This window comes from Nitrospirota bacterium, from assembly GCA_004296885.1.
Lineage (GTDB): Bacteria > Nitrospirota > Nitrospiria > Nitrospirales > Nitrospiraceae > SYGV01.
In genome coordinates, this window is sequence record SCVN01000018.1 from 1 (window position 1) to 55,740 (window position 55,740).

The 55,740-nt window shown below is 64.1% G+C and carries 59 protein-coding genes and 1 pseudogene (1 of these 60 only partly in view); 39 read left to right on the forward strand and 21 right to left on the reverse strand.

The genetic code is table 11. The annotated features are described in order from the left end of the window. The 30 genes from EPO61_10905 to EPO61_11050 form a co-directional block, all read left to right on the forward strand. Positions 1-100: carboxypeptidase regulatory-like domain-containing protein (locus tag EPO61_10905; GenBank protein ID TAJ07951.1), on the forward strand; the 100-nt coding region annotated here is incomplete at its 5' end. Positions 101-126: 26 nt separating this feature from the next. Further along, the gene (locus EPO61_10910; GenBank protein TAJ07952.1) at positions 127-1,080 is read left to right on the forward strand and encodes a formylglycine-generating enzyme family protein; all 954 of its coding nucleotides are present in this window, start codon (positions 127-129) and stop codon (positions 1,078-1,080) included. A gap of 35 nt (positions 1,081-1,115) precedes the next feature. After that, entirely contained in the window at positions 1,116-2,090 is a 975-nt protein-coding gene (locus EPO61_10915; GenBank protein ID TAJ07953.1) for a formylglycine-generating enzyme family protein, read from the forward strand. 262 nt (positions 2,091-2,352) lie between these two features. Continuing rightward, positions 2,353-3,057, forward strand: a complete 705-nt coding sequence (locus tag EPO61_10920) for a hypothetical protein (protein ID TAJ07954.1) — start codon at positions 2,353-2,355, stop codon at positions 3,055-3,057. 369 nt (positions 3,058-3,426) lie between these two features. Continuing rightward, positions 3,427-4,149 (forward strand): Crp/Fnr family transcriptional regulator, encoded by a 723-nt coding sequence (locus EPO61_10925; protein TAJ07955.1) that lies wholly within the window; start codon positions 3,427-3,429, stop codon positions 4,147-4,149. A 42-nt stretch (positions 4,150-4,191) separates the two neighbouring features. Further along, positions 4,192-5,001 (forward strand): stage 0 sporulation family protein, encoded by an 810-nt coding sequence (locus EPO61_10930; GenBank protein TAJ07956.1) that lies wholly within the window; start codon positions 4,192-4,194, stop codon positions 4,999-5,001. A 33-nt stretch (positions 5,002-5,034) separates the two neighbouring features. Continuing rightward, the gene (locus EPO61_10935) at positions 5,035-5,508 is read left to right on the forward strand and encodes a hypothetical protein (protein ID TAJ07957.1); all 474 of its coding nucleotides are present in this window, start codon (positions 5,035-5,037) and stop codon (positions 5,506-5,508) included. 280 nt (positions 5,509-5,788) lie between these two features. Further along, on the forward strand, positions 5,789-7,591 hold the full coding sequence (locus tag EPO61_10940) for an ATP-dependent metallopeptidase FtsH/Yme1/Tma family protein (GenBank protein TAJ07958.1): 1,803 nt from the start codon (positions 5,789-5,791) through the stop codon (positions 7,589-7,591). A 57-nt stretch (positions 7,592-7,648) separates the two neighbouring features. After that, entirely contained in the window at positions 7,649-8,791 is a 1,143-nt protein-coding gene (locus EPO61_10945; GenBank protein ID TAJ08044.1) for an MlaE family lipid ABC transporter permease subunit, read from the forward strand. Continuing rightward, positions 8,788-9,582 (forward strand): ATP-binding cassette domain-containing protein, encoded by a 795-nt coding sequence (locus EPO61_10950; protein TAJ07959.1) that lies wholly within the window; start codon positions 8,788-8,790, stop codon positions 9,580-9,582. Before EPO61_10945 ends, EPO61_10950 begins: the two co-directional genes overlap by 4 nt. After that, a complete protein-coding gene (locus EPO61_10955) occupies positions 9,567-10,529 on the forward strand; it encodes an MCE family protein (GenBank protein TAJ07960.1) in 963 nt (320 codons plus the stop codon). Before EPO61_10950 ends, EPO61_10955 begins: the two co-directional genes overlap by 16 nt. Next, entirely contained in the window at positions 10,526-11,197 is a 672-nt protein-coding gene (locus EPO61_10960; protein ID TAJ07961.1) for a hypothetical protein, read from the forward strand. Before EPO61_10955 ends, EPO61_10960 begins: the two co-directional genes overlap by 4 nt. A 255-nt stretch (positions 11,198-11,452) precedes the next feature. Then, positions 11,453-11,881 (forward strand): cytochrome c, encoded by a 429-nt coding sequence (locus tag EPO61_10965; GenBank protein TAJ07962.1) that lies wholly within the window; start codon positions 11,453-11,455, stop codon positions 11,879-11,881. Beyond that, positions 11,878-12,354 (forward strand): hypothetical protein, encoded by a 477-nt coding sequence (locus EPO61_10970; GenBank protein TAJ07963.1) that lies wholly within the window; start codon positions 11,878-11,880, stop codon positions 12,352-12,354. The genes EPO61_10965 and EPO61_10970 overlap by 4 nt, the downstream gene beginning before the upstream one ends. Before the next feature lie 74 nt (positions 12,355-12,428). After that, a complete protein-coding gene (locus EPO61_10975) occupies positions 12,429-12,650 on the forward strand; it encodes a DUF2892 domain-containing protein (GenBank protein TAJ07964.1) in 222 nt (73 codons plus the stop codon). A 22-nt stretch (positions 12,651-12,672) separates the two neighbouring features. Beyond that, complete coding sequence (locus tag EPO61_10980; protein ID TAJ07965.1) at positions 12,673-13,086, forward strand: hypothetical protein; 414 nt, start codon at positions 12,673-12,675, stop codon at positions 13,084-13,086. Positions 13,087-13,368: 282 nt separating this feature from the next. Continuing rightward, entirely contained in the window at positions 13,369-13,890 is a 522-nt protein-coding gene (locus EPO61_10985; GenBank protein ID TAJ07966.1) for a DUF1264 domain-containing protein, read from the forward strand. Between the two features lie 128 nt (positions 13,891-14,018). Next, positions 14,019-14,420, forward strand: coding sequence for a cytochrome c (locus tag EPO61_10990; protein ID TAJ08045.1), 402 nt, complete (start codon positions 14,019-14,021; stop codon positions 14,418-14,420). After that, a complete protein-coding gene (locus EPO61_10995; protein TAJ07967.1) occupies positions 14,395-15,441 on the forward strand; it encodes a hypothetical protein in 1,047 nt (348 codons plus the stop codon). The genes EPO61_10990 and EPO61_10995 overlap by 26 nt, the downstream gene beginning before the upstream one ends. Before the next feature lie 216 nt (positions 15,442-15,657). Then, positions 15,658-16,062, forward strand: coding sequence for an OsmC family peroxiredoxin (locus EPO61_11000; GenBank protein ID TAJ07968.1), 405 nt, complete (start codon positions 15,658-15,660; stop codon positions 16,060-16,062). Beyond that, entirely contained in the window at positions 16,059-17,264 is a 1,206-nt protein-coding gene (locus tag EPO61_11005) for a sulfite oxidase-like oxidoreductase (GenBank protein ID TAJ07969.1), read from the forward strand. Before EPO61_11000 ends, EPO61_11005 begins: the two co-directional genes overlap by 4 nt. Continuing rightward, the gene (locus tag EPO61_11010; protein TAJ07970.1) at positions 17,261-17,896 is read left to right on the forward strand and encodes a c-type cytochrome; all 636 of its coding nucleotides are present in this window, start codon (positions 17,261-17,263) and stop codon (positions 17,894-17,896) included. Before EPO61_11005 ends, EPO61_11010 begins: the two co-directional genes overlap by 4 nt. Before the next feature lie 34 nt (positions 17,897-17,930). Beyond that, on the forward strand, positions 17,931-19,343 hold the full coding sequence (locus EPO61_11015; GenBank protein ID TAJ07971.1) for a c-type cytochrome: 1,413 nt from the start codon (positions 17,931-17,933) through the stop codon (positions 19,341-19,343). A gap of 69 nt (positions 19,344-19,412) precedes the next feature. Continuing rightward, positions 19,413-19,772, forward strand: a complete 360-nt coding sequence (locus EPO61_11020) for a sulfur reduction protein DsrE (protein TAJ07972.1) — start codon at positions 19,413-19,415, stop codon at positions 19,770-19,772. A gap of 143 nt (positions 19,773-19,915) precedes the next feature. Next, a complete protein-coding gene (locus tag EPO61_11025) occupies positions 19,916-21,106 on the forward strand; it encodes an NrdH-redoxin (GenBank protein TAJ07973.1) in 1,191 nt (396 codons plus the stop codon). 242 nt (positions 21,107-21,348) lie between these two features. Next, positions 21,349-22,266, forward strand: coding sequence for a 4Fe-4S dicluster domain-containing protein (locus EPO61_11030; GenBank protein ID TAJ07974.1), 918 nt, complete (start codon positions 21,349-21,351; stop codon positions 22,264-22,266). Next, positions 22,251-23,486, forward strand: coding sequence for a pyruvate synthase (locus tag EPO61_11035; protein TAJ07975.1), 1,236 nt, complete (start codon positions 22,251-22,253; stop codon positions 23,484-23,486). The genes EPO61_11030 and EPO61_11035 overlap by 16 nt, the downstream gene beginning before the upstream one ends. A 25-nt stretch (positions 23,487-23,511) precedes the next feature. Continuing rightward, the gene (locus EPO61_11040) at positions 23,512-24,444 is read left to right on the forward strand and encodes a pyruvate synthase (protein TAJ07976.1); all 933 of its coding nucleotides are present in this window, start codon (positions 23,512-23,514) and stop codon (positions 24,442-24,444) included. Then, positions 24,441-24,992, forward strand: coding sequence for a c-type cytochrome (locus EPO61_11045; GenBank protein ID TAJ07977.1), 552 nt, complete (start codon positions 24,441-24,443; stop codon positions 24,990-24,992). The genes EPO61_11040 and EPO61_11045 overlap by 4 nt, the downstream gene beginning before the upstream one ends. Continuing rightward, positions 24,989-25,459, forward strand: a complete 471-nt coding sequence (locus EPO61_11050) for a hypothetical protein (GenBank protein ID TAJ07978.1) — start codon at positions 24,989-24,991, stop codon at positions 25,457-25,459. The genes EPO61_11045 and EPO61_11050 overlap by 4 nt, the downstream gene beginning before the upstream one ends. On the opposite strand, the gene EPO61_11055 is transcribed toward EPO61_11050, so the two are convergent. The 11 genes from EPO61_11055 to EPO61_11105 all read right to left on the reverse strand — a co-directional run bounded on the left by EPO61_11055 (position 25,456) and on the right by EPO61_11105 (position 35,694). Further along, positions 25,456-28,233 (reverse strand): GNAT family N-acetyltransferase, encoded by a 2,778-nt coding sequence (locus EPO61_11055; protein ID TAJ07979.1) that lies wholly within the window; start codon positions 28,231-28,233, stop codon positions 25,456-25,458. The two genes, EPO61_11050 and EPO61_11055, sit on opposite strands and share 4 nt — an antisense overlap. Positions 28,234-28,377: 144 nt before the next feature. After that, a complete protein-coding gene (locus EPO61_11060; GenBank protein ID TAJ07980.1) occupies positions 28,378-29,355 on the reverse strand; it encodes a CBS domain-containing protein in 978 nt (325 codons plus the stop codon). Between the two features lie 220 nt (positions 29,356-29,575). After that, positions 29,576-29,941 (reverse strand): cytochrome c, encoded by a 366-nt coding sequence (locus tag EPO61_11065; GenBank protein ID TAJ07981.1) that lies wholly within the window; start codon positions 29,939-29,941, stop codon positions 29,576-29,578. 41 nt (positions 29,942-29,982) lie between these two features. Further along, positions 29,983-31,707, reverse strand: coding sequence for an HAD-IIB family hydrolase (locus EPO61_11070; GenBank protein ID TAJ07982.1), 1,725 nt, complete (start codon positions 31,705-31,707; stop codon positions 29,983-29,985). Positions 31,708-31,764: 57 nt separating this feature from the next. After that, entirely contained in the window at positions 31,765-32,349 is a 585-nt protein-coding gene (locus tag EPO61_11075; GenBank protein ID TAJ07983.1) for a CBS domain-containing protein, read from the reverse strand. Then, the gene (locus EPO61_11080) at positions 32,276-32,788 is read right to left on the reverse strand and encodes an ATPase (protein TAJ07984.1); all 513 of its coding nucleotides are present in this window, start codon (positions 32,786-32,788) and stop codon (positions 32,276-32,278) included. The genes EPO61_11075 and EPO61_11080 overlap by 74 nt, the downstream gene beginning before the upstream one ends. Before the next feature lie 42 nt (positions 32,789-32,830). Next, entirely contained in the window at positions 32,831-33,505 is a 675-nt protein-coding gene (locus EPO61_11085) for a phosphoribosyltransferase (protein ID TAJ07985.1), read from the reverse strand. Positions 33,506-33,598: 93 nt separating this feature from the next. Then, positions 33,599-34,054, reverse strand: a complete 456-nt coding sequence (locus tag EPO61_11090) for an Hsp20/alpha crystallin family protein (GenBank protein ID TAJ07986.1) — start codon at positions 34,052-34,054, stop codon at positions 33,599-33,601. A gap of 307 nt (positions 34,055-34,361) precedes the next feature. Continuing rightward, positions 34,362-34,589, reverse strand: coding sequence for a hypothetical protein (locus tag EPO61_11095; protein TAJ07987.1), 228 nt, complete (start codon positions 34,587-34,589; stop codon positions 34,362-34,364). A 578-nt stretch (positions 34,590-35,167) separates the two neighbouring features. Then, positions 35,168-35,362, reverse strand: coding sequence for a hypothetical protein (locus EPO61_11100; GenBank protein TAJ07988.1), 195 nt, complete (start codon positions 35,360-35,362; stop codon positions 35,168-35,170). A gap of 32 nt (positions 35,363-35,394) precedes the next feature. Next, positions 35,395-35,694, reverse strand: a complete 300-nt coding sequence (locus EPO61_11105) for a hypothetical protein (GenBank protein ID TAJ07989.1) — start codon at positions 35,692-35,694, stop codon at positions 35,395-35,397. Positions 35,695-36,184: 490 nt separating this feature from the next. Between EPO61_11105 and EPO61_11110 the strand changes: the two genes are divergently transcribed. Beyond that, positions 36,185-38,353 carry a cyclic nucleotide-binding domain-containing protein gene (locus EPO61_11110; GenBank protein ID TAJ08046.1) on the forward strand — a complete coding sequence of 723 codons (2,169 nt, stop codon included), beginning with the start codon at positions 36,185-36,187 and terminating at the stop codon, positions 38,351-38,353. A gap of 21 nt (positions 38,354-38,374) precedes the next feature. Here EPO61_11110 and EPO61_11115 read toward each other — a convergent pair. The 8 genes and pseudogenes from EPO61_11115 to acsA all read right to left on the reverse strand — a co-directional run bounded on the left by EPO61_11115 (position 38,375) and on the right by acsA (position 45,994). Then, a pseudogene (locus tag EPO61_11115) lies at positions 38,375-39,887 on the reverse strand (phosphate--AMP phosphotransferase). A 17-nt stretch (positions 39,888-39,904) separates the two neighbouring features. Then, on the reverse strand, positions 39,905-40,177 hold the full coding sequence (locus EPO61_11120) for an acyl carrier protein (protein ID TAJ08047.1): 273 nt from the start codon (positions 40,175-40,177) through the stop codon (positions 39,905-39,907). Positions 40,178-40,185: 8 nt separating this feature from the next. Continuing rightward, positions 40,186-41,373 carry a 2-oxo acid dehydrogenase subunit E2 gene (locus EPO61_11125; GenBank protein ID TAJ07990.1) on the reverse strand — a complete coding sequence of 396 codons (1,188 nt, stop codon included), beginning with the start codon at positions 41,371-41,373 and terminating at the stop codon, positions 40,186-40,188. Positions 41,374-41,400: 27 nt separating this feature from the next. Continuing rightward, the gene (locus tag EPO61_11130; GenBank protein ID TAJ07991.1) at positions 41,401-41,763 is read right to left on the reverse strand and encodes a sulfite exporter TauE/SafE family protein; all 363 of its coding nucleotides are present in this window, start codon (positions 41,761-41,763) and stop codon (positions 41,401-41,403) included. Between the two features lie 50 nt (positions 41,764-41,813). Then, positions 41,814-42,794, reverse strand: a complete 981-nt coding sequence (locus EPO61_11135) for an alpha-ketoacid dehydrogenase subunit beta (GenBank protein ID TAJ07992.1) — start codon at positions 42,792-42,794, stop codon at positions 41,814-41,816. 59 nt (positions 42,795-42,853) lie between these two features. Then, positions 42,854-43,114, reverse strand: a complete 261-nt coding sequence (locus tag EPO61_11140) for a YtxH domain-containing protein (protein ID TAJ07993.1) — start codon at positions 43,112-43,114, stop codon at positions 42,854-42,856. Positions 43,115-43,145: 31 nt separating this feature from the next. Further along, positions 43,146-44,084: a pyruvate dehydrogenase (acetyl-transferring) E1 component subunit alpha gene (pdhA, locus tag EPO61_11145; GenBank protein ID TAJ08048.1), complete on the reverse strand. Its 939-nt coding sequence runs from the start codon at positions 44,082-44,084 to the stop codon at positions 43,146-43,148. Positions 44,085-44,233: 149 nt separating this feature from the next. Continuing rightward, complete coding sequence (gene acsA / locus EPO61_11150) at positions 44,234-45,994, reverse strand: acetate--CoA ligase (GenBank protein ID TAJ07994.1); 1,761 nt, start codon at positions 45,992-45,994, stop codon at positions 44,234-44,236. Positions 45,995-46,335: 341 nt separating this feature from the next. On the opposite strand from acsA, the gene EPO61_11155 reads away from it, so the two are divergent. The 8 genes from EPO61_11155 to EPO61_11190 all read left to right on the forward strand — a co-directional run bounded on the left by EPO61_11155 (position 46,336) and on the right by EPO61_11190 (position 54,817). After that, positions 46,336-47,670 carry a GTPase gene (locus EPO61_11155; GenBank protein TAJ07995.1) on the forward strand — a complete coding sequence of 445 codons (1,335 nt, stop codon included), beginning with the start codon at positions 46,336-46,338 and terminating at the stop codon, positions 47,668-47,670. Continuing rightward, positions 47,663-48,622, forward strand: a complete 960-nt coding sequence (gene arcC / locus EPO61_11160) for a carbamate kinase (protein TAJ07996.1) — start codon at positions 47,663-47,665, stop codon at positions 48,620-48,622. Before EPO61_11155 ends, arcC begins: the two co-directional genes overlap by 8 nt. A 134-nt stretch (positions 48,623-48,756) precedes the next feature. Further along, positions 48,757-50,481 carry a DNA polymerase/3'-5' exonuclease PolX gene (polX, locus tag EPO61_11165; GenBank protein TAJ07997.1) on the forward strand — a complete coding sequence of 575 codons (1,725 nt, stop codon included), beginning with the start codon at positions 48,757-48,759 and terminating at the stop codon, positions 50,479-50,481. 4 nt (positions 50,482-50,485) lie between these two features. Next, complete coding sequence (locus EPO61_11170; GenBank protein ID TAJ08049.1) at positions 50,486-50,584, forward strand: DUF1614 domain-containing protein; 99 nt, start codon at positions 50,486-50,488, stop codon at positions 50,582-50,584. 267 nt (positions 50,585-50,851) lie between these two features. Further along, positions 50,852-51,310, forward strand: coding sequence for a PH domain-containing protein (locus EPO61_11175; protein ID TAJ07998.1), 459 nt, complete (start codon positions 50,852-50,854; stop codon positions 51,308-51,310). 29 nt (positions 51,311-51,339) lie between these two features. Further along, positions 51,340-52,218, forward strand: coding sequence for a serine protease (locus EPO61_11180; GenBank protein ID TAJ07999.1), 879 nt, complete (start codon positions 51,340-51,342; stop codon positions 52,216-52,218). A 43-nt stretch (positions 52,219-52,261) separates the two neighbouring features. Then, positions 52,262-53,929 (forward strand): FHA domain-containing protein, encoded by a 1,668-nt coding sequence (locus EPO61_11185; protein TAJ08000.1) that lies wholly within the window; start codon positions 52,262-52,264, stop codon positions 53,927-53,929. A gap of 15 nt (positions 53,930-53,944) precedes the next feature. After that, entirely contained in the window at positions 53,945-54,817 is an 873-nt protein-coding gene (locus tag EPO61_11190) for a universal stress protein (GenBank protein TAJ08001.1), read from the forward strand. Between the two features lie 63 nt (positions 54,818-54,880). On the opposite strand, the gene EPO61_11195 is transcribed toward EPO61_11190, so the two are convergent. Continuing rightward, complete coding sequence (locus EPO61_11195; GenBank protein ID TAJ08002.1) at positions 54,881-55,456, reverse strand: response regulator; 576 nt, start codon at positions 55,454-55,456, stop codon at positions 54,881-54,883. Next, positions 55,453-55,740, reverse strand: the 3' portion of a protein-coding gene (locus EPO61_11200) for a polymer-forming cytoskeletal family protein (GenBank protein ID TAJ08003.1). It continues 210 nt past the right edge of the window; the window shows 288 of its 498 coding nt (coding positions 211-498); the start codon falls outside the window, past its right edge — the gene reads right to left on this strand; its stop codon occupies positions 55,453-55,455. The genes EPO61_11195 and EPO61_11200 overlap by 4 nt, the downstream gene beginning before the upstream one ends.

Genomic DNA, 55,740 nt, shown 5'->3' on the forward strand with positions numbered 1-55,740 from the left:
CTACGCCAACGAGGTGTTGGATCATGCGTATGTGCGCTACAACGTGACCGAGGACACGAAGAAAGAAATCGATCCGATGATCAAAAAGCAGGCCCACTGAACGGATAAAGACGATGGCGAGAGGCTATGGGTCACGGAATGGGAAAAGAGGAGAGCCCTCTGGGGACTGTCGCTTCTTTTCTCGCCTATAGCCTCGTGTCCATCGTCTATGGCCTGATCGCCGTTTCAACCCTCTACGCCGACCACGATCAGCCGAAGTGGCGGCCGACCGGCGACGGGACCGAGGCCAAGCGGTTGGCCGCCTTGTCGGTGCCGGACGGCATGGTCCGGATTCCTGACGGGTGGTTCCCGATGGGCAGCGATCCCAAGGCCGACGAAGACGCGGGCCCGCAGGAACAGCCCCAGCGATGGGTGTACCTGGATGCGTTTGAAATGGATCGGTACGAAGTGTCGAACGCTCATTACCTCCGCTTCGTGTTGGCGACAGGCCGGATTGGACCGCCGTACTGGCGCGCCGATCCGTTCCCCGAGAAGATGGCCCTGCACCCGGTCATCGGCGTGAGCTGGCAAGATGCCGACGCCTACTGCCGATGGCTGGGCAAGCGCCTGCCCAGTGAAGCCGAATGGGAGAAAGCCGCACGCGGGGCAGACGCCCGCAAGTTTCCCTGGGGCAACGAACCGGCCGGGTGGAAGAAAAGCAACATCGCCCACCCCGGGTCCAAACGCGGGGTCAAGTATCCCCCGCTGGCCAACGTGGATCGGTACGATCACGGCGTCAGCCCCTACAAGGTTTACCAGATGGCGGGCAACGTGGCCGAGTGGGTCTCCGACTGGTTCGACCCGGAGTACTACCAATACGGAACCAGCTTCAACCCGACCGGCCCCGAGTGGGGCGAAGATCATGTCTATCGGGGAGGGTCGTGGAACGAAGACCCGGAAGTCGCCCGCTCGGCCGGCCGCGGCGCCCATGCCCCGAACCATCGGTCGTACCTGATCGGGTTTCGATGCGCGCAATCCATCACAAGAGCGGTCAGCGCTCAGCTGTCAGCCGTCAGCCCGAAACTGAATGCGAACCGCTGAGAGCTGAAAACTATTTGAGAAAGGAGACCGGGGATATGGACGCGGGCTCTGTCGAAAAATGGAAGCAACTCGACCGGTGGATCAATGCGCTGCTGATCGGCGCCATCGCCTTGGTCCTGGCCAACGCGGCCTGGGGTTTGGACACACAGGACATCACCGTGGAGTGGACGTCGGAAGGGAAGAAGATCGCGATGGAGCGGGCCAAGACCTGGCCCACCAAGGACGACATGGTGTCGGTCCCGGCCGGAACGTTCCTCATGGGCAGCGACAAGAAAACAGACCGCAACGCCTATGCGGCCGAACGTCCGCAGCGGATGGTCTATCTGAATGCCTTCAAGATCGACAAGTACGAGGTCACCGCGCTCCAGTATCTTAAATTCGTGTTGGCCCAGGACCGGCCGCCGCAAGTCGATTGGCGGTACGACGGCGGGAATTTCCAGGCCGGCATGGCCCACCATCCGATCATGCATGTGTCCTGGTACGACGCAGACGCCTACTGTCGATGGGCCGGCAAGCGCCTGCCGACCGAGGCGGAATGGGAAAAAGCCGCGCGGGGAGAGGACGGGCGGATGAATCCGTGGGGCAACCAATCGGCCGGGTTGAGCCGAGCGAACTTCGGCCGGACGGGGCTCTCCGGACCGGTGCGGGATCGCCCGGAACGGCTGTTGATGTACCCGCCAATCATTGCGGTGGACAAGTACGACAATGCGGTCAGCCCATATGGAGCCCATCAGATGATGGGCAACGTCGCGGAGTGGGTGGCGGATTGGTACGAGAAGGATTATTACGCCGCGGCCCCCGACCGCAATCCCCAGGGCCCGGACCGGGGAACCCAGAAAGCGTTTCGCGGGGGCGGGTGGATGGACAGCACCACCACGATGCGGGCCGCAATGCGGAACGGCACCGATCCGACCACCAAGATCAACTGGCTGGGCTTCCGCTGCGCGCACGACACGCAGGAACCGCAAGGGCAACAGATTTCCATGGTTCTGCCCGGTTCAACCTCCTAAGCGACGTCACCCCCAGGGCGAGCCGGCGCATCCACCGCCGGCTCGCCCTCTGTCGGCCTCCGCGCCAAAGCCCAGCTCCCGACCACGGCACGCCCCCGCTATGCCCATCGCCACACGTGTTCCTTCGCCTCTAGGCCTAACGCCCTAGCCCGCTCCCTGACCAAGATCAGCATTGGGCCTGTCGCAGATCAGTGCGCAAAACCAAGCCCGGCGCTATCGTGCCACCGTACCTACTACCTTGTGATGCGGAAAGGAGGGGGCGATGGGCAGCGGAGGAGACACATTCACAGATCGCATAAGACGGAGGTCGGGAATATGGCTGGCGCTGGCCCTCATCGGCCTTAGCTTTCCAGTCTCGGCATGGGCAGAAGAGAACCAGGTCTTCTTCCGGGGCGGGTTTGCGGGGCTGACCAGCAATCGGGCCAATGAAGTGTTCACCGACGTGTACGGCCGCAACAACCAGCGCAACGATTCGTCGATGGGGAGCTACGTCGGAGCCGGTCTGGACCTCGGGATGCACAAGAATTTTCTCGGGGTCAAAGGAATGTCGTTGGTCGGGGAATTGGGCATCGAATTGAAACGGTTCGACTCCCAAACGGTCACGCAAGCGGTGCCCTCCACCTGCGCAGGGGCCCTGGGCGGGGCCGCCCCCGGCTGCTCCGTCCGCAACAGCACGGTGGCCGTGACGATGTTGACTGTGGACGTGGCGCCGAAGCTCAAGTTCCGCGAAGGCGAGAAGCTGCGCCCCTGGATCATCCCGATCGGCGTGGATTTCCATGTCATCAGCCCTCCCTCGAACGCCACCACCTACTTGGATATGGGGCTGCAATGGGGCGCCGGGGTGGAATACAACATCTGGGGACCCCTGAACGTGGGAATCGACACCCGCTATCATTTAGCGGCCAACATGACGCAGACGACCAACAACTTCTACACGGCCGGAGCCTATCTCGGCCTCTTGTACTAAATCGGTCCCGCCTACCGGCCGGCGGCCGTGTGCCCGTCCGTCGGCCGGTCTGCAGGGGGAAGGCCGGAGTCCTCCGACGAGGTGGCTCCACCTCCAGCCACCTCGTTTCCTTCTCCCTGGGATGCCCAAAGTCTTGGACAATTGCCCCCGCCTCTGGTGCACTTCTCCACAATCACGCCTGTTGTTGCAGCCCCTTCCCCTCCATTCCAAACCGCTTCCATGGCTGCAACATTAAAGAACCGCCTCTGAAATAAGACCTTTCCCGAAGTTGCCTGCCGCTCCTCTTGTCCTCGCTATGTTTGGTGCCGCTCTTGCAGCAAGACTGGACGCAGGACGACCGAACAGGGTCGGCGTCCCGCGGGGAGAACGATGGCCCGTCACACATGCATCACCACCGGATGCGAGACTTGCGAGTTACGGTCCGAGTCCGTCATCTGCAATCTGCCGGCGGTCGGCCTCGCTTCGCTGGAGCAGATCACGCACCGGTTTCACTACGGGCCGAGGGAGACCATCTTCTACGAAGGCCATGCTTGCCTCGGCCTCTACCTGCTGTCGGCCGGCAAGGTCAAGCTGACCCGCTCCTCGGTGCGCGGCCAACGGCACATCGTGCGCATTCTGACGGCAGGCCAACTGCTCGAAACACACGCGTTCCAGGAGGACGCGACTCATCTGGCGACCTGCGAGACGCTGGAAACGTCGCAAATCTGCCTCATCGAACGCGACGGCTACTTGGCGCTTGTCCGGCATGACCCTCAGCTCGCGGTCAACCTGATCCAGCTCCTCAGCGGCGAGCTGGGGCGGCAGCGGGACGAAGTGGACTCGTTTACGTTCAAGAGCGCCAGGGAGCGGTTGGCGGCCTTGCTCCTCGAGTTGAGTCATCGGTTCGGGCATGAGACCGGCACGACCGTGGAGCTTCGACTGCCCCTCAAACGAGAAGAAATGGCCGAGCTGCTCGGCGTGACCGTGGAAACCGCCATCCGCCTGTTGAGCGCGTTTCGCATCGAGGGGCTCGTGCGCCTGAACGGCCGGATCATCACGCTCCTGAACCGGGACCGACTGGCGAGAATCGCGCGGCACCCCGACATTGCGTAGCCCAAAGATCAGGCCTGACGGATCGTTCACAAAGTAAGAAAAATGGTGTATGCTGGCAGCCTTTGCCCATCCTGGGTGAATCGGATGACCGCTTTGGAAGAGCTACAGAAAGACTACCCAGCCACGATCCGCATCGCCGGCATCAAGGTGCGGGGGCGCGGCGACGTCAAGAAGATGGGCGTCGGCGACGCCTTGCTGCGCGTGGGCGACCACGTGATCCTGGCGGTGGACCGGGAGCCGACGTACGGCATCGTGCACACGGAGCCTGCGCCCATGCCGTTCATCCCGCCCATGCGGGTCATGCAATCCATCGTGCGCCCGGCCACGGAGGCCGATCGGGCTCAAATCTCGCGACACGAACGGATGGCCCAGGAAGGGATGAGCTTCTGCCGGGAGCGGGCCAAAGCGCTCGGGCTGGAATTAAAAATGGTGGAGGTCTACGCCTCGTTCATCAGGCGGGAGCTCACCTTCGTCTATACGTCCGAGGACCGCATCGATTTTCGCCAGCTGGTGCGCGAACTGGCCCGCCGGTTCGGCGGCCGGATCGAGATGCGGCACATCGGTTCGCGGGAGGAAGCCAAACTGATCGGCGGCGTGGACTCCTGCGGCCTGACCCTCTGTTGCTCCGCCTTCATGACGGACTTCCGACCCGTCAGCGTCAAGAAGGCCAGACACCATGGCCAGGATCTGAGCATGAATGAGAATCGACTCATCGGTATTTGCGGCCGTCTCAAGTGCTGCCTGATGTTCGAGGAAATGGAGACGCGGGCCGCGGCCTCCGGGCAGCCGTCTCGGCCGCCGCTGATCACCCCGACCAGACTGCCGAGCGTTCAGCCCTCAGCCAAGCACTGACCGCTGAAAACTGATCGCTGAGAGCTTCCCGCCATGCTTGTGCTCGTCTGGATTCACCTCCTGGCCGACGTCCTCTGGATCGGGGGGATGTTGTTCCTCTCGCTCACGTTGGTCCCCGTGCTGCAGCAGAACACGTTTGCCTCCTCTCGCCGTCCCTTCTTCAAAGCCATCGCCCTGCGGTTTCGCCGGCTCGCCTGGCTGTGCATCCTGCTCTTGCTGGTCACCGGACCGCTGCTGCTCAGCCGGCACGTGGCCTTCCCTCTGGCCCCGACGACCTGGCCGCCAGTCGTGCAGGCCAAGCTGACGCTGGTATTCGTGCTGCTCCTGCTGACGGCGATTCACGACTTGGCGCTTGGCCCCCGCGTCGGCCGCATCCTCAGCGTTCCGGAGGAGAGCCGCTCCGACCGGGACCGCTGGCTCGTCGGCTCGTCCCGCTGGGTGCCGCGCCTATCGCTCCTCCTCGCGCTGGGAATCTTGTTTTGCGCCGTGATGCTCGCGCGACGATAACCGACCGACCCTGTGGTCTTCTGCTACAGCAAGAGGTGTCCGGCTGTAGCGCAACTCCTCCCTCCGGAACAGCAACCCTCCATAACTTTACGAACCGGCTGATTTGACTGCAAAAATTCTTCTCCGTCCATCTCCTGCTCCTGGCTCCCTCCTTGCTTTCTGAGCATGACGTCGAGTGTGAATCTTTCCCGTCCGGGTCGCCGTGTTCCGGCATCACGGCGCCTTGCTCGGGTTCGGCAGGTGGCGGTTCCGCGAGCAGTTCGAATGGGAAGGCGCGGCCATGAATAAGAAGCTCTCTTTTTCGATCTGGTACATCTTCCTCGCGATCTGGGCGGTGATCCTCGTGCACGATTTCATCCATACCCTGCAGAAGATCGAAGAATTGCCCTACAGTCAGTTCAAGACCCTGGTCGCGACCGGCAAAGTGGCGGAGGTCTCCGTGAGCGGCCAGATCCTGACCGGCAAACTCAAACCGGAGGGGGAATCGAAAGAGCCGCGGTTGTTCAGGACGATCCGCGTCGAAGATCCGGACCTGGTCAAGGAACTCACCCAGCATGGCGTCACCTTCACCGGCGTCATCGAAACCACGTTCTGGCGCGATGTGCTCTCATGGGTCGTGCCGGTCGTCCTCTTTGTCGGCGTCTGGTTCTTCATCTTTCAGCGACTGGGCCAAGCTCAAGGCGGCTTCATGCGGGTGGGCCAGTCCAAAGCGAAGATCTACATGGAGAAAGACATCAAAGTGACCTTCGCCGACGTCGCCGGGGTGGATGAAGCCAAGGAAGAATTGCAGGAGGTGATCGAGTTCCTGAAGACCCCGGAGAAGTTCACCAAGCTGGGAGGGAAGATTCCGAAGGGTATTCTCTTGGTCGGCCCGCCGGGAACCGGGAAAACGCTGCTGGCGCGCGCCGTCGCCGGCGAAGCCGCCGTGCCGTTTTTCAGCATCAGCGGGTCCGAGTTTGTCGAGATGTTCGTCGGGGTCGGCGCGGCCCGCGTGCGCGATCTGTTCGAACAGGCCAAGCTCAAGGCGCCCTGCATCATCTTCATCGATGAACTCGACGCACTGGGCAAGGCCCGCGGGATGGGGCCCCTGGCTCATGAGGAGCGCGAGCAGACGCTCAATCAATTGCTGGTCGAGATGGACGGCTTCGATCCGCGCATCGGGGTGATCCTGATGGCCGCGACCAACAGGCCGGAGATCCTCGATCCGGCGCTGCTGCGCGCGGGCCGTTTCGACCGACACGTGTTGGTCGATCGACCGGACAAAGTCGGCCGCCTGGCGATCCTGCGCGTGCATGCCAAGCAGGTGGCGCTGGCCAGCGATGCCGACCTCGAGACGGTCGCCGGCATGACCCCTGGGTTCTCCGGCGCAGACCTCGCCAACATCGTCAACGAAGCGGCGCTGCTCGCGGTCCGCCGCGGGAAGGATCAGGTGGGGCTCTCGGAACTGCAGGAAGCGGTCGAACGGGTGATCGCCGGACTGGAAAAGAAAAATCGCGTCCTGAACAAGATGGAGAAGGAGCGCGTGGCCTACCACGAAACCGGCCACGCGTTGGTGGCGCTCTCGCTGCCGGGAGGCGATCAGGTGCAGAAAATTTCCATCATCCCGCGCGGCATTGCCGCGCTCGGGTACACGCTTCAACTCCCGACGGAAGACCGGTTTCTCATGACCCAGTCCGAGTTGGAGAACAAGATCGCCGTGTTGTTGGGCGGACGAATCGCGGAGGAATTGGTTTTCGGCGAGGCCTCGACGGGCGCGCAAAACGATCTCGTCAAGGCGACTGATATCGCCAAGAGCATGGTCAAGGCCTATGGGATGAGCGAGAAGCTGGGGACCATCACGTTGGAGCGAGAACGGCAGCCGCAGTTCGTTCAGATTCAGGCCCCCCAAGAGAAAGGCGATTACTCGGAAGAGACCGCCCGGGAGATCGATTGCGAAGTGCGGCGGATCATCGACGAACAGTACGAACGGGTGAAGCAGCTCGTGGGCGAGAAGAAAGCCGCCCTTCAAGAAGGCGCGACGCTCTTGCTGGAACGGGAGGTCATCACCGGGAGCGATCTGAAGACCATTATGGACAAGGCGTAAGGGACTTGCCCGGGCTGTTCGGATAGCGCCGCGTCGACTCGAACCGGATCTGCAATGATGGAACACACGGACGCAACTCTGACAAATGGGACGCCGGCCTCCCTCGACCGGCTTGACGACCAGACCCTGTCGTGCGGAGGGGCCTGGACCTTGTCCTGCCTGGATGGAATCGAGCGCCGACTGGCCTCCCTCCGCCGGCCGGAGGCGGCGGCGGTCGTGTGTGACGCGACCCGGATCACCGCCATGGATGTCAGCGGCGCCTGGCTGCTCCGGCACACGGTGAACAGCCTGGCGACGGAGGGCCGCACGGTGGAACTGCGCGGTCTGCGCCCGGAGTTCGCCCAATTGCTCCAGATCGTGTCTACGACCGCCACGAGCCTCGCTCCGGCCGAAGGCGGAGGCGCGGCCTCATGGCTGGAACGGCTCGGACTTCGGGCCTGGCGCGAGGCGGCCGACAGCGTCAAGGCCCTGGCCTTTTTCGGCGAAAGCAGCGCGGCACTGGGACAATGGCTTGCGGGCCCGCGGCTCATCCGGTGGCGGGCTCTGATCCGGAGCTTGGAGCTGGACGGGTTCAACGCCCTCCCCATCGTGGGCCTCCTGTCCTTCCTCATGGGCGTGGTGATCGCCTATCAGGGAGCGGAACAGTTGCGGACCTTCGGCGGCAACATCTTCATCGTGGACCTCGTCGGCATCGCCCTGCTGCGGGAGATCGCCCCCCTGGTCACCGCCATCCTCGTGGCCGGCCGCTCCGGCTCCGCCTATGCCGCCCAGCTCGGCACGATGAAGGTGACCGAGGAATTGGACGCGATCCGCACCCTGGGCCTCTCGCCGATGGAGTTGCTGGTGCTGCCCAAGGTCCTGGCGCTCGTCCTGGCCCTGCCGTTGTTGACCGTCTACGCGGATGCGGTCGGGGTCTTCGGCGGCATGCTGATCGCCTCGAGCCAGTTGCACGTGAACTTCACCGAGTTCCTCACACGCTTCGAGGATGCCGTCGCGCTGCGGCATTTCCTGATCGGAGTGGGTAAGGCCCCGGTCTTCGCCGTCATCATCGCCCTGGTCGGATGTTACCAAGGCTTTCAGATCCGGGGCGGTGTGGACGATGTCGGACGCCGCACCACGGTCAGCGTGGTGCAGGCCATCTTCATGGTCATCGTCGTGGACGCCTTCTTCTCCGTCGCCTTGAGTTGGCTGAATCTATGAACGGGACCGACGCCGTCATCGAAGTGGACCACTTGTCGACCCGCTTCGGCCAAGCCGTCGTGCACGAGGACGTGAGCGTGACGGTCAACCGGGGGGAGGTCTTCGGCATCGCCGGGGGCAACGGCTGCGGGAAGTCCACGCTCTTGCGCGAGATCCTGCTGCTTCAGCAGCCGACATCGGGCCGCATCAAAGTCTTCGGGCATGAGGTCGGCCTGATGTCCTCGTCCGAGGTGCGGGCGCTGCGGCGGCGTTGCGGGGTGCTGTTCCAATACGGCGCGCTGTTCAGTTCGCTGACCGTCCTCGAGAACGTCGAAGCGCCGCTCAAGGAGCACACAAGGCTCGGCGACGACCTGGTCCGCGAACTCGCGTTGCTGAAGATCGCCCTCACCGGCTTTCCTCTGGCCAGCATCGGGAAACTCCCCAACGAACTTAGCGGCGGGATGCGCCGGCGCGCCGCCCTGGCGCGGGCCATCGCCCTGGACCCGGAGTTGCTGTTTCTGGACGAGCCCACCGCCGGGCTCGACCCGGTGAGCGCCAGCGGGTTCGACGAACTGGTGGAGCATCTCCAGCGGCTGCTTGACCTGACCATCGTGATCGTCACGCACGACCTCGATTCGCTCTGGCGGGTGGTGGACCGAGTGGCCATCATGGGGGACGGCCGGATCTTGGGAACCGGCACGATGGAGGAGCTGTCCCGCTCGGATGATTCGGTGATCCGCCTCTACTTCCACGGCCCCAGAGGCAGAGCCGCCAAGAAACAGGCGGAGGAGCAGTTATGGAACCAAAAGTGAACTATACGCTCGTCGGAGCCTTCGTGCTCATCCTGACCGCGGCACTCGCCGGCGCCGTCCTCTGGCTGGGCGAGGGAGATTACCGGAAGGTCTACGACCGCTACTACGCCTATCTGGGTGAATCAGTGTCAGGATTGAGCGTCAACTCGCCGGTGAAATACCGCGGGGTGGAGGTGGGACGGGTAAAGGAGATCATCCTCAGCCCGGACAATCCCGAAGAGGTGCGGCTGACCTTTGACATCGCCCGAGGCACCCCCGTGAAGGAAGACACGTTGGCGGTGCTGGACACCCAGGGGCTGACCGGCCTCGCCATCGTGAACCTGACCGGAGGCAGTAAAGCCTCCCCGCCGTTGGAAGCGAAACCGGGGTACGAGTATCCGGTGATCAAGTCCGGCCCCTCGCTCCTCTATCGGCTGGACACGGCGATCACCCGGTTACTCGTCGACCAAAGCCTGACCAAGTTTCTCGCCAATTCCACCGGCTTGGTCCAGGATGCCCGGCTCTTCCTGGGCGATGATAACCGCGCTGCCTTCGCGCAGGCCCTGACCGATTTGTCCAAGGTTTCGCACACCCTTGCCCAGCGCACCGAACAATTGGACCAGGGCGTTGCCAGCGCAACGGAGACGTTCCGGAACTTGGCCAAGTTCAGCCGGACCCTCGATCAGGACCTGCCTCCGATCATCGCCAGGGTCGGCCGCAGTGCCGGAGCGCTGGAAACCATGTCGAAGGAGCTGGCCCGCACCGGCACGTCGGTCAATGCCCTGGTGGCGGACACGAAGCCGACACTGGAGCAGTTCACTGGGCAAACCTTGGGCGAGACCGCCCTCCTCGTCGCCGAACTTCGCCAGCTTACTGCGACGCTCCAGCGCGTGGCTTCGGACTTAGAACGGGAACCGAACGTATTGGTCTTCGGTCGCGCCCCCCAGCCGCGAGGGCCGGGCGAATGAGCATGAGAAGGACGATGACGAGGCGACTCCGACAACCGGCTTGGGCCGTCCTGCTGTTGGCCGGCGTGACGCTCGTGGCCGCGTGCAGCCTAGCCGCTCCAAGGAACGAACCGGAAATGCACATCCATTTCCTGAATCCCGACGAGCCGGCAGACAGCACAACAGACCGGGCCGACAAGAAAGAAGGGAACGCCACCTTGCTGGTGAGCCTTCCGCAAGCCCAAGCCGGCTTCGAGACGGCCCGCATGGCCTATCTCCTCCGCGCCCATGAGATCCGCTACTTCGCCGTTCATCAATGGGCCGACACGCCGGGGAGGATGCTGACCCCGCTCCTGAGGCGGGCACTGGAGAAAGCCGACGACTGGCGCGCCGTGGTGCAGGCTCCCGCTGCGGTGCGAAGCGACTTCCGGCTGGACGCAGACCAGTTGGCCCTGCTCCAGGATTTCACGACGCGCCCCAGCCGCGTGCGCCTGATCCTGCGCGTACAGCTCGTGGACCTGAAGGGACAGCAGGTCATCGGTGCGCGCCGTTTCGAGGCGGTGGAAGCGGCTCCCAGCGACGATCCGTATGGCGGAGTCGAGGCGGCCAGTCGGGCCCTGTCCAAGCTGCTCGACCAGGTAACAACCTGGCTCAGCGGCTGTATGAAGAAGACCCCGAGCGCCTGCTAGAAGCGAAGTAAAAGAGCCCCTGCGGACATGAAAGAGGTTTTCCAATCTCTTCCCGAGCGTCTGTCCCCACAGCGCCACCGTGACACCTCTATGGAGAGCCGATCGCCGAGGGCCCTGTTCCGCTGTGGCGTCTCGCACTAGAGCGCCCTTGCCCCTGTAGCATTTCGCTCCACTGATCTCTCAGCCCTTCGCCATCCTCGCCAAACCCCTTGTTTCGATGGCACTGTTCCGCGATACACTGCCTCCATCCTTGGCATGTTCCTGGCAGGAGCAGAGGCACGTAGATTCTCTCCATCCAGAGCCTTCACCGAGCAAGATGACCTCATGAAGCCACTCTTTCTAACGATCATCATCGGGTCATCGCTGCTCTTCTGGGTGGAAATACCGTTGGTATCGGCGGCACACGGGGATTCTGGACGGGGAAAACTCCTGTATGAACAGCATTGCGCCAGCTGCCACGGAGCCAGCGGTAAAGGGGAGGCTCCGGCCGGCACCGCATTCATTCCGCCCGCAGCCGACCTGACCAGCGTGAAGAGTCAACATAAATTGGACGCCGTGCTCGCGAACATGATCGAACATGGAAAACCGGGAACGGAGATGGCGGCCTGGAAGGGGCGCCTCGCCGGCGGGGAGATCAACGACATCGTAACTTATGTCAGAACCTTGGGAACGTCGGCGCCATGAACGCCAGCCGATGGAGCCTCATCGCCATTCTGCTATGGGTCGTCGGTGTCGCGGTCCTGGCAGTTCTGTTCGTGAAGGGCGCGACGAAGCCGGGAGCGGACGGGCGGACCGAGATATCGTTAGCCCCTTCGGAACGCGACCTGGTGCTTGGAGAGATGCGCGATTTGCTCAAGGCCGTGCACCGGGTGGTCACCTGGGCCGGCGGGCCGAACCAAACGGCGGACCGTCAAGCCGTCGAGCAAGCGGCCCGGGCGGCAGGCATGGGCATGGCGGCCGACGTGAATCCTTCGCTCATGGCCAAGCTGCCGCTGGCGTTCAAGCAGATGGGCATGTCGGTGCACAAGGATTTCGACGGGATGGCCGACGCCATCGGACAAAAGGAACAGCCGCAACAGATTCTGCAACGCCTGTCGAGCATCACGGCCCGCTGCACGACCTGTCATGACCTGTATCGGTTGCCGGGAGGAAAATAGCCGTCAGCGTTCAGCTTCGGATTCCGAAGGCTGAGAGGGGGATACTGACAGTTTCTCAAGAAGGAGGTAGAATCATGACCTGCAACGTAGGCGGAATCGAACGACCGATTCGCATCGGCTTAGGTGCGGGCCTGTTGGGGCTCGGAGCCTTCGGCGGGCTCTCGACTATTGCGATGACCGCGGCCTTGGTGGTCGGCGGGGTCGCGTTGGTGACAGGCCTCATCGGCTACTGTCCGGCCTGGACCCTCTTGGGAATCAATACTTGTCCGACGAAGCAGCCAGACAAGACACACTGACCCCTGAGGAAGACGAGCGAACATGGACCAGGATTCCCTCATACTCTCGCCCCCCATCCGATGGTGCCGCACCCTTGCCGGCGCGGCAAGCTTGCTGTTGGTACTCGGGTGCCAACCGGTGCCAAAGGCCGACTCCGCGGCCGCTCACGCGGGCCTCATCGGCAAGACCAAACAAGAGATCGTCACGTGCGCCGGCCCCTCGCGCAGCGAAACACGTCAGGGCCAACAGACGGTCTTGCTCTACCACAAGGACGCCCCGGCCTTCGAGCACTCCTTTTTCGGGTCCAAAGCCAGCGTGGGCGCAGTCCATCATGAATGTACGGCCGTTCTCACGCTCAATGACGACCGGGTCGTAGCGGTGGAGTACCGACCCGAGCCGCCGTCGATCGCGGGGGAAGACCATTGCGAGGAGATTTTCTATAGTTGCGTCCCATAGCCCGTGACGTGCCCGGCTCTTGAGGAAGGTACCGTTTGTCGATGTACCAGCCTGAGCAACGGCTGGCGCGCACGATGCCGGAACACTGCAGCCTGGTCGGGCTCGCGACGGATCGTCTTCGGGTAGATCGCAGATTTGCCCGGTTATGTGTTAATTTTGAAGCGATCCCTGTCGGCAGGCCGACCGGTGCCGCAACCGGACGAATCCTTTTTCAGAAGCCTGTCTCTCGTAGGGACAGAACCAGTGCCAAAATCCTTACCCACTCACCAATAGGAGGCTATAATGTCCAAATCATTTGCCGTCATCGGCGCCTTTGCCATGGCCCTGCTCGCCGGCGGGACCGCCCAAGCGGAAGAGAAGAAGCCAAGCCCGGCAGAGGGGTTCAATATCCATGTCATGGCCCCGCATAAGTTCGAAGACGGGACCGTGCATGGCCCCTATCACCATTACTGCAAGGGGATCTCGCCCGAAGTCCTGCAATGTCTCCTGTTCGAATCCACCGATCCCAACGCCCTGCTCACCGACGTGGAGTATTTCATCGCCAAGCCGGTCTCCCGCGCCCACGTGCCGCTGAAGACCTGGAACAAGTACTACCACGACCATGAAATCGAGATCGCCACGGGGCGCGTGCAAATCCTGGACATGCCCGAGGCTCAGGCCAAGGAAGTCGCGGCGGCGGCGGCTCAGACCGACGGCATCATCTTCCACCTCTGGCCGGATGGAGCCAAGGCGCCGAACGGCGTGGTGGGTCACCCGCAATCCGTCGGGCACAAGCACCGGAAACCGGAAAAGACGGACAAGTAACCGACCGCCTGACGCTCCAGCCGGGAGGACGCCTTCGCGCATCCTCCCGGCGGAAGGCAGGCCTTTCCTCGAAAGGAGCCCGCGAAGCGGTGAATCGTTCCCGGTTCCTCCTCCTTGCCAGCGTCGTCCTGCTCCAAGGACTCGATCCGAGCTGGGGCGCAGACCGTGAGGTTCTGCGCCCCCGTGTCCCCGCGGACCAGCTTGCAGCCGCCCGTTCCGTCACGAATCCCCTGCCGGCCACGCCCGAGATGATCGAGCAGGGCAAGACCCTGTTCAACGGCAAGGCCTTCTGCCGGGCCTGTCACGGGGCCGACGGCAAGGGCCTCGGTGCCGATCTCCAACTCAAAGGCCCGCTCCCGAGAAACTTCACCGACAAGGCCTGGCAAAATGCCCGCTCGGACGGAGAACTCATCTGGATTCTCAAGAACGGCAGCCCGGGCACGGACATGGCGCCGTTTATTCCCCTGGTCCTGATGGAAGAGGAGGCCTGGCAGGTGCTGCTCTATGTCAGGTCCTTCGGCCAGCCCTGACGGTGTGGGGACCGGGGGGACAGGATGGCGGCGGGCCTGCCTCGTCGCCTGTGCGGTCACTGCCCTCTTCGCGTCCCACGCAGAGGCGGCCGAATCCGGATGGTCCGCAGTCGCCGAAGCCAAGACCTCCTACACCACCGATGTGTTTCAGTTCTCCTCCGCCCGCCGGTTGGCCCTGGGCGAAGATCCGAGCCAGCCGACGATCGTACCGCTCGACAAACCGTCGGATGTGATCGTCGAGCCCTCCGTCGAGGCGAAGCGGTCGTTGGAGACAAGTTGGGGCCGGACGGAACTGTCCGCCAAGGCCCATGGCTTTCTCTACACCGAGCACTCCATCTTCAATCACGCCGAGTATCGGCTTCAGGCCAAGCAGGAGCTGGACCGCGACACCTCCCTGTTGCTTCGGTATCGGTACGTCCCGAACTTGTTCCTCGGGCCGAACTTCTCGGCCCAGACCTCGCCCCGCTCGCTGCAGGAAGAACGGGTCACCTCGAACGGGTGGCGGGCCGAACTTGAGCGGAAGCTGACGGAGGCCTGGACGGTCGCCCTGATCGGCCGTTACGGGTTGCGGCTCTACAATCAAGCCTTTGCCGAACGGGACACGACCTTCTACACCGGCGGGGGACAGGTCGGCTATCTCGCCGCGCCCTGGGCCAGGTTGACGCTGGCCTACCTCTATGAACGGGGTTTGGCCGACGGGCGCGGGAACCTGCAACTCAAGGACGATGTGTCCTACATCCAGCAGTTCATCTCCTTCAAGACGGAGTTCCGCCTGGCCGATCCGCTGTCGTTGGATCTCGACTATGTTTTTCGGCTCACGGACTTCACCAGCACAATCATCGGCGATAGCCACCGCCATCGGCAGGACGTGACGAACCAGGGGCGGGCGGAACTGCGTTATGCGGCGACCAAGGCCCTGGCTCTGTCCTTGAGCATCCAGCAGACGCAGCGGACCTCTACCGCAAGCGCGTCCGGCTTCAACGACACCATCACCTCGATCGGCGCCCAATACACATTCTAGCCAACTGACGGGGCCGAGACCGGCGGTAGGATGCCGAAACTCCACTGTGGCATCTTGCGCCAGGATCGGTTGAATCCTTGCTGCCTTTCTCTGCATCTCACCCAATAACGACAACGGGCCTGCCTCAACCATAGGAGAAAAGAGGTCTTTTCGCGCCTCGCCCGGGCATCATTCTGGCATTGATTCACTGTCACCGCCGAACAGGGAGGTACCGGCATGAGTCTCACGGTCACGTTCAAAGGCGGAACCAAATTTACCGTCGGCAGCGGGAAGCACCGGGTCGTCACCGATCAACCGATTGAGGACGGCGGAACCGACGAAGGCATGAGTCCGGTGGAACTGTTCATCGGCTCGCTGGCCAGCTGTGTCGGCTATTTCGTGACCCGGTACTGTGCGCGGCACGGCATCCCCTCTGAAGGTTTCACCATCGAGACGGATTGGTCCATGGCCGAGCAGCCTCATCGGGTCGGGTCTGTGGAGATGTCATTGCACCTGCCGACAGCCCTCACCCAGGCCCAGCAAGAACGGCTGCTCAAGGTCGCCCACGGCTGCACGGTCCACCAGTCGCTGGCGGTCCCGCCCAACGTTGCGATTACCTTGCTCACGGCGGATCAGTCATGACGAACCACGAGGGCCCGGGCATCACGAGACGCAGATTGCTCGCCGGGGCGGCGGGGGGACTGGCCCTGGCCTTGACGGGAGGCCGCCTCTGGTCTCCGGCGGAGGAGGCGGCAGCAGAAACCGGCGACCAGCCGGCCGCTCAACCGCTGATCACACATGTGGCCCGTCCCCTCGATGCAGAAACTCCGTCCCAGGTCTTCACCCAGTATCTGACGCCGAACGACCAGTTCTTCATCCGCAGCCACTTCGGCCCCCCGGCTCCGGCATTGGTGGCCCCAGCCTCCTGGCGGTTGAGCGTCGCCGGATTGGTGGAGCGGCCGCTCAGCCTGAGCCTGGATGATCTCTCTAAATTCGAAGAGGTCAGCATGACGGCGGTGGTACAGTGCAGCGGGAATGGACGAGCGTTTCACCGCCCCAAGGCGCCCGGCGTGCAGTGGGAAACAGGCGCGGTGGGCAATGCCCGCTGGACCGGCATCCGCCTGCGCGACGTGTTGCAACGAGCCGGGCTCAAGGCCCGGGCGCAACACCTCCAATTACAAGGCGCCGACCGGCCGGTGGTCGCCTCCGTCCCGCTCTTCGTGCGCAGCATTCCCCTCAAGAAGGCGCTCCATCCCGACACGATCCTGGCCACTCGGATGAACGGAGCCCCCTTGCCGCTGCTGCACGGGGCGCCTCTACGCTTGATCACGCCAGGATGGATGGCGGATTCCTGCGTGAAATGGCTGACGGACCTGACCCTGCAGGCAGAGGAGGCCAGGGGCTACTACATGGAAACGGCCTATCGGTATCCCAGCCGTCCCGTCAAGCCCGGGGAGGTCCTCGCGCCTGAGGACCTGAAACCGGTGGAAGCCATGGTGGTCAAGTCATTGATCGCTTTTCCGAAACAGGGAGCCACCCTCTCCAGCAGCGCCGTAATGGTCCAGGGGGTGGCCTGGACCGGCGAGGGTCATATCGAGAAGGTCGAAGTCTCGACTGACGAAGGCAAGACCTGGGAGCAAGCCAGACTCGTCGGCGAGGACGTCCCCTATGCTTGGCGTCAGTGGCAGTTCCTCTGGCGTACGAAGGGATCGGGCCAGCGGACGATTTTGTCTCGCGCCTCGGACGATCGCGGGCAAGTCCAGCCGATGTCGAGTCCCTGGAATCCAGGCGGCTTCCTCTGGAACGGCGTCGATCGGGTGCAGGTGCAGGTCACGGAGGCATGAGCGTGCATGTTCGACCCCAGAAGCCGTTTCTTTCGAGGCTCATGACGCTCATCCTGGTCATGGTGGGCATGATGGGATTGCCCTCCTTCACAATGGGACAGGCCGAAGAGCCGACCACCGATCAGCAGGCGCAACGGCTGCTGGCTTCCCGCTGTTCCGTCTGTCACAGCCAGGATCTGGTCCAGCAGCAGAGGCTCCCGCGCGATCGTTGGGAGGCTACTGTCACCAAGATGGTCCATTGGGGAGCCCAACTGGACAAGGAAGAAGAAGCGATGCTGACAACCTATCTCGCGACCTATTTCCATCCGGAGGCGGGGCCGGTCGTGGCATTGCCTGCCGCCCCATCAATCCAAGCCGACCAAGCCGGCCGGGAATCCGGCGCCGCGCCGACGCCCGGCGGGGCCGCGGCCAGGGGCGCATCACTCTACAAGCAGAACTGTCTCCCCTGCCACGGGGAAGCGGGAAACGGCGGTGTGGGACCCAAGCTGGCGCGCAATCCCATCCTGACCCAGGCAGACCGATTCCGGACGACGGTCAGCCAGGGACGCGGCGCCATGCCGCCCTGGGGCGCCGTGCTGCGGCCCCAAGAGATCACGGACATTCTTGCCTGGTTGAATACGCTTCACGACTAGCGACCGTACACGCGTTATTGTGGGAGGGGAAAAGATGAAGATCAGAAGAGCCGTAGCCCTGAGCCTGGTGCTGTTCGTGGGCGTCGCCTTGGGATTCTTCCCGAAACCGCTGTTCGGCGGCGATCAACAGCGGGCGAAGGACCTGGTGCAGAACACCTGCGCGCAGTGTCACCGTTTCGAGGGCCAACCCGAATCCCGCTTCAATCTGAAAGCTCCGGGTTTGATGTGGGCCGGCAGCAAGTACCAACGGCCCTGGTTGATCCGATGGCTGACCGGCAAGGAGGCGCCGCTCTATGCCAAGGGCTATCGCTGGGACCAGGACCAGAAGCCGGTCAAGCACATGACGGTCTCGCCGGCCGAGGCCGAAGCGATCGCGGACTACTTCGACCAACACAATAAAGACCAGCGGGTGAAAGTCGGCGCATTCGACCTGTCGAAGGTCTCCAAGTTTGAGGCCTCGTTCGGCGGGATGGCCTACAAGGCGCACGCCTGCCTCGGCTGTCACGTGATCGAAGAGAACGGGAAGATCATCGGCGGCCCGCAAAGCGCCTCGCTCGTCGCAGCCGGCCAGCGCTACAACCAGGATTGGCTCTTCCGCTTCGGGCAGAATCCGCAGGATTTCGTGCCCCACAGCGGGGAGTTTCTGGCAGACGCCACCGAGCCGCAGCTGCGCGCGGTGATCGGGTTCTTAATGGTGCAGGGCGTGAAGGACTTCAAGTACTACGAGCCCTGGACGAGTCCGGAGTTCGGGACGGCCAGCGTGGACCGTGGTAAGGTCATCTACAAGGAATATTGTGCGCAATGTCACGGGGCGACCGGAAAAGGCGACGGCCCCGCCGCGTCAGGGTTGGAGCCGAAACCGGCGATCCACGCGAACATTCCCTTCGACAAGGTGCCGATCGACTATTTGTACAACGTGATCAATCACGGGGGCGCGGCGATGGGCAAGTCGCCGAACATGCCCTACTGGGGACTGACCATCGGGCAGCAGGGCGTGGCCGATGTGATGGCCTACCTGAAGGCGACCTTCAAGGGCGGGGCTGAGGTAGCTCAGGCTGCGCCAAGCGGCGGAAGCCCGTCCGGCGTCTGTCCGCAACCGCGGAAGACGGTGAAGGCACCGGAAGAGTTCCTGGGGAAAACCAACCCGCTGCCGGCCTCTGTGGGCACCATCAACGCGGGCAAGACTCTGTTCCTCCAAACCGCGCAGCCGGTTGCCTGCGCGATGTGCCACGGCAACGAGGGGAACGGGCAGGGGTTCATGGGCGCGGCCCTGATCCCGCCGCCGCGCAACTTCACCTGCGGCAAGATGATGAAGGACCTTCCGGACGGACAGTTGTTCTGGATCATCAAGAACGGCTCGCCCGGCACGGGGATGATGTCCTTCGCCGGCCTGCCGGACGACCAAGTCTGGCAGTTGATCCATTACATTCGGTCTCTCGCAAAATGAGCCCTCAGCCTTCAGCGGTCAGCAAGGAGCTGATGGCTGAAAGCTGACAGCTTCCTCAAGGAGTCGATCATGGCGACGTTTATCATTTCCGGCAGCCGGGGGACCGATGACCCCACAATGGCCACGCTGCCCTTCATGGCGGCGAAAGTGGCGAAGGAACAGGGGCACGACGTCGTGTTATGGCTGTGGAACGAAGCGGTCACGCTCGGACGCAAGGGCACAGCCGACCATGTCACAGGGGTCAATTTAACCCCGCTGAAGGACTTGCTCACCGCCGTGCAGGCGGCGAATATTCCCCTCTGGGTCTGCGGCGCCTGTGCCGTGGCGCGACAGATCAAGGAATCGGATCTCGTGGCCGGCGCGTCGATCAAGGGCATGCCGGATTACATCAAGGCCGTCGCCGAACGGGACCGGAACGTCACATTTTAAGAGTTTAAGAGAGAGGCGACCATGGCGCGCACGGTGGTCATGCGCGGGGGCATGGGGACGAGGATGGGACCGGGCGTGGGCGGCAGGCATGAAGGCGGCGGCGGCGACCGATCGGACGCCTCGCCGTGAGGTCCGGCGCCGCGATGAGGACCATGGTAGCCCTGGTCCTCCTGCTGTCCCTCGTAGATACCGTTGCCAACGCCTTTGGCGCAGAGCCGCAGGAAGCCGACCTCGTCGTGTTCACGCGGGAGGGCTGTCCCTACTGCGACGCGGCGGCGCAATTCCTTGCCCGGCTCCAGCGCGAGCGCCCCGGACTTCGTCTGATCGTCAAGGATGTGGGGAAGGACCGGAGCGCGGGGCGGCAGCTTGAGGAACTGGCGGCGCAGAAGGGCGTCACCGCCTTGGGCGTTCCGGCCTTTTATCTCCGCGGGGAACTGCTCGTCGGCTATGGAGGTCCGGACAGCACCGGCGCGCAGATCATCGGCCTCTTGGATTGGCCTCGGCCTCGAACGGAACCGGTCCCGCTTGGCGCCTGCGCGCCGAAAGGTCCGGAGACGTGCGGGGCACCTGCGGTCACACCGACACTGGAGGCCGATTCGGTCCAGACCGCCTGGTTCGGCCGCCTGAACGCAAGGGACATGGGACTCCCGGCGTTTACGCTGGCGCTCGGCTTGCTGGACGGGTTCAACCCCTGTGCGATGTGGGTTTTGGTGTTTTTGCTGTCCCTGCTCGTCAATCTCCGGGACCGCTGGAAGATGTTCATCATCGCCGGGACCTTCGTCGCGGTGAGCGGATTGGTGTACTTTGCGTTCATGGCGGCCTGGCTGAACGTGTTTGTCCTGGTCGGGTTGTCGCGGGCCTCGGAAGTCGTCCTCGGCGGGATTGCCGTCATGATCGGCGCGATCAACGTCAAGGACTTTTGGGCATTCCGGCGCGGGATGACGCTCGGTATCCCCGAAGCCGCCAAGCCGGGGCTCTATGCGGGAATCCGGAAGGTCCTCTCCGCGGAGCGTCTTCCGGAGGCACTGGCAGCGGTGGCGCTGCTGGCCTGTCTCGTCAACGTCATCGAGCTCCTGTGCACCGCCGGCTTTCCGGCTATCTACACGCGTGTACTCACCCTGCGCCAGTTACCCTGGTGGGAATACTATGGCTATCTGGCCTTGTACAACGTGGCCTATGTGCTGGACGACAGCCTCATGGTCGCGATCGCCGTCTTCACCTTGAGCCGCAGCAAGCTGCAGGAAAAAGCCGGCCGGTGGCTGAAGCTCGCGAGCGGCCTCGTGATGCTGGGGTTGGGGGCGGTGCTGGTCGTCGCCCCGCATCGGTTGGCCTGAGGACTGCCCCGGCGCAACGCCGTGATATCGCAGACACGAGCCCTCCTCTTCTTTGCTTTGCTTCCCTGCCCTGTCGCTTTCCGCCACAACCTCCTCCGCCATCTGTAGCAGGCCTCCTCCCTGCTCCTGGCCCTTTCCGAGACTCAGAATTAACCCATTGAGACACAAGCTAAATTAGGCGATCGGTCGATGGCTCTTGTGGCATCGTGTTTGCTCACCTAATTTATGTAGAAAAGGACACGATGAGAAGCATCCGCTTTCATGGCCGAGGGGGACAGGGGGCCAAGACCGCCAGTCGGATCGTCGGCACCGCCGCCTTCTTGGAAGGACTCACGGCGCAGGACTCACCGCTCTATGGCGCCGAACGTCGGGGTGCGCCTGTGTCGGCCTCTACCCGCATCGGTCGCGAGCCGATTCGGGAGCGCGGCCTGATCTTGCAGCCCGATCTGATCATCATCGCGGACGAGTCGTTGATCGACGACTCCTCCGCGCGCGTGTTGGACGGCCTGTCCGAACGGACCGCCGTGTTCGTGAATACCGCGCTGGGATCGGAGCAGGCGCGGGATCGGTTCCGCATTCCCGGTCGCGTGACCGCGTTGGATCTGACCGATATGACCCTCCGGCAGTTCGGCAAACCGGTTGCGCTGAGTGCGCCGCTCGGCGCCGTCGCCTGCCGGTTGCTCGGACTGAAGGCCGAGAGCCTGCGGGCGGCGGTCGCCGGGGAGCTGGCCGATCTGGGGCTGCCCGAGGCAGTGATCGAGCGCAACCTCGCGCTGGCCGCCTCCTGCTACGAATCGGTGCCGCTGGTGCCAGTGGAGGAAACGGCCGGAGCGATGCCGGCCCCAGTCCCCCTCTGGACGCCTGTGTACGAACCGCCGACGGTCGGCTCCGCTCGGATCAGCGCGAGTGCGAATTCGCCGCTGCACGAAACCGGCGGGTGGCGGACCTTCCGGCCGGTGCTGGTGCCCGACAAGTGCAACGGCTGCTGGCTCTGTTTCGTCTATTGCCCCGATGGCGTCATCTCCATGACGAAGGACGACTTGCCCCTCATCGATTACGACCATTGCAAGGGGTGTCAGATCTGTGTCCAGGAATGCCCGACCAAGGCGCTCGTGGCCGAGCGGGAACAGGAAGGAGCGGGGACATGGCGGGCGAAATGATGACCGGCAACCTGGCGGCGGCCTGGGGAGCGAGACTGGCGGGGGTGGATTACATCCCGGCCTTTCCCATCACGCCCCAGACGGAAATCGTGGAGGCGCTGGCCGAGTGGTGCGACTGCGGGGCGATGCCGGCGCGGTTCGTGATGATGGATTCCGAACATTCCATGATGACGGCGGCCGGGGCCGGCGCCGCGACGGGAGCGCGGGTCTTCACCGCGACCTCCAGCCAGGGGCTGTTGCATGCCTTCGAAGTGCTCTATTCGGTCGCCGGCTGGCGCGTGCCGCTCGTGCTGGTCAACGTCTCGCGCGCGCTGGCCGCGCCGATCACGCTGGAGCCGGATCACAACGATGTGCTGGCCGCGCGGGATGCCGGCTTTCTCCAGATCCACGCCGAGACCTGCCAGGAAGTGCTGGATTCCATCCTGATGGCCTATCGCATCGCGGAGGATGAGCGGGTGATGCTGCCGGTGCTCGTCAATCTGGACGGGTTCTATCTCTCGTTCACGCGCGAGCCGGTGATCGTACCCGATCCCGAGAAAGTGGCGGCGTTCCTCCCGCCGTTCCGTCCCGCCCATCTCGGCTTCAAAGCGTCCGCGCCTCATGCCTTGGGTGTGGCGGTCCTGGGCGGGACACCCTATACCTATTTCCGCCACCAGATGCACCTGGCCGCCATGAATGCCTTGCAGGTCCACCGGGAAGCTGCCGCCGATTTCGAGCGGCTGTTCGGGCGGCGGTACGATGTGGTGGAAGGCTATCGACTGGACGATGCGGAAGACGTCCTGGTCATGAGCAACGCCTTCGCGACCAAGGGGAGGGCGGCGGTGGACGCGGCGCGGGCCAAGGGCCGGCGGGTCGGGCTCCTGCGCCTGCGGGTCATCCGCCCCTGGCCAGCGGAGGCCATCGTGGCTGCATTGCGCGGCCGGCGGGCGGTGGGTGTGCTGGATCAGAACCTCGCGCCGGGCCTGGGGGGCATTCTCGTGCAGGAAATCGCCGCGACGCTGTATCACGATCCGGAACGGCCGAAGGCGATCTGTTCGTTTATCGGCGGGCTGGGCGGCAAGAATATTCACGAGGGGGAGTTTGACGCGATCGTCGCCCGGATGGAGCAGGCAGGCAAGGCCGGTCGAGGAGAAGGCCCGGTGCTGCTCTATACCGAAGCCGAACATCGCGAGATGGCACAGTTGCAGGTTCTGGCCTCTGCATCAAGAGCTGATCGTTGATGGCTCATCACTGAGAGCTTCTGTCATGCCCTGGCAACGCGAGACGTTTAAAAAGATCAAACAGATTCCCCGCGAGGAGCATGTGCTGCCCGGCACGTCCCTCTGCGCCGGCTGCGGAGGATTGGAAGCGCTGCGGCTGGCCGCGAAGGTACTCGGCGACGATGTCGTGTATGTGAATGCCGCCGGCTGTTTCACGATGCTGGCGGCCTATCCTTTCACGCCGTTCAAGGGATCGTGGCTCTATACCACGATGGGCTCGGCGCCGGCCGGCGCACAGGGGGTGCGCGACGCATTGGATGTGTTGATCGCCAAAGGGCGGCTGCCCCAGCGCGACGATCTCAAAGTCGTGGTGCTCGGCGGAGACGGATCGACCTACGACATGGCCCTGTCCTCCACTTCCGGGGCCATTTATCGTGGCCTCGATTTCTATTATTTCTGCTACGACAACGAGGCCTACGGCAACACCGGGGTGCAGCTCTCGGCCGCGACGCCGTACGGCGCGCGGACGACGACCTCGCCCTGCAGCCTGCAGCATCCCGCCGGCACGATCCAGGAGAAGAAGGACATCTTCGAGATCTGGCGCGCACACAAGCCGCCCTATATCGCCACGGTCGCCCCGCGCTATCCGCTGGATCTGGCCGAGAAGTTTGCGCGCGCCGCGACATTCACAGGGCCCAAACTCTTTCTCGCCCTCTCCGCCTGCCCGACCGGCTGGCTCTACGATCCGGGCGAGACGCCGGAGGTCGCCAAGCTGGCGGTGGAAACCGGTCTATGGCCGTTGAAGGAAGCGATCAACGGGGCAGTCACCCACACCTACCTTCCCAAGCGTAAGCCGGTGGAAGAGTACCTCAAGTTACAGGGCCGGTTCCGGCATCTGTTCGAACCGACGAAGCAGGAGGAGGCGATCCGCCACATCCAGGAGCGCGTGGACGCCTATTGGCAACGGGTGACCGTATGAGCGTCCCGCGGCGTCCCGGACTATCGGTGGTCGTGGTATTGCTGGCGCTGGGCTCCGTGAGTGCGAGCGCGTCAGGCGCCTCGGCCACCGAGCGGCACATGATGCAACCGTTGGTGCCAGCAGACCAACTCGAACCGGCCAGAGCCATGGCCAACCCGCTTCCCGATGCATCCGAGACCATCGAGAGGGGCAAAGCTCTCTACGAAGGCAAGGGCGCCTGTTTCAACTGTCACGGCAAGAGCGGGCAGGGCGATGGACCGGCAGCGATGGGACTCGATCCTTCCCCGCGGAACTTTCATCACCATGGATTCTGGCGCCATCGCACGGAGGGCGAACTCTTCTGGGTGATCAAGCACGGATCGGCCGGCACCAGTATGATCGGCTTCGGCAACGTCCTGTCCGATGACGAGATCTGGAGCCTGATCCGTTACCTGCGTACCTTCGCCGGAGGTCATGGGCCTGGCAAAGGCATGGGCCCAGGCCGCGGCAAGGACCGCATGGGGCCCAGAGGGGCAGGCTGTTGCGGAGGGGAGACGGGCGACCGATGAACCGCTCATTGTTGTACGAGGTCGTGGTCGTGGTCGGATTGTGCGGAGCCCTGGCCGGCTGCGCACCGGTCGTCCAGGAGCACCCCCCGGTTACGACCCCCGATGCCAGAACGGCGCTCGGGCTGACGGCGCAGGACAGTCGCGAGCATCGCGCCGTGATGCTCCAACATCTGGAGACAGTGCAGGCGATCGTGGCGGCGCTGGCCGAGGAGGACTTCGTGCGGGCCCAAGGGCTCACCGAGGCCCATCTCGGATTTTTCATGCACCGGCAGGCGATGGCCGGACAACATCCTGAATCCTTCCCACCGGCCTACCACGACCTCGCCATGGCCCATCACGAAGCGGCTGAAGCCCTGGCCAGGACGATGCCCTCGCGCGATCTGAAACAGATTCTTCCGAAGCTCGACGGGGTGTTGAAAGCCTGCGTCGCCTGCCATCTCTCATTCAAAGTCAACGAGAGAAGTTAGACGGATCCAGCAGGAGAGGCGTTCAGAACCGGCTCCACCCTGATCCTGGCATCCACGATCCGGCACCCTTCGCCCGGCGGCAACGCGAAGAGAGGGTTCAGGTCCACCTCCGTGATCTCGGGAATCTCCTCGACCAACCGCGACACCCGCAGCAACACCTCTTCGATCGCCTCGAGATCGGCCGGGGGATGGCCACGGTAGCCTTCGAGGAGCGGGAAGCCGCGGATGCTCCGGACCATCTCGCGCGCGTCCCGGTCGGTCAGGGGCGTGATGCGAAAACAGACATCGCGGAGGATTTCGACGTGGATGCCGCCGAGCCCGAACGCGATCAACGGTCCGAACAGCGGGTCATGCGTCACCCCCACCATCAGCTCGACGCCCCCCGATACCATCGGCTGCACGATCACCCCGTCCATGGCATCAAGCCGGTTGTCCAGGGCCAGCCGGTCGCGGATCCGCGCAAAGGCCCGGCGCACCGCATCCATGTCCTGCAGGTTCAGTATGACCCCGCCGACTTCCGTTTTGTGGACCAACGTGCGTGAGGCCAGCTTCATTGCCACAGGAAATCCCACGTGCCGGGCCATCGACGCCGCTTCGTCCATCGTCCGCGCCAGCCCGCCCGGCGCCACCGGCAGCCGGATGGACGTCAGCACGACCTTCGTTTCTTCGGCCGATAGCCATCCGATGCCCCGCTCCTCAATGGCGCGGCGGCACAACCGCCGCACCGGCTCCAGATCCAGATCGTCGAAATCGGGGATCATGCCGAGCGGCTGGGCCCGCCAGTCCGCATAGGCCGCCGTTTTGCTCAGCACCAGCGCCGGCGTCTCGGGAAACTCGTAGACGGGGATGCTGAGGCGGGCCAGTTCGTCCGGGCCGGACGTCTGTTCCTCCTCCCCCATCCAGCAGACCAGCACCGGGAGGAGCGGGGCCTGGTCCGTTCCCGATGCGACTCCGTCCCGGATCGCCTGCGCCAGGCTCCGTGGATCGAGCGCCCCCGCCGAGACGTACAAGACGATCAGCGCATCCACTTCGCCGGACCCGGCGATGACCGTCAGCGCCTGCCGAAAATCTTCCGCGCGAGCCGAGGCGATCAAATCCACGGGATTCGCGAGTCCCGCCGTCGGAGGGAGGAACGAAGCCAATTGCGCCTGCGTCCGCTCGGAAAACGCGGATACCAGGAGACCGCCCGCTTCGCACCGATCGGCGCAGAGGATGGCCGGGCCGCCCGCGTTGGTCACGATCGCCACCCGCCGGCCCTTCGGGAGCGGCTGCGCACCCAAGGCCACGGCCAACGCAAACAGTTCTTCCAACGTGTCGGCGCGAATCACGCCGGCCTGGTGGAACAGGGCATCCACGGCCACATCGCTAGCGGCCAACGCGGCCGTATGGGACCCGGCGGCACGGCGACCGGCGCTGGTCCGGCCCCCCTTGACCGCCACGATGGGCTTGCGCCTCGCCACGCGCCGCGCGATGCGCGCGAAGCGGCGAGGGTTGCCGAAGGACTCCTGGTAGAGGAGGATCACGTCGGTGCGCGGGTCTTCTTCCCAATATTGCAGGAGGTCGTTGCTGGAGACATCGGCCTTGTTGCCGACGCTCACGAAGGTGGAGAGGCCGAGGCGCAGCCGCTTCGCCGCCGCCAGGACGGCCAGTCCCAGCGCACCGCTTTGCGAGGCCATGGCCACGCCCCCGGCCGGCGGGAAGATCGGGGAGAACGAGGCGTTGAGACGGACCGACGGATCGGTATTGATCAGGCCCAGGCAATTGGGTCCGACCATCCGCATGCCGGAGCCCCGCACGGCGCCGAGCAGCCGGTCTTGCCGCGCCCGGCCTTCGGCTCCCACTTCGGCAAAGCCGGCCGTGATCACGACGAGGGCCCGGACGCCTCGTGCCGCACAGTCCTCCACGACGACCGGCAGGGCCGGCGGCGGCACGGCGATCACCGCCAGATCGACCGGGTCGGGAATCGCCCGCACGGAGGGATAGGCCTGGAAGCCGGCGATGGTCTGCGTCTGAGGGTTGACGGGATACAGGGCCCCGGCAAACGAAGCGGCGCGCAGCGCCGCCAGCAGCCGCCCGCCGATGGAAGCCGGGTCCCGCGAGGCGCCGACCACTGCCACGGAGCGGGGATGGAAAAAGGGACGCAGGGACGCAGTCGTCGCGAGACGCTCCCGCAGCTCCGACCGTTCCACTCCGGCCGCCGTAGACAGCAACGACAACTCCACCTCCATGTCACCGCCCTCCAGTGCCTCGTGCGTCGTAAAGCCGGACTCCCGAAACACCTCGCGCATGGCCAGGTTGTCCGCATGCGTCACGGCCCAGAGCCGGACGTACCCCTGCCGAACGGCCAGCAGCGCCAGCTGCTCCAGCAGCAGCGTGCCCAACCCCTTGCCATGCAAGGCGCCATCCACCGCCATCGCGACCTCCGCAGTCCGGTCGTCTTTGGCCATATAGGACCCGGCAGCGATGATACATGGGGCGCCCTCGACTGTGCGCGTGACCAGCAGCGTCATCAACGCATGGGGATCGGAGGTGTCGCAAAGGGCGGCGATCAGGGAAGGCGAGGGGACAGTTTCAGAAAAAAACCGATGACGCTTGGCTTCAGACGAGAGACGATCGACGAAAGCTTGCAGACTGGGTTGATCGTCGGGCCCGGCCGGTCGAATGAGAGCCGTCGTGCCGTCCCGAAGGATCAGGTATCCAGCACCGGCCGGTCTCCAGCCAAAGTCCTGCAAGGAAGGGGGAAGAAAGAGCGGACGCACATGAGAAGGAGCCATCCGTCACATTCTCCGCACAGAGCTATGTCGTACCGCCGTTGCGAAACGGATCCACGCGGTGAGGATGCTTGCGACCGCTCTTTTTCCAATCATTCCAGGTACTGGCGGCGCTCTTCATCCTTCGGTTCATAGGCAGAGACCTTACTAAAACTTAGACACCGCAAGCATGATGTAGTAGAGCAACAGCCCCAAAAGTATCAGCAAGGGCATCAGCCGCAGCCAATCCCGGCTCCAGAAGAACCAGGAGCGGGCATAATCCAGCTTGGTTTTATGAGGTTGCGCCAGCGGTCTGATGATCGTCGTCCGGGCCACGGTGGCCACCGGTTGCGAGAAGCGGACTCCGCCGAAACTATCCCTGCCTGGCTTGGGGAAAGAACTGAGCGTTATGGCCTCGCCCTGGGCCCCACCCGAACGGCTCACCGGTTCGGCGGCGCCCGGCGCCGGTTTGGGTGGAAGGCTCGGCTCTTTCGCAGGACACAGAGCTTCAGGTTGAGGGCTCGGCGGCACCACCTTCGCTGGTTGCGCCTGCGGTTGGGGACGAGGCGCCGCAGCGACAGGAGACGCGCCGCACACCTCGGGCAAAGGGGCCTGGAGAACCGACGGCGGTTGGGACGAGGACGGCTCGACGGTCGCCACAGGAGGCGGCGCCGGGATGTCCGGTCGAGGAGGCAAGGCTGGCGGCCTGAGTTGCCGCTTGAGAATGTTGCTCAGTTCTTTACAGCCCTCCAAGCCCAACAGCAAAATGTCGTCCAGCGTCAGGATGGACACCAGCCGCCCATCCGCGCCCACAATAGGGAGGCGCCTGATCCCGTGGCGCCCCATCAAGGCGATGGCCGCGCTCACTTCTTCGTCGGCGCGCATGACCACTGGGCGGGGGGACATGACTTTCCGCACCGGCACAGTCTTTGCCCCCACACCGACCGCCGTGACCCGCACCACGATGTCCCGATCCGTAACGATGCCGATCGGCCGTCCGTCTTCCACCACGAGGACGGCGCCGACATCACGTGCAACCATTAACTGAGCCACCTCCAAGACCGGCGCCTCGGGCGGAACCGTATAGACGGTGGCCGCCAGTCCAGGATCTGGAGCGAGGCCGGCTTCTTCCTTGCTCGTCACCATAGGACCGGTTTTGGTTGGACGATCGGCACAAGACCGAGGCGTTCCAAGACAGCCCTCCCACCGACTGGCGTCTGTTCCTGCCCGTGTACGTTCCCGAAGTCGTCGCCAGCCGTGCGCGCCATTGTACACGGCTCCTTGACCGGAGTACAGCCAACGCTCTAGTTGGTGCAACGTAAGGGGTGAGGGGTAGATGGGCGGCCGGAGCACGACGGCGAGACGTTCAGCTCACGGCATCGAAGGGCGCCATCAGGCGAATATAGGAGACCACATCTTTGATCTGCTCGTCCGTCAACCGACCACGCCAGCCATGCATGGGCGAAAACAGCACCCCATGGGTCACGGCAACGAGCAGTTCCCAGTCCGACTTGGACCGGGATTTCAGCGCCTGCAGGTTGGTCGGCGCCACGATCAAATAAGGCGCATCGGGCCCCTTGCCGTCCAGCGCCAGCCCGTGGCAGCGGAGGCAATGCTGTTCATAGACAGCCTGGCCGCTCTTTGTATTGCCCCGAAAATCCTGGGCGGCCACCCAGGAATGGCCGAGGAGGATCGCGACGAAACCGAGAACCAGCGTGTGTGTCGTCTTCATGAGTCTCTCCTTATGATGGACATAGACCGTGCCCGCGTCTCTTAGGCGGTCAGTTCCGCATAATGAGCGGCGACGGTTTGCCTGAACGCTTCCCGAAGTTCTTCCCCCTGCAATTGCCGGTTGGAGAGCTTCCGCAGCCGCGCGGCCAGCTCGGCGTCCCCCAACGCGCCCTCCACCCACCGCACCAGATCCTGGCGCTGATCGTGATATTCCAAGCTCGCGATGGGAAGCGACGGCAAGAGGTGCAACAACTCATAGAGGCTGGCCGCCTCCTTGCCGAGATCCGTCCGCGCGTCGCGGAATCGAAAGCGTTTCTCCGGCGGCAGCGGCACGTCCAGATACTTGTAGTGGTGGCGCGTGTGGGGCACCCGCCGGATCGCCGGACGCAACCGCACCACCGGCCCGCCGCAAAGCAGCGCCGAGCCTGGCGCCAGCGCCGCCATGTTCACGCTACCCGTGCCGCAGGTTTTGCAATGGCGCTGCACGGCTTGCACCGACTCCGGTTCGGTCATGCGCGTCAACAGACAGTGGTGCATCTCCCGGAGCACGGCCTGATCCAACCGATCAGGTCTGTAGGAGACAAAGGCCCAGCCTCCTCCCTCCAAGAGGGGCAGGATGCCCGCCGCCACATCCCCATCGGCCGACAACAGCGATTGCTGCGCCTCTTCCAACACGATCCAATGGGGTCGATACTTGCGCTCCCGTAAGGGGCGCAGCACCCGGACCAGTTCGGCGATATAGGCATTGCGCTGCGGAACCGGATACCGGCTCAGATCCAGCACCACCGAGACGCCGGCCGCGTCCAGCAGCGACACGACCGCGGGCGGAGCCGGCAAGGAGGCCGCATCGCCCTCTAGCGCCAGAAACCGGGGCAGGACCTGCAACCCCCGAAAGTCCCCCTCCGGGTCGATCAGGAGCACCTGATAGCCTTCATGGTGCAGCCCTTCGGCCAGCAGGCCTACCATCCAGGATTTGCCGGTCCCCGAGTCGCCGAACACCCCCAAGTTCCGCCCGGCCAGGCGCGAGGCAGGGAGCGTCACGTCGCGCCCTTCATCGTCCTGCCCCAGAAGAATAGGCCGGTCTCTCCGGAGCGGCATATCGAGATAGCGCCCGGCCAAGGGATAGCGCTCCAGCACCTCCAGCACTCCGGCCGGCCCGGGCTTGCCCGCCACCACATCGGCCATCTCGCACACGGCCGGGACCGCGTCTTGTACGGCCACGGCGACTTCGGCCAGGGTCAACATGGACAGGTCGTTCTCCGCGTCTCCGAAGGCGGCCAGATTCCTGGCCGAGAAACCGCACAAAGCCAGCAGCCGCTCCAGACCCGTCCCCTTGGACGTTCCCGGCGGCACAACCATCAGGGCCCCCTTATTGTATTCGACCGAGGCTTCGCCCCCGTGGGCGCCGAGCACCTGCCAGACAGCCTGTTCGTGCGGGCACCATGTGGCGGCAATCGCCAGACCCCGCTCGAACGGAATACCGGCGTCGGTCAACGCCTTCAGGAGGCGCGGATGGAGTTGGCCGAAGGGCAGGTACAACTCGCCGCTCGCCCGGTGCGCCAGCACCGCGCCGTTCTCCCAGACGATGCCGGTGAACAGCTCGGCCAGCGGCCCCAGCGACACCGAATCGAATCGCCGACCCGTGACAAGAAAGAGGGCATGCCCCGAATCGCGGCACCGCTCCAGCGCCGACGCCAGCTCGACCGGGACCTTCCCCTCCACCGCGAGCGTCCCGTCGAAATCGAAGGCCATCACGCGGCGATCCATGCCTGCCTTTCGATGCAGCGCGCCGGTCGGTTAGACCGTCGATCCGTTCGGCTCGGATCAGATTCCCACCAGAACCCGGTGACCGCAAATCTTTTTCAGGGTATCCAAGACCTCCTCGCAGGAGAGAGCTTGTGCCCCTTTCCACTTGGCCTCTCCGGCCTGCAACACGAGGTCGTTGATGGAGAGAACTCCCCGGAGCATGCTCCCTTGATCCACCACCGGCAGGCGCCGCACTTTCTCGGTCGCCATGGTCCTGAGTGCCGCCCTGGCATCGTCATCCTCGGCGCAGGTATAGGCCTTGCCCGTCATCGTCTCCCACACGGTGATGTAGGAGGCGGTCCGTCCCTTCGTGGCGACGGCCATGCAGATGTCCCGATCCGTGATCATGCCGATTACCTTACCGTCATGGTCCACGACCGGCAGCGAGCCGCAGTCGAAGTTCCACATGGACTCGGCGGCCTCGGCCAGGTTGGTGTGCGGGTGGCAGGAATGGACGACGGTCGCCATCACGTCACGGACTTTCATGTCACAACTCCTTTCGCGGTCTGGCTCAGCCGCACATCCCTGTTCAGCGCTCCCACCGGACGCGGATGAGCTGTTGATTGCGGGAATACCGTAAGGTGAGCGTCCCGTGATAGGCATGGCGCAACGCCTCGCCGATGCCTTGCGCCAAGTGCATGTCGGTGGTGGTCACTTCCACGCTGCTGTTTTTCTGATCGACCTTCATGACCCGCGAGAGGGGATGTTCCGCCTTGGCCTTCGCCTCTTCATTATGGATGAGTCCCAGGATCTCGTCCCGATGCGCGGTGAGGAACGGCCCCTGCAGGGTCAGAATCCCGGATGGGTTCTGGTCGCTGATGCGCTCACAGGCCGGACAGATCGCCGCATGGGCTTTGGCCGGCCTGATCCCCCAGATCCAATGTCCCTTGTGAAACACCGCCCCGCATCGCGGACAGGCGGTCGGTTCCCGGAACTTACCGCGGGCTTGGTACACGTCATGCCGGGCCTCTTGAATCGTCCGATCCCTGCGCGCCACCCGGACTACCGGATTGCCGTTGGACTTACCCGCTCGTACTGCCATACAAAGGCTCCTCCTGAAAGGCTTCGGTTGAACTCTGTTACGTTACGCGCGCGATGCGCGCGGCCCTTCGCGCAACGATGCAGCCGCGGCCTGTAAATATCGGACGACCGCCGCATCTTCGACTTGCGCGAACTCCTCATAGTGGTTGCCGACGGCGAAGAACGGCTCCGGCGTCATCAGACAGACCAACGCGTCGACCTCCCGCTGCACCCGCAGCAGGGTCTCCCGTGGCCCGACCGGAATGGCCGCCACCAGTCGATCCGGCTTGAGCTTCTTCACCGCCGCGATCGAGGCAAAAAAAGTGGACCCCGTCGCAATCCCGTCATCCACCAACACAATCGTCTTGCCGGTCATCTGCGGCAGAGACCGGCCGCCGCGGTAAAGGGCCTGCCGCCGGGTAATTTCCTCTTCCTGGACTCGAATCGGCTTGTTGAGGTCCTCGCGGCCCAAGCCGAGATCCCGCAGCCCTTCCCGATTCAGATAGAGCGCGCCGCCTTCCGCCACTGCTCCAACGGCATATTCCGGGTTGCCGGGCGCACCCAGCTTGCGGACAATCAACACATCCAGCGGCAGGTGCAGCGCCAGGCTCAACATATAGCCTACCGGCACCCCGCCACGGGGCAGCGCCAGGATCAACGCCTGGGGGTCGTCCCGATAGGCGCTTAACCGTTCCGCCAATAATCGCCCCGCTTCTTCCCGATCCCGCAAGATGAGCACGCCACGTCCTCCTGTTCGGCCCTCACCGGTTCGGGATCCGCCCCGCCGGACATTCCAATGCGGACCGGAAAGACGGCTGGGAGGACCGGCCGCTCAGGCCACCTTGACCTCGATGCTCTTCGGCTTGGCTTTTTCCGACTTCGGCAGGTGCACCTTGAGCAAGCCGTCCTTGCAATCGGCGGACACCTTGGACGCATCCGCATCTTCCGGCAAGGTGAAACTGCGCATGAAACTGCCATAGGCTCGTTCCACGCGGTGGTATTTCTTGCCCTTCTCTTCTTTCTCGTATTTCCGTTCCCCCGTGATCGTCAGCACATCCTCGTCGACGGTCAGCTTGATGTCTTCTTTTTTCACTTCTGGCAACTCGGCCTTGATCAGATATTCCTTGTCGTCCTCGGTGATGTCCACGAGCGGGGCCCACTCGGCCACCGTCATGGCCTCCTCTTTGTCGCCGTTCTTGCGGACCGGCGCGCGGCCGAACATCGTGTTCAACCGACTCTGCATATCCTCCAGTTCCTTGAACGGATCCCAACGTGTGATGGCATTCATAGCAACTCCTCCTTGTTGTGATGGAAGCGCGTTTGCCGCTTACCTTGAGATCTTGGTAGAATGACCGTAATCAGCGAGGCCTTGTGAGCCGTACCGCCCCCTTGTCGACTCCCCCGAACGAGGTCGGGCGTCTTCTCGTTGAAGACCCTCGTGCCTGTGTCCAACTCCGTGCAGGTCCACAATCTTCCCGCAGATGAGACACCGCCATCCCACAAGAGGATGAACCTCCTCGCCCGGTCGCAACCCCGGCAGCCGCACCATGACCATCAGCCGGCCGCAACGCTGACAATGGCCGGGATTAACCCGCTTAGACGTGAACACTGCGGCCCCCTTTCCTCCCCGGTTGGAGGACGTAGCGCCCCGTCCCCTTCGGCGTGAGGCAGACGCGGCCTTCCCGGCTGAGACGATCCACCTCGAGGAAAACCTGATTCCAGCTCAGGTCGGGGCAGGCCATGACCACTTCGTCCAGTAGACAGCCGGGCATTTGCGAGACCGTCTCGAGAATCCGGTCGGCCACCATCAACTGTCGGTTCATGGTACCCTCCTGGTTTTTTCCATAAGAGTCGAGATCGTCTCCTTCCGACTCTGCATGCCCGATGCCAGGACGAGCGGAAAGATCGGTTTTGTAACCCATTGAAACATAGCCTTGTTCTTGTGTTCTCTCGGAAGCGCATAAACCGGCGCGGCATTTCAGGACAGTGGGATAAACGGATACTGTGGACTCACGCCACAGACTAATGATCATCGGGAGAGATTCGGCGAAGAATCCGGTCCGGGAGCGCTAAGGGTAACCCTTCGTCCGGAGAGTTGACCACCGGCAAGAGATGCTTACTTCCTAACGTGGGAGGGTAGAGAAGCGGATGACGGTTCGCAGCCGAAGGTTGGTGACTCGCCCTCATGCAGCCAGCGTGCAAAGGGCGCCGCTCCTGTGCCGGAGCGGGATCGATCCGAAGGGACGCGCCGCCTCGCAGGTGCCCGTAGGCACAACCGGAGTTGGGCGGTGGCCCAAGGGAGGCGCGGGATGGCTAAGCGAGAGTGACCGCTGGGTTGTCCGGATCGGTTCTGGCCAGTCGGCAGGTTCGGTGGCCCACATGAGGGCGGGCCCGTTTTTTGTTACAGTTGCTCCGGTTCCTGTCGTTCCGCCTCAGCCAGCAATCCGTAGGCAAGCAAGCGAGCTTCCCGCAGCGACAAGGATGTCGCTCCGTTCCCTTGGGGCTGGTCCCCATGAATGGTGAGGATGAGTCCCTTGGCATCGAACATCGGTTCCAAGGAAATCGGCTGAATGGTCCGATCAATGACCTTGATCATGTCTTCCTTCCTCGCAGGCCGACCGCCGGCGCCTACCTGGCGGTTTTCAAGGCTTTCGTCAACGTCTGCACGACTGTAACGCGGGCATAGTACTTGCCGTTTGCCTCCACCACCGTCCAGGGGGCCCAGGTGGTGCTGGTCTTCTCCAGCATCTCCTCCACCGCTTCGTAGTACCGATCCCACTTCGCACAGTTCCGCTCATCTTTCCCAATGCGCTTGTAGGAACGGAAAGGGGCCACGCGGGCCTTGAACCGACGCAACTGCTCGTCCTGGAACCAGGCGCCACCTTGGCTCCAGAGCTGAATCGGTGCATGCCGGATGCCAGCGAGCAAGGGGAGCGCGTGCCATCCGTATGGACCGTCAAATGCACCGCAGCGAAGCGAAGTTACGGAACAGAAGCATCAGACATCGAGCCGTGCCGAATACGCTGTGTGGGGTGTTTCTCGTCAAGCCGATCAGGCCGATCTGCTGCGAAATGCCCCAGGCTGAAGCCGAGAGGATCGAACGGGCGTTGTTCACAGAAGCGTGTGGGTGCTTTCCTGTTCTGTCCCGGACCGTTTGAGAACAATCCCACATGAGAAATAATGGGTGCGCGCCGTCTGGCTCTGGCATCCTCCATGCAGCCTGTCTCGGAGGCCTTGCGCCGGGGATGAGCCGCCGTCCTTCGCTGACCGGTTTGGCCGGCCGCCCGACGGCTTGGCCTGATCCTATATCTGGCTGCGCACCGATGCACAAGACACAGGCCGGTCCGGCAACAAGGACCCGAGGATAATGGCCTTACTGCGAACCCATGTGGCGGAGACTTGGGGCGGCCTCGCGGCCATGCTGGTCGCCCTTCCTTCCTCCATCGCCTTCGGACTCATCATCTACGGGACCCTGGGGCCGGCCTATGCCGCGCAAGGGGCGGTGGCGGGCATCCTCGGGACGATCGCCATCGGGATCATTGCGCCCCTCTTCGGAGGGACGCCCCGTCTGATCTCGGCGCCCTGTGCGCCGGCTGCCGCAATCCTGGCCGCGTTCGTCGCCGATTGGCTCCAGCCCGGCCAGGCCGGAGCCTTACCGCCGATTCAGCCGGAACAGATTCTGATGCTGCTGACGCTGGTCGCCCTGCTGGCCGGCGCCATGCAGTTTCTCTTCGGGGTCATCGGCGGCGGCACCCTGATCAAGTATATCCCCTATCCTGTGGTGGCCGGTTACTTGAGCGGCGTGGGGCTGCTGATTCTCCTGGGTCAGCTTCCCAAACTCCTGGGACTGCAGAAAGGCACGGGCTTGTGGGACGGACTGGTGGCCCCCTCGACCTGGAGTCAGTTCGACCTCGGCGTGGGACTCGTGACGATCGGGGTGATGCTCCTGGCGCCGAAGGTCACTCGGATCGTGCCGGGTCCCATCCTGGGGCTCGCCGGCGGGATGGCGGCCTATTTCAGCCTGGGGCTGTGGCACCACGAGTTGTGGACCCTGTCCGGGAATGCCCACGTCATCGGGCCGATCGGCGGAACCGGCGGCTCGCCGCTGGCGGCCATCACGGGCCATTGGAGCGCGATCGGCCGGTTGAGCCCGAGCGATCTGCAGTTGGCGCTGATGCCCGCCTTGACGCTCGCCGTCCTGCTGTCCGTCGACACCCTCAAGACCTGCGTGGTGGTGGATGCGTTGACCAGGAGCCGGCACCGGTCCAACCGAGAACTGGCGGCGCAGGGCCTGGGCAATCTGGCGTCGGCTGTCACCGGCGGCATCCCCGGCTCCGGCGTCATGGGAGCGACGCTGGTCAACATCAACAGCGGCGGACAGACCCGCTTGTCGGGCATCCTCGAGGGAACCTTTGCCCTGGCCGTCCTGTTGTTTCTAGGCTGGCTTGTGGCCTGGATTCCGGTCGCCGGCCTGGCCGGCATTCTGATCGTGGTCGCCTCCCGGATGGTCGATCGGGACAGCGTGCGCCTGCTCGGGCAGAAGTCCACGATCCTCGATTTTGGGGTCATCGCCGCCGTCGTGGTGACGGCCGTCAGCGTCAACCTCATCGCCGCCGCCGGCGTCGGGGTGGGATTGGCGGTCATGCTGTTTCTCCGCGAGCAGATTCGCGGGACGGTCGTCCGCCGCAAGACCTCCGGCGGCCAGACGTTTTCCAAGCTGCGCCGGCTTCCGGAACAGGCGGCGGTCCTCGAGCAACAGGGCGACAGGACGGCGATCTATGAATTGCAGGGGAGTCTGTTCTTCGGGACCGCCGATCAGCTGTTCACGCAGCTGGAATCAGACCTGAAGCGCAAGACCTACGTCGTCCTCGACATGCGCCGCGTCCAATCCGTGGATTTCACGGCCGCGCATCTGCTGGAGCAGATCGAGGCGCGGCTTGCCGAACACAAGGGACGCCTCCTGCTCGCCAATCTCCCTCCCAGCCTGCCTACGGGCCAAGACCTGCAGAAGTACTTCGACCAGGTGGGACTGGTCAAACCCTCCCGCAACGTCCGGATCTTCAACGAATTGGATGACGCCCTGGAGTGGATCGAGGACCGGATTCTGGAGGAGGCGCATCTGCTCCAGACCGGACCGGGAGCGCCGCTCGCACTGGCCGAGATCGACCTGTTCAAGGGCTTCGATGCCGACACGTTGACGGCTCTCGACGCCTGCGCCATGGAACGAACGGTCGAGGCGGGGCGGACGATCTTCAATCAGGGCGACGAGGGGGACGAGTTGTTTCTGGTCAGGAAGGGAAGCGTCCGGATCATCCTCCCCCTGGAGGGGGGCAAGTCTCACCACCTCGCGACGTTCGGCAAGGGGGATTTCTTCGGAGACATGGCATTTCTCGACCGCGGCCTGCGGTCGGCCGCGGCGGTCGCGACGACCGCCACGGATCTGTACGTCCTGTCCCGCAGCCGCTTCGACGCCGCGGCCACGGACCATCCGATGGTGGGCCGGAAAACCTTCGCCCGCCTGGCCCGCGCGCTGGCGATCCGGCTGCGGCAAACCGATGCCGAGCTCCGCGCCCTCGAAGAAGCGTGAGCAGAATCGTGACCGGTGCCGCTACTTGGCCGTCTCCAGGGCCTTTGCAATCGTCTGCACGACTTTGACGCGGGCATAGTGCTTGTCGTTGGCCTCCACCACCGTCCAGGGCGCCCAGGTGGTGCTGGTCTTCTCCAGCATCTCCTCCACCGCTTCGTAGTACCGATCCCACTTCGCGCGGTTCCGCCAATCTTCCTCGGTGAGCTTGTAGGAACGGAAGGGGTCCAGCTCTCGAGCCTTGAACCGGCGCAACTGCTCGTCCTGGTCGATATGCAGCCAGAACTTGACCACGACCGTTCCGAAATTGACGAGCTGCCACTCGAATTCGTTGATCTCCCGATAGGCCCGCTTCCATTCCTGCTCGGTGCAGAACCCCTCCACCCGCTCCACCAACACGCGTCCGTAGTGGGACCGGTCGAAGATGGCCAGCTGGCCCTGTGGCGCCAGGGCTTTCCAGAACCGCCAGAGATGGTGATGATGGGCCTCCGCTCCGGCCGGAGCCCCGAAGGTATTCACGTTGAACCCGCGCGGGTCGAGCGTTTCGGTCACCCGCTTGATGCTCCCTCCCTTGCCGGCCGAATCCCAGCCCTCGAAGACGGCCAAGGCCATTCGCTTTTCGTTGAACAAGCGCAGGGATTCGTTCCGGAGCCGCACCTGCCAACTCTTGATCTCGCCCCAGTATTTCTTTTCAGGCAGTTTTTTCCCGAGATCGACCCGTTCGAGCATCTCTCTTCTCCTTTGCCGATGCGGCCGGCTTAGCCCCCCGCCGAGCGCGCGCTTCACGAGACAGTTGGCTGCGCCCGATTTCCACTCCATGAGCCTTCCGCCAGGCCAGCGCCTCTTCCATCGCCTTCACCAACGTTTCAAAGACCTTGATTTCTGAAAATCGGCCGTCCGTCGCCTCGACGATGGTCCATGGCGCGTAGGGCGCATCCGTCTTGGCCAGCATTTCTTCGGTCGCGAGGAGGTACTTGTCGTAATCCCGATGGTGTTGCCAGTCCCACTTGGTGACCCGCCAGCTCTCGAATTTGTCCTTCTCCAGCTTCAGGAACCGGCGCTTCTGCTCTTTCTTCGAGATGTGCAGAAAGAATTTGACCATGACCGCCCCGTCCTCGGCCAGCTGTCGCTCGAACTGGCTGATCTCCTCGAAAGCCCGCTGCCAGACTTTCTTCGGCACCATCTTGGCAACCCGTTCGACCAGCACCCGGCCGTACCAAGAGCGGTCAAACAAGGCGATCTCACCGTCTTGCGGGAGGTGGACCCAGTAGCGCCAGAGAAACGGCTTGGCCTCTTCTTCGCTCGTGGGAGGGCGGGCCGGGTGGACCTTGAACCCGCGCGGATCCAGCCTTTCGAGGAGCCGCGAGATGATCCGCCCCTTGCCCGCCGCGTCCCACCCCTCGAACACGATGACGGTGGGAATCTCCGCCGCCTTGCATTGATACTGCAGAAGACGGAGCTTCTCGCGGAGCGGCGGCGCTTTCTTCTTGTAGCCATCTTTGGCCAACGAATGGGCCAGGTCGATCGTCTCCAGCATAGGGTCTCCGTGTTCGGTTAGGCGCGACGCTCGCCCGCGGGGCCGGATGCGGGCGCGGCCGTCAGATACTCGACGCAGGCATTCAACGAGGCGAGCTTCGGATAGTCCGCCTCCGGAATCTCCACCTGCAGGGCTTCGTGCAAAGCGATCACGAAGTTCAGAAAGTCCATGGAGTCGATATCCAGTTGCTCCCGGAAGCTCACGTCGGGCTTGAGCGAGGGCAAGTCCGCTTCCGGCGCGATCTCCCCCAGGATACGGAGGGCGATGCGTTTCACGTCTTCGGCGGTCAGTGGGGAACTCATAGGCGGCTCGGCTCCTGTAAGAGGCGATCAACCGCGGCCAGAAAAAGGCCGCCGCGATGGCCGTCGGTCACCCGGTGGTCGGCGGACAGCGTCGCGGTGACCACCGGCCTGGCCTCGACCCGGCTTTCGGCGACCCAGGGCCGCTCCACGACTTTGCCGAATCCTACCAGCGCCACCTGCGGGGGATAGATGACGCCGAAGACGGTCTCGACGCCTTGTTCCCCGAGGCTGGTCACCGTGATCGTCGGGTCGGACAGTTCGGAACTGCGCAAGGTGCCGGCGCGCGCCCGTTTCACGAGATCGCGGAAGTTGCGCATCAGCTCGTCCAGACTTTGACGATCCGCGTCGTGGAGGGCCGGCGCCACCAAACCACCGCCCCGGAGAGAAATCGCCACGCCCACGTGGATGCCTTGGCTCGGCGCCGCTTGCCCTTCTTTCCAGACCGCATTCAGCTCCGGCACTTCCCGCAAGGCCAGGGCGACGGCTTTGATCAGCAACACCCCATAGAGAAGCCGGTCCGTGACGGCCCGCTTCCGATTTTCGTCAGTCAGCCAGGTCATCGCCCGGCTCATATCGATGGTGTTGCCCAGGTAGTAGTGGGGGATCTCCCGTTTGGAGCGGGCCATGGCCGCGGCAATGGCCTGCCTCATCCGTCCCATTCGGTCCAAGCCCGCTTCCGGCTCGGCCGGCGGGACAGGCTTCGCCGAGGCCCGTTCGATATCCTCCCGCGTAATCGCGCTCTCCGGCCCTGTGCCGCGCACCTTGGCCGGGTCCACGCCAAGCTGGGCTGCTAACTGTTTGGCGGAAGGGGAAATCTTCATGCGGCTCGGCTCGACTGCCGGAAGCGGGGAGGGCGGAGCCGCGCGAACCGGAGACGGAGGCGGCACCGGGACTTCGCCTGTCGTGGGAGGCGGGAGCGGGGCAGCAACCGACGCCGAAGCCGGCTGGCCTTCCTCCCGGATGATGGCCATCACTGTGCCGACCGGCACTTGTTCGCCCGGCTGTACCAGGAGTTTTTCGATCATGCCGCTGGCGAAGACTTCGACGTCGATGGCCGCCTTGTCGGTTTCCACTTCGGCGATGACCTCGCCACGGGTCACCCGATCACCAGGCTTTTTCTTCCAGGCGACCAACGTGCCGGCGCTCATGTCGGCCCCCAGCGTGGGCATCACAAACTCAGCCATGCAGCGTCACCATGTCCGGCAAGATTCTCACTTCGCGAGGAGCATTTTCAACGAAATCAGAAGCATCGCCACTCCGAAGATTCGTTCCAACATGACGTTGGGAATGCCGATAGCCAATTTCGCACCCAACAGGCCCCCTAGGAAAAACCCCGCGCAGATCAGCAGGGCGACTTCGAAATTCACATATCCGCTTTTATAATAAGTCCAGGCGGCCGGCAGCCCAATGGGCGGAACCAAGAGAGCCAACGTCGTCCCTTGGGCCTCATGCTGCGAGAAACCAAAGAGGAAGATTAATAAAGGAACGATCACCACCCCTCCTCCAACGCCGATCAGCCCGCTCAGGATGCCGGCCGTGACTCCCAGAATCACAAAGAGCAACTCATTAGGCATAGGGTGTCCCCCTCATATTCACGCGGCAGCTCAGCATGAACATCTGGAATTCAACCATGGGACTTCACCGACTGCTGGACAGCATGCACGATCGCCGCGACGTTGGGCAGCGCCGCATCCTCCAGATGTTTGGGGTAGGGGATCGGAACCTCCGCGCTACAGACGCGCGCCACCGGTCCGTCCAACTCGTAGAACCCGCCCTCCATGATCTGCGCGCTGATTTCGGCCGCGAAGCTGCCGGTCCGCCAGCCCTCGTCCACGATCAGGGCCCGGTGAGTCTTGGCGACCGAGGTCAGGATCGTCGGCGTGTCCAGCGGGCGCAACGATCGCAGATCAATGACCTCGGCGTCGATGCCCTCGCCGGCCAGTCGGTCGGCCGCGTCCATCGCTTTCCAGAGCGACCCGCCGAAGGTGATCACGGTGACATCGCGCCCCGACCGGCGCACGGCCGCCCGGGTCAGCTCCACCGCCGCCGATTCGTCCAATTCCCCCTCGGTGGGATAGAGATAGGCATGCTCGAAGATAAACACCGGGTCCGGTTCCTTGAGCGCGGCCAGCAACATGCCTTTTGCATCGGTCACGGTCGCCGGGGTCACCACCTTGATCCCGGGAATATGCGCATACCAGCCCTCCAGACTGTGGGAATGTTGCGCCGCCACCTGACGGCCCCCTCCGGTGGCCATGCGCACCACGAGGGGCACGCTGAACTGCCCGCCGGACATGTGCCGGATCGTCGCCGCGTTGTTGACGATCTGATCCAGGGCCAGCAGGCTGAAATTGACGGTCATGACTTCCACGACGGGCCGCATACCGCCGAGGGCTGCGCCGATGCCGGCCCCGACGAAAGCGGACTCCGAGAGAGGCGTGTCGCGGATGCGCTCGGGGCCGAATTCCTCCAGCAGGCCGCGGCTGCAGGCATAGGCCCCACCGTAGCGACCGACATCCTCGCCCATCAGAAAGACCCGCGGGTCGCCGAGCAGCGCCTCGCGCAACCCGGCCCGCACCGCCTCGCGATAGGTGATCTTCGTCATCGCGTCACGCCCTGATCTTCATGACACAGGCCAACATACACCGGCGCTTCGTCTTGGGCCTAGGTTACAGGCCCTCGCGCATGTTCCTTATGCGCCTTCAGATGGTCCTCGCAGGCTTGCTGACAGGACGCAATCGAGGCCTTGATGCGGTTGACCTTCTCCGCCATCTCTTCTTCCGCCTTTTGCGCGTAATCCTTCAAGGTGGCTCTGGTTTCCCGCCCCGACTTGGGAGCCAAGAGCAGACCCGCAGCCGCGCCGATGAGCACGCCGCCCAAAAACGCCACGATCAGCCCCTCCACATTGCCGTCTTCTCTCTCCATGATGCTTCCTCCTTGTAAACGCCTCACTGTCCTACTTCAAAATGGTGTACACATACTTCGTCAGGTCTTCGACCGGCTCCCAGGGTCCCGCCTCCGCCTCCGCCACAGCCGCGGCGATCTCCGCGGCAATATCCTCCTCCATGGCCGCCAGGTCCTCGGAGGTCAGACACTTCCATTCCCGCAGTTGCCCTTCGAAGATCGAGATCGGATCGCGCTGCTTCCACTGCGCGACCTCCTCTTTTGTGCGGTAGAGTTCCGCGTCGTACATCGAATGGGCGCGAAACCGATAGGTGCGATATTCCAGCAAGGACGGACCGTTGCCGCCGCGCACCGATTCGGCGGCCCGTTTGGTCGCCTCCTCAACGGCCAGCACATCCATGCCGTCCACGGCCTCGGCGGGGACCCCCTCGGCTTGCGCCTTGAGCGTGATGTCCGGTTGGGCCTGATGGCGCGACAAGGCGGTTCCCATCGCATACAGATTGTTCTCGCAGAGAAACAGCACCGGCAGCTTCCACAGCGCCGCCAGGTTGAGCGATTCGTGGAACTCGCCTTCCGCCACCGCTCCATCCCCGAAGAAACAGGCGGTCACGCGGGCCTTGCCTTGCAGTTTGTCGGCCAAGGCCAGCCCGACCGCCACCGGCAACCCGCCGCCCACAATGGCCATCCCGCCGTAAAAGCGGCGCGAGGCATCGAAGAAGTGCATGGAGCCGCCTCGGCCCCTGGCGCAGCCGTTGGCCTTGCCGTAGAGCTCCGCCATCAAGGAGCCGGCCGGCGTGCCGCGCAGGAGCGCCTGGCCATGTTCCCGATAAGTCGCCACAAGGGCGTCCTCTTGCGTGAGCGCCTGCATCGCTCCCACCGCCACCGCCTCTTCGCCGATGTAGAGGTGGAGAAAGCCGCGAATCTTGCCGAGGCTGTAGAGTTCCGCCGCCTTTTCCTCGAAGCGGCGAATGCGGAGCATCTGCCGCAACAACTTCAAGGCATGCGCACGTTCAACCGCGAGACTCATAGGCACTCCCTTGCACGCACACGACGCGGAGAGGAGGTGACGGGGAGACGCGGGGATTCGTCCCTTTTATGCCGCCGCATCGCCATGTCTCCGCGTCTCCCCATCGTCCCCTCTTACGCTTCCAGCGTCGAGGTGTCTCCCTCGGGCAAGCCCAGTTCACGGGCCTTGAGCAACCGACGCATGATCTTTCCGCTACGGGTCTTGGGGAGGGAGGGAAGAAACTCAATCTCTTTCGGCGCCACCACCGCGCCGAGCCTGGCCCTGGCAAAGCCCAGTAATTCCCGCTGCAGGTCATGGGAGGGCTGGTAGCCGTCCCTGAGCGACACGAAGGCCTTGACCGTTTCCAGCGCGACCGGGTCCGGCTTGCCGATCACGCCCGCTTCGGCCACCGCCTTGTGTTCGAGCAGCACGCTCTCGACCTCGAACGGCCCGATCAGATGACCGGAGGTTTTGATGACATCGTCCGCCCGGCCGACGAACCAAAAATACCCGTCCTTATCACGCTTGGCCAGGTCGCCGGTCAGGTACCACCCGCCGGCGAAACATTTCTGGTACCGCTCCGGCTCGTTCCAGTAGGCCCGGAACATCGAGGGCCAGCCGGGCCGCAAGGCCAGCTCCCCTTGGACCGCCGGCTCCTGCACGACCTCGATCGTCCCCTCGGAGGTCTTGCGCACGATCGCCGCCTCGATTCCCGGGAGGGGACGCCCCATGGAGCCGGGCCGGACGTCCATCGCCGCGTAGTTGGCGACCATGATCCCGCCCGTCTCGGTCTGCCACCAGTTGTCGTGGAACGGTCTCCCGAAGGCCTGCTGACCCCAGACGACCGCCTCCGGGTTCAGCGGCTCGCCCACGCTGGCCAGGAACCGCAATGGCCGCAGATCGTACTTGCGGACCGGCTCCAGGCCCGCCTTCATCATCATGCGGATGGCCGTGGGGGCCGTGTACCAGACCGTCACGCGCTGATCCTGCAAGATACGGTACCACCGTTCGGCCTCGAACTCGGCCTCGTCTACGATGCTCGTGATGCCGTTCGTCAACGGAGCGATGATGCCGTAGGAGGTGCCGGTCACCCAGCCCGGGTCGGCGGTGCACCAGAAGATATCCTCTTTGTGAAAGTCGAGCGCCAGCTTGCCGGTCATGTGATGGGCCACCACCGCCTGGTGCACGTGCACCGCTCCCTTGGGCGTGCCGGTCGTTCCGCTGGTGAAATGCAACAGCGCCATGTCCTCAGGATCGGTGGGCCCGATCGCAAAGCGATCGCCGACCTCCGCCATCAGCCAGTAATAGTCTTTCGTTCCCGGCACGTCCGTCGGCTTGTGGGCGTCTCCGACGAGCAGCACGTCTTGGAGATGGGGGAGGGACGCCCGCAACCCGGCTATTTTCCGCTGGTAGAGCGACTCGGTGGTCACGAGGACTTTCGCCTGACCGAGGGCCAACCTGGCGCGGATCGGCTCCGGGCCGAAGGCCGAAAAGAGCGGGCAGAAGACGCTGCGGTTTTTGAGCGTGCCCAGCGCGGTAATGTAAAGTTCTGGGATGCGGCCGGCCAAGACATAGACCCGGTCCCCTTTGACCACGCCGAGCCGCTGCAGGACGTTGGCAAACCGGTTTGTCAGTTCTTCCAGCCGACCGTACGTGTAGTCGCGGACTTCCCCGTTCTTGCCGAGCCAGCGCAACGCCACATGGTCCCGCCGGGGACCGGCCGCGTGACGATCCACCGCTTCATGCGCGATGTTGAGGCCCTGCCCGCCCGGAAGCCCGTCGAGATCCTGTCGCGCCCGTCCCCAGGAAAAGTGCGCCCGCGCCTCCCCATACTCGCTGAGGTTCGGCACCACTTCCCAGTCGCGCCTCGATTTGACGATCGGTTCCCAGGACACAGGCTCATTCCTCACTTACCCTCTGTTGGTGCAAAGGCCAGACCAAAGGAGAGTCGGCCTGCTTCCGGCAGGCGCGAGAACAAATCCTCAAGAAATCAGACCGATGGGCGCAGTCGTCCCACAGCCCTCCATCGGCCTGTAGCATTATTCATCAAGCCGGAGAACAGGTACGGGGAGAATCGCGTCAGGCCTTTACTCCTGCCGCCCCTCCTCGCAGGCCGTGGCCGGTTACCAGCAACCAGGTGCGCGAAATCATAGCGCTTCCAGGCGTAGCAAGATGCAAGTGACTGCGCACAGTTCTTGCCTTTTGAAGCGATCGCCACAAGACGAGGAACCATGCCATGGATCAGACCAAGGTGCTCATCATGGGGGCGGCCGGGAGGGACTTTCACAATTTCAACGTCCGGTTCCGCCAAGACCCCCAGTACCGGGTCATCGCCTTCACCGCCGCGCAAATTCCGAATATTGCCGAGCGGCTCTATCCGCCGGTCCTGGCCGGCCCCCTCTACCCGAAGGGCATCCCGATCCACGCCGAGGCGGAATTGGAATCCTTGATCGAGACACATCAGGCAGACCGGGTGGTCTTCGCCTACAGCGACGTGTCGCACGAAACCGTCATGCACAAGGCCTCGCAAGTCATGGCCCAGGGAGCGGACTTTTGGTTTCTCGGTCCGCGCGCAACGATGCTGGCCTCCAGCAAGCCGGTGGTCTCGGTCTGTGCAGTCAGGACCGGCTGCGGCAAAAGCCCGGCGGCCCGCAAGATCGCGGCCATTCTCCGCAGCGAGGGGCTCCGTGTGGCGGTCGTCCGCCATCCCATGCCCTACGGCGACCTGGCCAAACAGGCCGTGCAACGTTTCGCCAGCCTCGAAGATTTGACTCGCGCCGCTTGCACGATCGAAGAGATGGAAGAGTATGAACCCCATATCGCAAACGGCATCCCCGTCTATGCCGGCGTGGACTATGAACGCATCTTGCGTCACGCAGAAGCGGACGCCGATGTGATCCTCTGGGACGGAGGCAACAACGATTGGCCTTTTTTCGCCTCAGACCTGGAGATGGTCCTGATGGACCCGCACCGGGCCGGGCATGAACGGCGCTACTTTCCCGGCGAGGTCAATTTGCGCCGGGCGCAGGTCATGGTCCTGACCAAACTGGACAGCGCCAGCCCGGAGCAGATCGGGGCTCTGCGCGAGAGCCTCCACCGGGAGAATCCGGCCGCTGCCGTGATCGAGTGCACCATGCCCGTGTCGGTGACCGATCCGGCGACAGTCTGCGGGAAGCGGGTCCTGGTCGTGGAGGATGGCCCGACGCTCACCCACGGAGGCATGAGCTTTGGGGCCGGGACGCTCGCGGCCAGAAAATGGGGCGCCTGCGAACTTGTGGACCCGCGACCTTGGGCCGTCGGGTCGATTCGCCAAACCTTTGCCGATTACCCGCATATCGGCCCCTTGCTCCCGGCCATGGGCTACGGGCCCCAGCAGATACGAGAGCTCGAAGAGACGATCGGACGAGTCGCGTGCGATCTGGTATTGATCGCCACCCCGGCGGACCTGCGGCGCGTGATTCAGATCGCGCAGCCCACCGTGCGGGTGACCTATGAGCTGCAAGAAGTCGGCGGCCTGACGTTTCGCGATGTCGTGCGAGGATTCCTGCAGAAGGTCAAGGCCCATGCCTGAGAGGATTCTGGTCGCACTGGGCGGCAATGCCTTGGTGAAAACCGGGCAACGGGGAACGCTCGACGAGCAAACGGCCAACCTGCCATCGGCTTTGGCCGGAGTCGCCGAGCTGATCCGGCGCGGGCATCAAGTGGTTCTTACGCACGGGAACGGCCCGCAAGTCGGACACATTCTGCTCCGTGCCGAAGCAGCGCGCGGGCAGGCCTATGACCTGCCGCTGGATGTCTGCGTCGCGCAGTCGCAAGGAGAAACCGGCTACGTGATCCAGCAATGCCTGCAGAACCTCTTGCGGCAACGCGGGATCGGCGATCATCCGGTTGCGGCCGTCATCACCAGAACGCTCGTCGATCCGGACGATCCGCGGATGGTGCATCCCGCCAAGCCTGTCGGCCCCTTCTATACGAAGGAGCAAGCCGAACGATGGCGCGGGCCGGGATGGCAGATCGCTGAAGACGCGCACCGGGGCTATCGGCGGGTGGTGCCCTCGCCCCTCCCGATCGGGATCGTCGAAGCCTCGGTTGTCCGTCGGCTCGTTGAGGCCGGCGTCATCGTCATCGCCGCCGGCGGCGGGGGCATTCCGGTCCGTCGGGAACGTGACGGCACGCTGGTCGGGGTCGAGGCCGTCGTGGACAAGGACTGGGCATCAAGCCGCCTGGCCATGGAGCTTGGGCTCGACAAAATTCTTGACCTGACCGCGGTGGAGCAGGTCATGCTGGATTTCGGGACGCCGAAGGAACGGCCCCTCGCCGCCCTGACGGTACAGGAGGCCCGGGCCTATCTGGCCGAAGGCCACTTTGCGCCCGGCAGCATGGGACCCAAGATCGAGGCTGCCGTGCAGTTTCTGGAACAGGGCGGGCGGGAGGTCATCATCACCAGTCCGGAGAACGCGCTGGCCGCGTTCGACGGCTCGGCCGGGACGCACCTGTACCCGACCCGGGGGGACAAACCATGAAACAGAAGACATCCTTCAAGAACATGCCGAAACGCCAGGCCAAGCAATTCGCCGAACTCAAGCAGGCGAGCGAACGGGAGCGGATCGTCAAGAAGAAGACCCGCCCACAGGCTCCGGGCCGATGAGCGATTGCCATGCCGGTCCATAACGCCGATATCGCCGCCAAGTTGGACGAGATCGCCGACTTGCTGGAAATCGAGGACGCCAATCCATTCCGTATTCGCGCCTACCGCAACGCGGCGCGCACCCTGCGCGACTTGAGCCGCGAGGTGACCAGCCTGCTGGCCCAAGGCGAGGACCTGACCGAGCTGCCCGGCATCGGCAAGGACCTGGCCGGCAAGATCGAGGACATCGTCAAGACCGGCACCACCGCCATGCTCGACGAGCACCGGAGAGCCGTGCCGCCCACGCTCACCGAACTGCTCAAGATTCCGGGGCTCGGCCCCAAGCGGGTCAAGACGCTCAGCCGTGCGCTCGGCATTCGGACGCTCAAGGACTTGCATCACGCCGCCCGTGCCGGCCGCATCAACGCGCTGGCAGGATTCGGCGAAAAACTGGAGCGGCAGATTCTGCACGAACTGGAGGCGCGGGCCGGCGCCGAGGCCCGGTTCAAGCTTGCCACGGCGGCCCAGTATGCCGAGGCGCTGGTGGCCTACCTCAAGGACTCGCCGGGCATCGGCCGGGTCGTGGCGGCCGGCAGCTATCGACGGGGCAGAGAGACGATCGGCGATCTGGACATCCTGGCGACGGCCCGCGCCGACAGCCCGGTGATGGACCGGTTCGTCTCCTACGACGAAGTGGAAGAAGTACTGGCCCGCGGTGGCACCAGGGCCACCGTCCGTCTCGCTTGCAACCTGCACGTGGACTTGCGGGTGGTCGGCGAGGAGAGCTATGGAGCCGCGCTCCAGTATTTCACGGGGAGCAAAGCGCACAACATCGTGCTGCGCCAGCTGGCGCAGCAACGGGGACTCAAGGTCAACGAATACGGGGTCTTCAAAGGAGAGCAGTACGTGGCGGGGCAGACGGAGGAATCCGTCTATGCCGCGGTGGGGCTGCCCTGGATTCCGCCGGAGCTGCGGGAAAATCGCGGCGAGTTCGACGCGGCACGGGAGGGTCGGCTCCCGCAGCTCGTGCAGCTCGGCGACCTACGAGGCGACCTGCATGCCCACACCAACGCGACGGACGGCCGGAACAGCCTCAGGGAGATGGCCCGGGCGGCTCGCGAGCGCGGCTTCGAATACCTGGCGGTGTGCGACCATTCCCGACGACTCACCATGACGCACGGCCTGGACGCCAAACGGTTGCTGGCCCAACTGGACGCGATCGACCGGCTGAACGAGACCCGACCGGGCATTACCCTGCTCAAGGGGATCGAGGTGGACATTCTGGAGGATGGCCGGCTGGACCTGCCGGACGGCGTGCTCGGCCGGCTGGACTTGGTCGTGGCCGCCGTGCACAGCCACTTCAACCTGCCGCGCGAGCGGCAGACCGAGCGGATTCTGCGGGCCATGGACCGGCCGCATTTCACGATCCTGGCCCATCCGAGCGGGCGCCTGATTCAGGAACGGGAACCCTACGACGTGGACCTGCCGCGCGTGATCCGACAGGCGCGCGAGCGGCAATGTTTTCTGGAAGTCAACGCGCACCCGGAGCGGCTGGATCTTGCCGATGCCTATTGCCGGATGGCGAAGGAAGAGGGAGTGCTGGTCAGCATCAACTCCGACGCCCACAGCGTGCTCGACTTCGAGCACCTTCGGTTCGGCGTCGGACAGGCCCGGCGTGGATGGCTGGAACCGGCCGATGTGCTGAACAGCAGACCGCTGAGCGCCTTGCGCCCGCTGCTCCAGCGAACGATGTAACGACCTGTCGGAAGCAACGCGCCACGGGGACGGTAGCATCGGGGGGGCCGGCACGTTCGACGAGATCGTGCTGTCCGGCATCGTCGCCGCCTATCTCGCTTGAACCGCCGGAAGGAGGCTGCCAGTCCCGACTCAGGCAAGCGCACGTCTGTGCCTCTGCCAGATCGGCTCTTCTTTTTCCTGTGTAGTCTTTCGCTACAGTTTCTCCGCCACGCTGTAGCAGGTTTTCCTGGACCGTCTCGAAAAAAGGACATCGCCGCCCGCAATACCCTTGTTTTCCAAGGAATCTCTCCCGCTGCCTGGTCGAGCCCGATGGCATTGCCCTTGCTGTAACTCAGCGAGCGCCTTGCGCCCGATCAGAGCGGCCGGCATGACCGAACCACCCAGCAGCGATGAAACCATCAGATGGAACACCTATCCGTCTTGGGGCCAGTTTGTCTGGCTCTACTTTATGAGCTTGTTGACCGCTTCGCGTGGCCTGTTGTTGCTTAAGTTCGAAATCCCTGGTTGGAGCCTGTGGCTGGGTGGAGCCGTCGCGCTGCTGGCCTGCGCCGCAGCTCTGCGCCGATGGGCCAAGTACAGCATCACCGCCAGCCGCGTGGTGGTGACCAACGGCTACACCGGTCGCGTGATCGAAACCGTGACCATACCGCACATCGAGGAGCTGACGATCCGACAAGGGCCGATGGCCCAGTGGCTGGGCATCGGCACACTCGTGATCCGAACCGCCGGCGGCGGACAGATCCGGTTGCGCGGGATCAACGATCCGGAGGTGGTGAGGAACCGACTCGAAGCCATGAGGCCGGCTGGTGCCGCCCCGGCCGACTAGCGTACCGTACCCTCATCTGATGGGGGCCTATGAAGCTGACCGCGTGGATTGATCCCTGGCGTGACGCCACCGTCGCCATCGGCCACGTGCACTCGTTTCCGGTCACAGGGCGAGGGGGGCAACCCTCCCGACGCAACTTTTTTGTGGTGATCGGCACCGGCGTCATGTTCTGGCTGAAGAACGACCCGACCAGGACTCCGTGGCTGGTGACCGCCAAACATGTCTTCCTGGATCAGGCGGAGGGTTGGGCCCCCTCCCACTTGCAGATTCGCTTCTCCTGGTTGGATGCCCAACCCGTGGATGAACACCTCGGGGTCCGGATCACCCTCAAGCAACGGGGCCGGCGACGGTGGTTGGCTCATCCGGACCCCGCCGTTGACTTGGCCTGTCTCCCGTTAGCCATCCCGCCGGAACAAGCCGGCAGGACCAGAGTGCCGACGGTGACGATGGATGACTTTGCCGCCGCCAAGGATATCTACGAAGGAGCCCCCGTGGTCGTGCTGGGCTACCCCGGTGCGGTCGGCCCGCATTTTTGGACGAGAGCGATCGTTCGTCAGGGCATCATCTCGTGGGTGTCGCCGACCCAACCGCAATCCACCCCCTTCTTGATCGACAGCAACGTGTTTCCGGGCAACAGCGGCGGGCCGGTCTTTAAGCTGCCGGCCGGAACGGACCGTCATGGACACTTCGCGGCCGGCGGAAAAGTGGCCTTGTTGGGCATCGTGACCCAGGCCAGGATTCAAAAGCTCCCGCTCACGGTAGGCGGGAAAGAGCTTGAAGTCCAGTTGAAGGGCAAGAAGCGGCCGGAAACCCCCTTTGTCCCAAGCTTCATCGGCCTCGGCGTCATCGAGCCGGCTTTCCGGGTCAAACAGTTGCTATCGGCGGCGACGCTTTCCCGGAAACACTGAGGCCCGCAGCGCACCAAGAACGGTCGGAAATGGGGGCTTCGTTATGCGGATGATGCTGTGCCATCTCACCGGCAGCCTGCGGGGCCGAACACAGTCGTTCGATACCGATGCGATCCGCGTCGGCGTCGGGGAATCCTGTCACGTCGCGTTCGACCCGGCGAAAGACCCGACAGTCTGCCCGCTCCACGCAGAGATTGCGGTCGAAGCCCATGCCCCCCTGATCCGGGACCGAAGCGGGAAGAACGCGCTCCTCATCAACGGCCAGCGAAGCTTTGAGTCCGAACTGAAAGACGGAGACCTCCTGCAGTTCGGCGAAGGCGGCCCGCTGGTGCGGTTTCGCGTCACGGCCGACGAGGGGCAGGCGAGCAAACCCTGGCGGGCCATCGTCACCGACTCCCGCGACATCGTCGTGCGCATGCCCCATCCCCGCTACCTGTCCCCCCTCTACTTGGCGCGCCACCTGCTCGCCGATATCGGACGCTATGGGTCCCCGGCCGCGAAGTTGGCCGCTATCCTGGCCATCTTGACGCCGATCGTGATCATTTTCCTGTTGGGCATCGTCGCCTACCGCCAGCACCTCGCGGCCGACACCGCCCAGCGGCGGATCGCCGACCTCATCAGCCAGCTGGAAGCCGGACAGCTCACCCGCACGGAGATGAGCCGGCGAATCGAGCAGGAACGCCAGAGCCTGGCGGATCTCCGCCGGCAACAGGAGGAGTTGGCCGCCAGGTTGACCGCCTCGCTCCAAGAGCAGCAGGCGGCCCATCGGTCCCAGCAGGAGCTCCAGACGATCCGCCGCCAGTTGAGCACGCTCGAAAACCGGCAGCGGTTCGCCGAGGACCTCGTCGCGCGGTTCGGGGGCAGCGTCGGGTTGCTGCAAGGCGGCTACGGGTTCGTGGAGCAAGGGACCGGCCGGCCACTCCGCTACCAGGGCTTCGATCAAGACGGCCATCCCTTCGTGGATCGAGAGGGCAATCCCTTGGTGACGGTCGAAGGCGAGAGCCCTCCCATCGTCATCTTCTATGCCGGCAGCGGATTCCTGGTGGACAAGGCGGGGACGATCCTGACGAACCGTCATCTCGTTCGGATGTGGGACCATTACGAACCGGCGCGGGAGATCATGGCGACGGGGTTCGAACCCCGCCTGGCCATGCTCCGCATCTTCTTCCCCGACACGGGAGCAGCCTTTGCTCTCGACATGCTCGGCGTCTCCGACACCAGCGACGTGGCCGTCCTCCGGACCGACCGGGCGCCGACCGGGTTGGCCCCGCTTCGCTTGGCTCCCGCGGACGACGCTCCGCGCGTGGGGGAGCCGCTCGTGGCGCTGAGCTACCCGGGTACTTTCGACAGCCTGATGGGACGACTGGCCAAGCCGGTGAGCGACGGGATTCTGGAGGAGGCGGGGGGCGACCCGGTCAAACTGGCCGATGCGCTCGCCAGGCGGAAACTGATCCGCCCCCTGGCCACGCAAGGGCATGTGTCCGACCTATCACCGGACACCCTCACCTTCGAAGCCGGCGCCGGCGGGGGCAGCAGCGGGGGCCCGGTCCTCGACCAAGCCGGCCGCGTGATCGCGATCAACCATGCGGCGATGCGCAAGGTCGGCGGGCTCAATGTGGGGCTGCGGACCAACCAGGCCAGAGCCTTGCTGGCGCAGTTGCGGATCGCGCTTGATCCGGACGCCGACGCAAAAGTCCGCCTGCCTCGCTGATCGCCTGGAGGGATTATGCGCATTCTACTGGCAGTCGACGCCTCGCCTGACTCCAAAAACGCGGCGGGGATGATCAAGCACCTGGCCGTGCCGCCCGATCTCCACGTGCTCAATGTGGTGGACGTGGAGGCGCTGAAGCATGCCTATGATGCGCCCGAGATGCCGGCGGGCTACTTTGAGACGTATCGTCGGGAAGTCTCGGAAGTGGCCGAGCGGGTGCTCCACGAGATGAAGGCCGAGTTGGCCCCCCATGCCAGCCACATCCGTCTGATCGCCGACACGGGCGACGCGGCGGAGAGCATCATTCAGACGGCCGAGGAGTCCCGAGCAGACCTGGTCATTCTAGGGCAGCGGGGGATGACCGCGACCCCGACCTTCCTTCTCGGAGGCGTCTCTCAAAAAGTCGCCACCTACGCTCCCTGCTCGGTGTTGATCGTGAAGGAGCCGCAACCGACGCTGGATCGCATCCTCCTGGCCCTGGATGGTTCGGAGGAATCGGCGAAGGCCGCCCAGTTTTTGGCTCGCGTGCCCTTCAATGGTCCGATGCAGGTCACGGCGGTTCTGGTCTGGCCCGGCCATCACGCCGGGCTGTTCGGACCGTCCAAGGGACTTCGCGACGTCCGATCCGCCGCAAAGACGGCGCGCATACAGGGCGACGCTCTCCTCCGCAGCACGGTGGCGCCGTTGTCAGGCAAGCCCTACGAGGTGGAAACGGAATGGCTGCAAGGAGATCCGGCCTTTTCGCTCATCGAGGCGGCGGCGCGGCATCAGGCGCAGATGATTGTCCTCGGCGCGCGGGGCATGACAGCCGTCAAACGGTTCCTGCTCGGCAGCGTCTCGCAGAAGGTGCTCGTGCACGCCCCCTGCTCGGTCCTGATCGTCCGGTGACCCGCGCGCCGAGGACGGGAGGAGCGACACACGCCGCCACGAGCCCCGACCGCGTGACGCGGGCTACTTGGACGGCACAGCTGTGCGCGGGCGCTCGATCCCTGCGGCGACCGCGCCGCCCTCCGTCCGCATGAGCGGACCGGCTTCTTCCCGGACTTCCAACACCTCGCGCGCCATCCCCACCAGGGTCATCAAGCCGAAGGGCTTCCGCAGAAATGGCCGCCCCCCTTTGAAGATGTAGAGCGATTCGAGATGTTCGTCCGAATGCCCGCTCATCAGGATGACCTTGATGCGGGGGCGCACCGCCAGGATCTGTTGCATCAGCTGGACACCGTTCATCGTGGCCGATCGAACCCCGCCGGTCCGCAATTGCAGCGTGGGCGGCGCCAGCACCAAGTCCGTAATCAGAAGATGGATCATGCCCGGATACTGCCTGCAAAGGCGCAAGGCTTGGAGACTATCGCCGGCCCGGATCACGTGAAAGCCTTCTTCTTCAAGAAAGTTCCCACACATGCGCACAATCGACGGATTGTCATCGACGAGGAGCACGGTGGACGACTCCCCGGCAGGCGCCGGAGCCTTCCGCAGGTCCGACGACGATGTTGGGCTCTCGGCTCCGAACGGTCCGTTCGCGTTCATGGCATGCCCTCCTCTACGATCTGCGCACCTCCGTCAGTCCTCCCGCCATACTCCCCGGCATGACTTGGCTCATACCCGATCAACGCCCTCGTCACGGTCTTGAGGGGCTCCGCCTCGAACACCCGCAGCTCCCGGTCCGAATCATGGGCCCCCCTGTCGCAACAACCCTGGAGGCGCGCCCCTTCCACGATCACAAGCCGCGGCGTGTGGATGTCGCCGACCAGAACGCTGGACTCCAACAGCTGCACCAGTTCGCTCGCAACGACGGTTCCCTTGACCGTTCC

What these genes read in the sequence shown, in the direction of transcription:
- EPO61_10910 (TAJ07952.1), top strand. Translation starts at nt 127, where the DNA reads ATGGGTCACGGAATGGGAAAAGAGGAGAGCCCTCTGGGGACTGTCGCT.
- EPO61_10915 (TAJ07953.1), top strand. Translation starts at nt 1,116, where the DNA reads ATGGACGCGGGCTCTGTCGAAAAATGGAAGCAACTCGACCGGTGGATC.
- EPO61_10920 (TAJ07954.1), top strand. Translation starts at nt 2,353, where the DNA reads ATGGGCAGCGGAGGAGACACATTCACAGATCGCATAAGACGGAGGTCG.
- EPO61_10925 (TAJ07955.1), top strand. Translation starts at nt 3,427, where the DNA reads ATGGCCCGTCACACATGCATCACCACCGGATGCGAGACTTGCGAGTTA.
- EPO61_10930 (TAJ07956.1), top strand. Translation starts at nt 4,192, where the DNA reads ATGGTGTATGCTGGCAGCCTTTGCCCATCCTGGGTGAATCGGATGACC.
- EPO61_10935 (TAJ07957.1), top strand. Translation starts at nt 5,035, where the DNA reads ATGCTTGTGCTCGTCTGGATTCACCTCCTGGCCGACGTCCTCTGGATC.
- EPO61_10940 (TAJ07958.1), top strand. Translation starts at nt 5,789, where the DNA reads ATGAATAAGAAGCTCTCTTTTTCGATCTGGTACATCTTCCTCGCGATC.
- EPO61_10945 (TAJ08044.1), top strand. Translation starts at nt 7,649, where the DNA reads ATGGAACACACGGACGCAACTCTGACAAATGGGACGCCGGCCTCCCTC.
- EPO61_10950 (TAJ07959.1), top strand. Translation starts at nt 8,788, where the DNA reads ATGAACGGGACCGACGCCGTCATCGAAGTGGACCACTTGTCGACCCGC.
- EPO61_10955 (TAJ07960.1), top strand. Translation starts at nt 9,567, where the DNA reads ATGGAACCAAAAGTGAACTATACGCTCGTCGGAGCCTTCGTGCTCATC.
- EPO61_10960 (TAJ07961.1), top strand. Translation starts at nt 10,526, where the DNA reads ATGAGCATGAGAAGGACGATGACGAGGCGACTCCGACAACCGGCTTGG.
- EPO61_10965 (TAJ07962.1), top strand. Translation starts at nt 11,453, where the DNA reads ATGTTCCTGGCAGGAGCAGAGGCACGTAGATTCTCTCCATCCAGAGCC.
- EPO61_10970 (TAJ07963.1), top strand. Translation starts at nt 11,878, where the DNA reads ATGAACGCCAGCCGATGGAGCCTCATCGCCATTCTGCTATGGGTCGTC.
- EPO61_10975 (TAJ07964.1), top strand. Translation starts at nt 12,429, where the DNA reads ATGACCTGCAACGTAGGCGGAATCGAACGACCGATTCGCATCGGCTTA.
- EPO61_10980 (TAJ07965.1), top strand. Translation starts at nt 12,673, where the DNA reads ATGGACCAGGATTCCCTCATACTCTCGCCCCCCATCCGATGGTGCCGC.
- EPO61_10985 (TAJ07966.1), top strand. Translation starts at nt 13,369, where the DNA reads ATGTCCAAATCATTTGCCGTCATCGGCGCCTTTGCCATGGCCCTGCTC.
- EPO61_10995 (TAJ07967.1), top strand. Translation starts at nt 14,395, where the DNA reads ATGTCAGGTCCTTCGGCCAGCCCTGACGGTGTGGGGACCGGGGGGACA.
- EPO61_11000 (TAJ07968.1), top strand. Translation starts at nt 15,658, where the DNA reads ATGAGTCTCACGGTCACGTTCAAAGGCGGAACCAAATTTACCGTCGGC.
- EPO61_11005 (TAJ07969.1), top strand. Translation starts at nt 16,059, where the DNA reads ATGACGAACCACGAGGGCCCGGGCATCACGAGACGCAGATTGCTCGCC.
- EPO61_11010 (TAJ07970.1), top strand. Translation starts at nt 17,261, where the DNA reads ATGAGCGTGCATGTTCGACCCCAGAAGCCGTTTCTTTCGAGGCTCATG.
- EPO61_11015 (TAJ07971.1), top strand. Translation starts at nt 17,931, where the DNA reads ATGAAGATCAGAAGAGCCGTAGCCCTGAGCCTGGTGCTGTTCGTGGGC.
- EPO61_11020 (TAJ07972.1), top strand. Translation starts at nt 19,413, where the DNA reads ATGGCGACGTTTATCATTTCCGGCAGCCGGGGGACCGATGACCCCACA.
- EPO61_11025 (TAJ07973.1), top strand. Translation starts at nt 19,916, where the DNA reads ATGAGGACCATGGTAGCCCTGGTCCTCCTGCTGTCCCTCGTAGATACC.
- EPO61_11030 (TAJ07974.1), top strand. Translation starts at nt 21,349, where the DNA reads ATGAGAAGCATCCGCTTTCATGGCCGAGGGGGACAGGGGGCCAAGACC.
- EPO61_11035 (TAJ07975.1), top strand. Translation starts at nt 22,251, where the DNA reads ATGGCGGGCGAAATGATGACCGGCAACCTGGCGGCGGCCTGGGGAGCG.
- EPO61_11040 (TAJ07976.1), top strand. Translation starts at nt 23,512, where the DNA reads ATGCCCTGGCAACGCGAGACGTTTAAAAAGATCAAACAGATTCCCCGC.
- EPO61_11045 (TAJ07977.1), top strand. Translation starts at nt 24,441, where the DNA reads ATGAGCGTCCCGCGGCGTCCCGGACTATCGGTGGTCGTGGTATTGCTG.
- EPO61_11050 (TAJ07978.1), top strand. Translation starts at nt 24,989, where the DNA reads ATGAACCGCTCATTGTTGTACGAGGTCGTGGTCGTGGTCGGATTGTGC.
- EPO61_11055 (TAJ07979.1), bottom strand. Translation starts at nt 28,233, where the DNA reads ATGGCTCCTTCTCATGTGCGTCCGCTCTTTCTTCCCCCTTCCTTGCAG.
- EPO61_11060 (TAJ07980.1), bottom strand. Translation starts at nt 29,355, where the DNA reads ATGGTGACGAGCAAGGAAGAAGCCGGCCTCGCTCCAGATCCTGGACTG.
- EPO61_11065 (TAJ07981.1), bottom strand. Translation starts at nt 29,941, where the DNA reads ATGAAGACGACACACACGCTGGTTCTCGGTTTCGTCGCGATCCTCCTC.
- EPO61_11070 (TAJ07982.1), bottom strand. Translation starts at nt 31,707, where the DNA reads ATGGATCGCCGCGTGATGGCCTTCGATTTCGACGGGACGCTCGCGGTG.
- EPO61_11075 (TAJ07983.1), bottom strand. Translation starts at nt 32,349, where the DNA reads ATGCCTATCACGGGACGCTCACCTTACGGTATTCCCGCAATCAACAGC.
- EPO61_11080 (TAJ07984.1), bottom strand. Translation starts at nt 32,788, where the DNA reads ATGGCAGTACGAGCGGGTAAGTCCAACGGCAATCCGGTAGTCCGGGTG.
- EPO61_11090 (TAJ07986.1), bottom strand. Translation starts at nt 34,054, where the DNA reads ATGAATGCCATCACACGTTGGGATCCGTTCAAGGAACTGGAGGATATG.
- EPO61_11095 (TAJ07987.1), bottom strand. Translation starts at nt 34,589, where the DNA reads ATGAACCGACAGTTGATGGTGGCCGACCGGATTCTCGAGACGGTCTCG.
- EPO61_11100 (TAJ07988.1), bottom strand. Translation starts at nt 35,362, where the DNA reads ATGATCAAGGTCATTGATCGGACCATTCAGCCGATTTCCTTGGAACCG.
- EPO61_11110 (TAJ08046.1), top strand. Translation starts at nt 36,185, where the DNA reads ATGCTGGTCGCCCTTCCTTCCTCCATCGCCTTCGGACTCATCATCTAC.
- EPO61_11125 (TAJ07990.1), bottom strand. Translation starts at nt 41,373, where the DNA reads ATGGCTGAGTTTGTGATGCCCACGCTGGGGGCCGACATGAGCGCCGGC.
- EPO61_11130 (TAJ07991.1), bottom strand. Translation starts at nt 41,763, where the DNA reads ATGCCTAATGAGTTGCTCTTTGTGATTCTGGGAGTCACGGCCGGCATC.
- EPO61_11135 (TAJ07992.1), bottom strand. Translation starts at nt 42,794, where the DNA reads ATGACGAAGATCACCTATCGCGAGGCGGTGCGGGCCGGGTTGCGCGAG.
- EPO61_11140 (TAJ07993.1), bottom strand. Translation starts at nt 43,114, where the DNA reads ATGGAGAGAGAAGACGGCAATGTGGAGGGGCTGATCGTGGCGTTTTTG.
- EPO61_11155 (TAJ07995.1), top strand. Translation starts at nt 46,336, where the DNA reads ATGGATCAGACCAAGGTGCTCATCATGGGGGCGGCCGGGAGGGACTTT.
- arcC (TAJ07996.1), top strand. Translation starts at nt 47,663, where the DNA reads ATGCCTGAGAGGATTCTGGTCGCACTGGGCGGCAATGCCTTGGTGAAA.
- polX (TAJ07997.1), top strand. Translation starts at nt 48,757, where the DNA reads ATGCCGGTCCATAACGCCGATATCGCCGCCAAGTTGGACGAGATCGCC.
- EPO61_11175 (TAJ07998.1), top strand. Translation starts at nt 50,852, where the DNA reads ATGACCGAACCACCCAGCAGCGATGAAACCATCAGATGGAACACCTAT.
- EPO61_11180 (TAJ07999.1), top strand. Translation starts at nt 51,340, where the DNA reads ATGAAGCTGACCGCGTGGATTGATCCCTGGCGTGACGCCACCGTCGCC.
- EPO61_11185 (TAJ08000.1), top strand. Translation starts at nt 52,262, where the DNA reads ATGCGGATGATGCTGTGCCATCTCACCGGCAGCCTGCGGGGCCGAACA.
- EPO61_11190 (TAJ08001.1), top strand. Translation starts at nt 53,945, where the DNA reads ATGCGCATTCTACTGGCAGTCGACGCCTCGCCTGACTCCAAAAACGCG.
- EPO61_11195 (TAJ08002.1), bottom strand. Translation starts at nt 55,456, where the DNA reads ATGAACGCGAACGGACCGTTCGGAGCCGAGAGCCCAACATCGTCGTCG.